This window comes from Chryseobacterium echinoideorum, from assembly GCF_007474535.1.
Lineage (GTDB): Bacteria > Bacteroidota > Bacteroidia > Flavobacteriales > Weeksellaceae > Chryseobacterium > Chryseobacterium echinoideorum.
Genome location: NZ_VKNW01000005.1, coordinates 1 through 57,671, shown reverse-complemented (window position 1 = coordinate 57,671; position 57,671 = coordinate 1). Strand labels below are relative to the sequence as shown.

General features: G+C 33.7%; 45 protein-coding genes (1 of these 45 running past the window's edge). 32 read left to right on the top strand and 13 right to left on the bottom strand.

From position 1 onward, the window contains the following. The 6 genes from FOL89_RS07740 to FOL89_RS07715 form a co-directional block, all read left to right on the top strand. On the top strand, positions 1 to 1,190 hold the 3' portion of the coding sequence (locus tag FOL89_RS07740; RefSeq protein WP_144282253.1) for a histidine kinase. 601 nt of this gene lie to the left of the window's left edge; 1,190 of the gene's 1,791 nt are visible here — the last part of the coding sequence; its start codon lies beyond the left edge, outside the window; it ends in the stop codon at positions 1,188 to 1,190. 9 nt (positions 1,191 to 1,199) lie between these two features. Then, positions 1,200 to 1,934, top strand: a complete 735-nt coding sequence (locus FOL89_RS07735; protein ID WP_144282252.1) for a LytR/AlgR family response regulator transcription factor — start codon at positions 1,200 to 1,202, stop codon at positions 1,932 to 1,934. 119 nt (positions 1,935 to 2,053) lie between these two features. Beyond that, a complete protein-coding gene (locus FOL89_RS07730) occupies positions 2,054 to 2,599 on the top strand; it encodes a lipocalin family protein (RefSeq protein WP_144282251.1) in 546 nt (181 codons plus the stop codon). Positions 2,600 to 2,783: 184 nt separating this feature from the next. Continuing rightward, positions 2,784 to 5,045: a glycoside hydrolase family 3 C-terminal domain-containing protein gene (locus tag FOL89_RS07725; protein ID WP_144282250.1), complete on the top strand. Its 2,262-nt coding sequence runs from the start codon at positions 2,784 to 2,786 to the stop codon at positions 5,043 to 5,045. 211 nt (positions 5,046 to 5,256) lie between these two features. Then, the gene (locus FOL89_RS07720; RefSeq protein ID WP_144282249.1) at positions 5,257 to 6,060 is read left to right on the top strand and encodes a patatin-like phospholipase family protein; all 804 of its coding nucleotides are present in this window, start codon (positions 5,257 to 5,259) and stop codon (positions 6,058 to 6,060) included. 183 nt (positions 6,061 to 6,243) lie between these two features. Further along, positions 6,244 to 7,062 carry an OmpA family protein gene (locus FOL89_RS07715; protein WP_144282248.1) on the top strand — a complete coding sequence of 273 codons (819 nt, stop codon included), beginning with the start codon at positions 6,244 to 6,246 and terminating at the stop codon, positions 7,060 to 7,062. A 143-nt stretch (positions 7,063 to 7,205) separates the two neighbouring features. Here FOL89_RS07715 and FOL89_RS07710 read toward each other — a convergent pair whose 3' ends face one another. Together FOL89_RS07710 and FOL89_RS07705 are read right to left on the bottom strand one after the other, a co-directional pair. Continuing rightward, positions 7,206 to 8,216, bottom strand: a complete 1,011-nt coding sequence (locus tag FOL89_RS07710; RefSeq protein WP_144282247.1) for a cytochrome d ubiquinol oxidase subunit II — start codon at positions 8,214 to 8,216, stop codon at positions 7,206 to 7,208. Then, a complete protein-coding gene (locus tag FOL89_RS07705; protein ID WP_144282246.1) occupies positions 8,213 to 9,556 on the bottom strand; it encodes a cytochrome ubiquinol oxidase subunit I in 1,344 nt (447 codons plus the stop codon). The genes FOL89_RS07710 and FOL89_RS07705 overlap by 4 nt, the downstream gene beginning before the upstream one ends. Positions 9,557 to 9,810: 254 nt before the next feature. Between FOL89_RS07705 and gyrB the strand changes: the two genes are divergently transcribed. The 8 genes from gyrB to gcvP all read left to right on the top strand — a co-directional run bounded on the left by gyrB (position 9,811) and on the right by gcvP (position 21,279). Then, the gene (gene gyrB, locus FOL89_RS07700) at positions 9,811 to 11,745 is read left to right on the top strand and encodes a DNA topoisomerase (ATP-hydrolyzing) subunit B (protein WP_144282245.1); all 1,935 of its coding nucleotides are present in this window, start codon (positions 9,811 to 9,813) and stop codon (positions 11,743 to 11,745) included. Positions 11,746 to 11,876: 131 nt separating this feature from the next. Beyond that, positions 11,877 to 13,769: a DUF3857 domain-containing protein gene (locus tag FOL89_RS07695; protein WP_144282244.1), complete on the top strand. Its 1,893-nt coding sequence runs from the start codon at positions 11,877 to 11,879 to the stop codon at positions 13,767 to 13,769. Positions 13,770 to 13,819: 50 nt separating this feature from the next. Then, positions 13,820 to 15,757, top strand: a complete 1,938-nt coding sequence (locus FOL89_RS07690; protein WP_144282243.1) for a transglutaminase-like domain-containing protein — start codon at positions 13,820 to 13,822, stop codon at positions 15,755 to 15,757. A gap of 242 nt (positions 15,758 to 15,999) precedes the next feature. Next, positions 16,000 to 16,554, top strand: coding sequence for an RNA polymerase sigma factor (locus tag FOL89_RS07685; protein WP_228444879.1), 555 nt, complete (start codon positions 16,000 to 16,002; stop codon positions 16,552 to 16,554). Between the two features lie 7 nt (positions 16,555 to 16,561). Beyond that, complete coding sequence (locus tag FOL89_RS07680) at positions 16,562 to 16,909, top strand: hypothetical protein (RefSeq protein ID WP_144282241.1); 348 nt, start codon at positions 16,562 to 16,564, stop codon at positions 16,907 to 16,909. 74 nt (positions 16,910 to 16,983) lie between these two features. After that, complete coding sequence (locus FOL89_RS07675) at positions 16,984 to 17,253, top strand: hypothetical protein (RefSeq protein WP_144282240.1); 270 nt, start codon at positions 16,984 to 16,986, stop codon at positions 17,251 to 17,253. 132 nt (positions 17,254 to 17,385) lie between these two features. Continuing rightward, positions 17,386 to 18,033 (top strand): J domain-containing protein, encoded by a 648-nt coding sequence (locus FOL89_RS07670; RefSeq protein ID WP_144282239.1) that lies wholly within the window; start codon positions 17,386 to 17,388, stop codon positions 18,031 to 18,033. A gap of 387 nt (positions 18,034 to 18,420) precedes the next feature. Then, positions 18,421 to 21,279 (top strand): aminomethyl-transferring glycine dehydrogenase, encoded by a 2,859-nt coding sequence (gene gcvP, locus FOL89_RS07665; RefSeq protein WP_144282238.1) that lies wholly within the window; start codon positions 18,421 to 18,423, stop codon positions 21,277 to 21,279. Positions 21,280 to 21,467: 188 nt separating this feature from the next. Here the strand turns inward: gcvP and FOL89_RS07660 are convergent, their stop codons facing one another. Then, positions 21,468 to 22,043: a hypothetical protein gene (locus FOL89_RS07660; RefSeq protein ID WP_144282237.1), complete on the bottom strand. Its 576-nt coding sequence runs from the start codon at positions 22,041 to 22,043 to the stop codon at positions 21,468 to 21,470. Between the two features lie 303 nt (positions 22,044 to 22,346). On the opposite strand from FOL89_RS07660, the gene FOL89_RS07655 reads away from it, so the two are divergent. The 4 genes from FOL89_RS07655 to FOL89_RS07640 are packed head-to-tail and all read left to right on the top strand — an operon-like array spanning position 22,347 to position 26,394. Further along, the gene (locus FOL89_RS07655; RefSeq protein ID WP_143883560.1) at positions 22,347 to 22,712 is read left to right on the top strand and encodes a BlaI/MecI/CopY family transcriptional regulator; all 366 of its coding nucleotides are present in this window, start codon (positions 22,347 to 22,349) and stop codon (positions 22,710 to 22,712) included. Next, entirely contained in the window at positions 22,712 to 24,658 is a 1,947-nt protein-coding gene (locus FOL89_RS07650) for a M56 family metallopeptidase (protein ID WP_228444878.1), read from the top strand. The genes FOL89_RS07655 and FOL89_RS07650 overlap by 1 nt, the downstream gene beginning before the upstream one ends. A 6-nt stretch (positions 24,659 to 24,664) precedes the next feature. Beyond that, a complete protein-coding gene (locus FOL89_RS07645; RefSeq protein ID WP_144282236.1) occupies positions 24,665 to 25,498 on the top strand; it encodes a GLPGLI family protein in 834 nt (277 codons plus the stop codon). Continuing rightward, entirely contained in the window at positions 25,498 to 26,394 is an 897-nt protein-coding gene (locus tag FOL89_RS07640; RefSeq protein ID WP_144282235.1) for a GLPGLI family protein, read from the top strand. The genes FOL89_RS07645 and FOL89_RS07640 overlap by 1 nt, the downstream gene beginning before the upstream one ends. Before the next feature lie 180 nt (positions 26,395 to 26,574). Here the strand turns inward: FOL89_RS07640 and FOL89_RS17760 are convergent, their stop codons facing one another. The 6 genes from FOL89_RS17760 to FOL89_RS07610 all read right to left on the bottom strand — a co-directional run bounded on the left by FOL89_RS17760 (position 26,575) and on the right by FOL89_RS07610 (position 33,399). Then, on the bottom strand, positions 26,575 to 26,994 hold the full coding sequence (locus FOL89_RS17760) for an endonuclease domain-containing protein (RefSeq protein WP_262710796.1): 420 nt from the start codon (positions 26,992 to 26,994) through the stop codon (positions 26,575 to 26,577). A gap of 238 nt (positions 26,995 to 27,232) precedes the next feature. Further along, positions 27,233 to 29,089, bottom strand: a complete 1,857-nt coding sequence (locus FOL89_RS07630; protein ID WP_144282234.1) for a M61 family metallopeptidase — start codon at positions 29,087 to 29,089, stop codon at positions 27,233 to 27,235. Between the two features lie 66 nt (positions 29,090 to 29,155). Continuing rightward, positions 29,156 to 29,707 carry a hypothetical protein gene (locus FOL89_RS07625; RefSeq protein WP_144282233.1) on the bottom strand — a complete coding sequence of 184 codons (552 nt, stop codon included), beginning with the start codon at positions 29,705 to 29,707 and terminating at the stop codon, positions 29,156 to 29,158. Between the two features lie 9 nt (positions 29,708 to 29,716). Continuing rightward, positions 29,717 to 31,363 (bottom strand): M1 family metallopeptidase, encoded by a 1,647-nt coding sequence (locus FOL89_RS07620; protein WP_144282232.1) that lies wholly within the window; start codon positions 31,361 to 31,363, stop codon positions 29,717 to 29,719. 138 nt (positions 31,364 to 31,501) lie between these two features. Continuing rightward, positions 31,502 to 32,326: a twin-arginine translocase subunit TatC gene (tatC, locus tag FOL89_RS07615; protein ID WP_185146941.1), complete on the bottom strand. Its 825-nt coding sequence runs from the start codon at positions 32,324 to 32,326 to the stop codon at positions 31,502 to 31,504. A 113-nt stretch (positions 32,327 to 32,439) separates the two neighbouring features. Then, positions 32,440 to 33,399 (bottom strand): KpsF/GutQ family sugar-phosphate isomerase, encoded by a 960-nt coding sequence (locus FOL89_RS07610; protein ID WP_144282231.1) that lies wholly within the window; start codon positions 33,397 to 33,399, stop codon positions 32,440 to 32,442. 144 nt (positions 33,400 to 33,543) lie between these two features. On the opposite strand from FOL89_RS07610, the gene recQ reads away from it, so the two are divergent. The 5 genes from recQ (at position 33,544) to FOL89_RS07585 (ending at position 39,984) form a co-directional block, all read left to right on the top strand. Beyond that, entirely contained in the window at positions 33,544 to 35,748 is a 2,205-nt protein-coding gene (recQ, locus tag FOL89_RS07605) for a DNA helicase RecQ (RefSeq protein WP_144282230.1), read from the top strand. Between the two features lie 195 nt (positions 35,749 to 35,943). Beyond that, positions 35,944 to 37,026 carry a glycosyltransferase gene (locus FOL89_RS07600; protein ID WP_144282229.1) on the top strand — a complete coding sequence of 361 codons (1,083 nt, stop codon included), beginning with the start codon at positions 35,944 to 35,946 and terminating at the stop codon, positions 37,024 to 37,026. A gap of 57 nt (positions 37,027 to 37,083) precedes the next feature. Next, positions 37,084 to 37,434, top strand: coding sequence for a hypothetical protein (locus tag FOL89_RS07595; RefSeq protein ID WP_144282228.1), 351 nt, complete (start codon positions 37,084 to 37,086; stop codon positions 37,432 to 37,434). 193 nt (positions 37,435 to 37,627) lie between these two features. After that, the gene (lpdA, locus tag FOL89_RS07590) at positions 37,628 to 39,031 is read left to right on the top strand and encodes a dihydrolipoyl dehydrogenase (RefSeq protein WP_144282227.1); all 1,404 of its coding nucleotides are present in this window, start codon (positions 37,628 to 37,630) and stop codon (positions 39,029 to 39,031) included. Positions 39,032 to 39,159: 128 nt separating this feature from the next. Next, positions 39,160 to 39,984 carry a CvfB family protein gene (locus FOL89_RS07585; protein WP_144282226.1) on the top strand — a complete coding sequence of 275 codons (825 nt, stop codon included), beginning with the start codon at positions 39,160 to 39,162 and terminating at the stop codon, positions 39,982 to 39,984. Positions 39,985 to 40,052: 68 nt separating this feature from the next. Here the strand turns inward: FOL89_RS07585 and nadE are convergent, their stop codons facing one another. From nadE to FOL89_RS07570, 3 genes are read right to left on the bottom strand one after another with little or no spacing between them, the layout of a single operon-like run. Continuing rightward, on the bottom strand, positions 40,053 to 40,844 hold the full coding sequence (nadE, locus tag FOL89_RS07580) for an NAD(+) synthase (RefSeq protein WP_144282225.1): 792 nt from the start codon (positions 40,842 to 40,844) through the stop codon (positions 40,053 to 40,055). Between the two features lie 33 nt (positions 40,845 to 40,877). After that, positions 40,878 to 41,600 (bottom strand): leucine-rich repeat domain-containing protein, encoded by a 723-nt coding sequence (locus FOL89_RS07575; RefSeq protein WP_144282224.1) that lies wholly within the window; start codon positions 41,598 to 41,600, stop codon positions 40,878 to 40,880. Between the two features lie 18 nt (positions 41,601 to 41,618). Then, positions 41,619 to 42,149 (bottom strand): GNAT family N-acetyltransferase, encoded by a 531-nt coding sequence (locus FOL89_RS07570; RefSeq protein WP_144282223.1) that lies wholly within the window; start codon positions 42,147 to 42,149, stop codon positions 41,619 to 41,621. A gap of 43 nt (positions 42,150 to 42,192) precedes the next feature. On the opposite strand from FOL89_RS07570, the gene gldB reads away from it, so the two are divergent. The 4 genes from gldB (at position 42,193) to FOL89_RS07550 (ending at position 45,422) form a co-directional block, all read left to right on the top strand. Then, on the top strand, positions 42,193 to 43,179 hold the full coding sequence (gene gldB, locus FOL89_RS07565; protein ID WP_144282222.1) for a gliding motility lipoprotein GldB: 987 nt from the start codon (positions 42,193 to 42,195) through the stop codon (positions 43,177 to 43,179). A gap of 81 nt (positions 43,180 to 43,260) precedes the next feature. Further along, positions 43,261 to 43,587: a gliding motility protein GldC gene (gldC, locus tag FOL89_RS07560; RefSeq protein WP_144282221.1), complete on the top strand. Its 327-nt coding sequence runs from the start codon at positions 43,261 to 43,263 to the stop codon at positions 43,585 to 43,587. 88 nt (positions 43,588 to 43,675) lie between these two features. Then, positions 43,676 to 44,815, top strand: coding sequence for a cystathionine gamma-synthase (locus FOL89_RS07555; RefSeq protein ID WP_144282220.1), 1,140 nt, complete (start codon positions 43,676 to 43,678; stop codon positions 44,813 to 44,815). Positions 44,816 to 44,918: 103 nt separating this feature from the next. After that, a complete protein-coding gene (locus FOL89_RS07550) occupies positions 44,919 to 45,422 on the top strand; it encodes a DinB family protein (RefSeq protein WP_144282219.1) in 504 nt (167 codons plus the stop codon). A gap of 34 nt (positions 45,423 to 45,456) precedes the next feature. On the opposite strand, the gene FOL89_RS07545 is transcribed toward FOL89_RS07550, so the two are convergent. Then, complete coding sequence (locus FOL89_RS07545; RefSeq protein WP_144282218.1) at positions 45,457 to 45,831, bottom strand: winged helix-turn-helix transcriptional regulator; 375 nt, start codon at positions 45,829 to 45,831, stop codon at positions 45,457 to 45,459. Positions 45,832 to 46,018: 187 nt separating this feature from the next. Between FOL89_RS07545 and FOL89_RS07540 the strand changes: the two genes are divergently transcribed. The 5 genes from FOL89_RS07540 (at position 46,019) to FOL89_RS07520 (ending at position 57,571) form a co-directional block, all read left to right on the top strand. Further along, the gene (locus FOL89_RS07540) at positions 46,019 to 47,080 is read left to right on the top strand and encodes an NADH:flavin oxidoreductase (protein ID WP_144282217.1); all 1,062 of its coding nucleotides are present in this window, start codon (positions 46,019 to 46,021) and stop codon (positions 47,078 to 47,080) included. Between the two features lie 193 nt (positions 47,081 to 47,273). Next, on the top strand, positions 47,274 to 47,792 hold the full coding sequence (locus tag FOL89_RS07535; RefSeq protein ID WP_144282216.1) for an RNA polymerase sigma factor: 519 nt from the start codon (positions 47,274 to 47,276) through the stop codon (positions 47,790 to 47,792). A gap of 11 nt (positions 47,793 to 47,803) precedes the next feature. After that, positions 47,804 to 50,152: a TonB-dependent receptor plug domain-containing protein gene (locus tag FOL89_RS07530; RefSeq protein WP_144282215.1), complete on the top strand. Its 2,349-nt coding sequence runs from the start codon at positions 47,804 to 47,806 to the stop codon at positions 50,150 to 50,152. 75 nt (positions 50,153 to 50,227) lie between these two features. Next, positions 50,228 to 52,996 (top strand): hypothetical protein, encoded by a 2,769-nt coding sequence (locus FOL89_RS07525; RefSeq protein ID WP_144282214.1) that lies wholly within the window; start codon positions 50,228 to 50,230, stop codon positions 52,994 to 52,996. Positions 52,997 to 53,044: 48 nt separating this feature from the next. Beyond that, positions 53,045 to 57,571: a TonB-dependent receptor plug domain-containing protein gene (locus FOL89_RS07520; RefSeq protein ID WP_144282213.1), complete on the top strand. Its 4,527-nt coding sequence runs from the start codon at positions 53,045 to 53,047 to the stop codon at positions 57,569 to 57,571. Positions 57,572 to 57,671 lie beyond the last annotated feature (100 nt).

The window sequence follows — 57,671 nt, the reverse complement described above, 5'->3', positions numbered from 1 at the left end:
AGGCTTTGGCAATCAATCAGAAATTAACCGATTTTTATGTGGAAAATAAAAATTTTGATAAAGCGATAGAAGCAAAAAAATCGGTTTTGAAAGAAGACTTCATAAAAGAAAATTCACAGAAAAAAGTTGAGCAGATTCAGGAACTTGCAGAAATTTACATCATGAAAAATGATCCCGAAGAAGCAATAGCTTTATTACGAAATGCATATGAAATTGCTTTGCAGAAAGGTCATACGCTAGAAGCACAAAGAAGTGTAAAAAAGCTCGACAGTCTGTATCAGGTTTCACAAAATATAGACGCTTCCGTAAGTTTGTATCGTGATTTTTTGGGTAAATTACCTGATTTGGTCTCAAAAGATAAAAGCTTGGTAGATGAAAAAATTCTTGAGGATACAGAACTTAAAATTGAACAGCTGGAACAGGAGAAAAAACTCAAAGATGAATTGATTCGCAAGAAAAATATGTTCAATTACAGCTTAATTGCTGCTTTAATTATTTTAACGGCATTAATATTTTTTATTTTCAGAACACTTAAAAAAGTACAGGTCAAAAATAAAAAAATCGCCCTTCAGTCGCTTCGACGTGAGATGAATCCGCATTTTATCTTTAACAGTTTAAATTCTGTCAATCATTTTATCGCCACGAACAATGAGCTGGAAGCTAATCAGTATCTGACCAGATTCTCAAAGCTAATGCGCGGGGTGATGGAGAATTCTACGGAAGACTTTATTCCGTTTCAGCAGGAATTAGATTTGCTTCACAATTATTTGTCTTTAGAAAAAACACGCTTTGCAGATAAATTTGATTATGAAATTGAAGTTGATGAAAGTCTGAATACCCAAAGTTTGAAAGTTCCAGGAATGTTGGTGCAGCCTTTTCTTGAAAATGCAATATGGCATGGCTTAAGATATCGTACTGAAAAAGGTTTTTTAAGTTTAAAGTTTGAAAAAAATAATGATTTTCTGAATATTTTGATAGAAGATAACGGCATCGGAATTGAAGAAAGTAAAAAACAAAAAACAGAACATCAGAAAAGCCGCAAAGGTCGCGGAATGAAAAATACACTGGAAAGAATTGCTTTACTGAATGATTTATATCAACAGAATATTGATTGTAGAATTATCGATAAGAAAGATACACAGGGAGTATTTGTTAAAATTTCTTATAAACTTTTGGATATTAAACCTTAATCGAAAAAGATGAAAATAAAATCTGTAATTGTAGACGACGAAATCATTGCAAGAGAAGTTTTAAGAAATTATCTCACTAAATACTGCCCGCAAATTGAGGTTTTAGGGGAGGCAGAAAATATTAAAGAAGCTGTTCCTCTGATTGCCGAAAAACAGCCACAGCTTGTTTTTCTGGATGTGGAAATGCCTTTCGGAAATGCCTTTGATGTATTGGAAGCAACAAAAGATTTTTCTTACGAGACAATTTTTATTACTGCGTTTTCGCAGTATTCTCTACAGGCGCTAAACAAATCTGCAAGCTACTATATTCTAAAACCGATTGATATACAGGAATTGATTGTAGCGGTTAACAAGGTTGCAGAAAGCATTCAGAACAAAGAAGAAATCAACCGGAACAAAATTCTTCTCGAAAATTTAAAGTTAAAACCGGAAAAGCAACAGCTTATTCTTCCTACTTTACAGGGATTTGATGTAGTAAAAACAGAAGACATTCTTAGATTACAGGCAGATGGAAATTTTACGCAGGTGTATCTCACAGATGGCTCCAGAAAAATGGTGTGCCGTTTTCTAAAGCATTTTGACGATCTGTTGCAGCATCCCTTTGTACGGGTTCATCGTTCTCACATTATCAACAGTAATTTTGTAAAATCATATCATAAAAGTGGTACTGCAACTCTTTCAGATAATACGGAAATAGAAGTTTCGGGAAGTTTCAAAGATCAGTTTCTGAAAGTTTTTTCGTAAGGATAAATGTATTCGACTGGTATTAAACCTTAATAGTAATGATTTAACTTTAAATTGATTATTATATTTACATCATCTAGGCATCATTTTTGAATTTTTAGCTCTATAAAATAGACGATATGAAAACCTTACAAAAAGTTGCCATTCCTGTTTCTTTAGGAGTTTTAGGATTACTTATTCTCGGTTCATGTTCTGTAGGAATTCCAAAAGGAGCGACTGCTGTACAAAATTTTAAATCTAATAAATATCTGGGAAAATGGTACGAAATCGCCCGTTTTGATTATAAGTTTGAAAAAAACATGGATAATGTAACAGCAACTTATTCATTAAATCCTGATGAAACCATCAAAGTGCAGAACAGAGGCTATAACTACGTAAAAAAAGAATGGAAAGAATCGGTTGGTGAAGCAAGATTTGTTGATGATAAATCTGAGGCAAGGCTTAAAGTTTCTTTTTTTAAACCGATTTGGGCAGGTTATAACGTGATTGATATTGACGAGGATTATCAGTATGCTCTCGTTGTAGGAAATAGCACAAAATATATATGGATTCTTTCCCGAACTACACAAATTCCGGAAAGTTATAAACAGAGATTTATTGAAAAAGCTCAGAAATTAGGTTATAACACGGATGATCTGATTTGGGTAAAACATGATAAGCAGTAAAAGTGATTTTGTTTAATACGTTTTTATCCCGAAATATTAATAATGATAGTATTTAGAACGTATCTGCAAATTCAAACATGAATACTAAGCCGTAATTAATTTTATTTTAACACTTTAATTTTATTTTCTCAATTTGAGATAATAAAATTTTTTGTAATTTTGAAATTAATTAATAAAAGTTTTTATGCTGAAGAAAACTGCCTTTATTGGCTTATTTGCTTTAATGACATGCCCTCTTATGGCTCAAGATACAAAAACTCCTGTTTACCTGGATGAAACAAAACCTGTAGAATTGAGGGTGAAAGACGCACTTTCAAGAATGACTCTTGAAGAAAAAGTAGCCATGCTTCACGCACAATCAAAATTCAGTTCACCGGGTGTTCCAAGATTGGGAATTCCCGAATTCTGGACAACAGACGGACCGCATGGAGTTCGCCCGGAAGTTATGTGGGATGAATGGAATCAAGCGGGCTGGACGAATGATTCAATTATTGCTTATCCTGCTTTAACTGCTCTTTCCGCAACATGGAATAAAAAGATGTCGTGGAATTATGGGAAAGCTTTGGGAGAAGAAGCGAGATACAGAAAAAAAGATATACTTTTAGGTCCAGGAGTAAACATTTACAGAACTCCTCTGAACGGAAGAAATTTCGAATATATGGGCGAAGATCCGTATTTGACTTCCAAAATGGTAGTTCCTTACATTAAAGGTGTACAATCTAACGGAGTCGCAACTTCTGTGAAACATTTTGCGCTGAACAATCAGGAAATGTTCCGTCATACGAGCAATGTAATTGTAGATGACAGAGCATTATATGAAATTTATCTTCCGCCATTTAAAGCCGCCGTTACAGAAGGGGATTCCTGGACAATTATGGGAGCTTATGATATGTATAAAGGTCAATATGCAAGCCAGAATCAATATCTATTGAATGATATTTTGAAAGGTGAATGGAAATACAAAGGCGTTGTGGTTTCAGATTGGGGCGCTGTAAATGATACAAAGCAGGCTATTCATAATGGTTTAGATCTTGAATTCGGAAGCTGGACTAATGGACTTTCGGCAGGGACAAAGAATGCTTATGATAATTATTATTTGGCAAAACCTTATTTAGATTTAATTAAATCAGGAAAGGTAGGAACAGCAGAGCTGGATGATAAAGTAACTAGACTTTTAAATCTGGCTTTCAAGACGACAATGAATACCAAAAAACCTTTTGGAAATATTGCTTCTGAAGAGCATAAAGCCATAGCCAAAGAAATAGGAGAGGAAGGAATCGTGTTATTGAAAAATCAGGGAAATGTGCTTCCGATTGATATTAATAAAGCTAAAAAAATTGCGGTAATTGGCGAAAATGCTATCAAGATAATGACTGTTGGTGGCGGCTCTTCCTCCTTAAAAGTAAAATATGAAACTCTGCCTTTAGATGGCATTAAAGCAAGATTCGGAAAAAAGTCTGATGTACAGTATGCAAGAGGTTATGTGGGAGATATTGGTGGAGAATATAATGGCGTAAAATCCGGTCAGGATCTGAAAGATGAACGTTCTGCATCCGAATTACTGAATGAAGCAGTAGAATTGGCAAAAAACTCTGATTATGTAATTTTTGTGGGAGGTTTAAATAAAGCTGATTTTCAGGACAGTGAAGGAAACGACAGAAAAAGCTACGGACTTCCGTACAATCAGGATAATGTGATTTCAGCATTAGCTAAGGCGAATAAAAACCTTGCGGTAGTTCTTGTTTCAGGAAATGCAGTGGCAATGCCGTGGATTAAAGAAGTTCCTACTATTGTGCAGGCATGGTATTTAGGTTCAGAGGCAGGAAATTCTATCGCATCGGTTTTAGCGGGAGATGCTAATCCTTCTGGGAAACTTCCGTTTACTTTTCCTGTAAAACTGGAAGATAATTCTGCTCATCAATTGGGAGAATATCCGGGGAATAAAGAAGAATTGGCTGCCGGAAAAGGAAAAGATCAAAAAAATCCGATCAATATTACGTATAATGAAGGAATATTGGTGGGTTACAGATGGCATGATACCAAAAAAATTAAACCTTTATTCAGCTTCGGACATGGTCTGAGTTATACGACATTTGAGTTTGGTAAAGCGAAAGCCAATAAAACTGCTATTTCACAAAATGATCAGATTACTTTTACCATTCCGGTTAAAAATACAGGAAAAAAAGCAGGAGCAGAAGTGATTCAGCTTTATATTAGTGATTTAAAATCATCATTACCGCGTCCTTTGAAGGAACTCAAAGGTTTTGAAAAAGTGTTTCTGAATCCGGGAGAAGAAAAGCAGGTTTCGATTACCATTGATAAATCGGCTTTAAGTTATTTTGATCCTGAAAAACATGACTGGGTTGCAGAATCGGGTGATTTTGAAGCGCACATCGGGAATTCTTCAGACAATATTAAAACAAAAATAAAATTTACTTTAAAATAGTCGGTAAATTAAAATTCCTATTGTAACGGAAAATTACCATAAGGTTTATTGAACATCTGTTCAGTAAACTTTTTTTTATAGATGAAATTCAGATTTAGTTTTTTAATCAAAAATGATAAATATTGCAGATAATCAATAAATTGTGAATTAAAATAATAATTGAGATTAAATTTAATTTTGAAAGTCCGCAGTATTTTTATAATTTTATTCAATGAAGGATGAGAAAATAGGACTTGTTTTATCAGGTGGTGGAACCAAAGGCATTGCTCACGCAGGGGTTCTGAAGTTTTTGTCTGAGAAAAATATTGACATTGACGTTCTTTCCTGTTGCAGCGCAGGTTCAATTGTGGGATGTCTGTATGCGGTCGGGAAAAAGCCGGAAGAAATTCTGGATTTCTTTCAGTCAGTGTATTTTTTCAACTGGAAACATTTCGCTTTCAATCAGCCGGGATTGGTTTCATCGGTGATTTTTAACAATTATCTTAAACCTATTTTTAAAGATATGAAAATAGGAGATCTTCCAAAAGACGTTAAAATTGTTGCTACAGAATTGGTTTCGGGAACAGAGAAAATATTCGAAAAAGATTTTCTGGTTTCAGATGCAATTATTGCTTCGTGCTCTATACCCGGAATCACCACGCCCTATGTTTTGGGCGATGAAATGTTTTGTGATGGTGGTGTTCTTAATAATTTTCCGGCAGATATTATCAGGAATGACTGCGATCAGCTGATTGGGGTTTTTGTATCTCCGCCCAATGATATTAAAATCAGCGATTTAAAAACAATCAAAGCCATTGTTTCACGGTCTTATGATCTGCTTTCTTACAGAATAGAAAAAATAAAATTTGAACATTGCGATTGGCTGATCTCTTCTCAGGATCTTTCAAAATACGGAACTTTTGAACGCAAAAAAGATAGATTAGAACAGATTTTCAACATCGGTTATCATGCAGCTAAAGAAAGCTTTTCTACAAGCAATTTTTTTAATTCTATGGCAAAAATTTCCGAAAACTAGCGGTACTTCAGATAATTCAAAATGCAGAAACTGTAAGGAATATGATTCTGTATCAAACTTTCCTTGGCTTATCAGCAGGGAGATTTTAGTTGAAAAGTTTTAAACAATAAAATAGTTTTTTTACGGTTTTAAAGATAAATCCGGTAGTGATATTAACTCGCATTAATGAACTAAATAACTTTCATGAAATATCTTGTTGTGTTTTTGATTTCATCAATCAATCTGTATGGTCAGATGGTAACTTCAGTTTATTTTCAGAATAACTCTTCCGAACTCAATAATGAATCAATAAAGAAACTCGACAGCCTATCGCTGCTCAATAAAAGTTTAGAAATTAAAATTTTTGGTAATTGTGATTCTTCAGGAAGTGATGCTTACAATAGGAAGCTTTCTGAAAGAAGAGCGTTTGCTGTTGCAGAATATTTAGAAAAAAACAGTAAAGAAAATATAAAAGTGATAAGTGTGGTGGGGCTTGGTGAGCAAAAGCAGATCAATGACAACAGTACCTATGAACTTAAAAGCAAAAACAGAAGAGCTGATATTTTTGTTGAACCAATGTTTAAAAACCATGAAAAAATTCAAAAAAAGCTATTACCGGATTTCATCAGTACGGATGTTTCAAAAATGAAAAAAGGGGATACTCTTTCTATACAGCATATCAATTTCGAGGGAGGTCGTCACGTCTGGATTTCAAATGCTAATCATTCTTTGATTATTATGGTGAAAAAATTGCGTGAGAACCCTTCGTTTCATATAGAATTACAGGGACATATCTGCTGTGATTATGATAATTTTGACGGACAGGATCTGGATTTTGGAACTTACAATCTTTCTTTCACCAGAGCGGATGCCATTAAAAAATATCTGGTAAAATACGGCATCAGTCCGGAGAGGATTCAGGTAAAAGGGTTAGGACATCTCAATCCTGTCGTTTATCCCGAAAAATCGGAAGCCGACAAAATAAAAAACAGAAGAGTTGAAGTCTTAATTATTGATAAATAAATTTTGAATGCCATAATCAGTCATTGTAAAAATCCTTTGTAAACATCAGTAAGTGTTAATTCTAAAAATCAACGGAATTATTTGAAGAGAAATCTTTGCTTTCAAAATCTTCAAATTGATTAAAATTGGACAATCATAAAAAATTAATCTTTTGCGTGCCGTCTGCTGAACGAAAACATCAGATAAAACAAAAAAGGCAGAATAAAAATACAGCCAATCATCAAAGCCCAGGCTAAAAAACTAATTGTTTTTTCGGGAGCCATATTTTCGGTTAAAGATAAATGATTGCCATTCTGAAGGAGAATGATATCAGGATAAAGCTGATACGTTGCGGCAACAAGAATCATCAGGATTTGCGCACCTGCCAAAACTCTTACAAGAAGCAGTCTTTTGGTTTTAATAAAAAGAAAAAGCATTGCAAGGAAAACACTTGCGGTAACGACCGCAGAAATGCCAATCCAGTGTCCGAAAACTCTTTCAAGCAGAGGAATTCCCGATACATACGCTGCAATAAATACTAAAATACCGGTGACAACCACAAAAATCATAGATTGTTTTGCTTTTTTTATCATCAGATTGAGATTGTAGCCTGCTTTTGTTTCCCGAAGGCTAAAAATAGATGCGAGATAAAAACAAATGGCAACTGTAAACAATCCTACACTGATTCCGAAAAAATTAAACCAGTTTAGTATATATAAATCCATAAAGCTCTTTGCATCTGGATTCAAAGTTCCTGAAATGGATGATGCACCAATCATACCTAAAAAAAATGGTGTCAGTAGGCTCGAAAAATAAAAAATCTGCGTATAAACCGTTTGCCATTGGTCTTCCACAGCGTCATAATGTCTGAAAGTAAAGGCTGTTCCTCTTGCAATAATTCCAACAAGCATTAAAACCAAAGGAATGTGAAGATAGGTTGAGGCAAAACTGTAAATATCCGGGAAACCGACAAACAGAATAACAATGGCAATAATCAGCCACATATGATTGGCTTCCCAAATGGGAGCAATAGATTCATACATTATTTTTTCGGTGTATTTTCTTTCTTTTTTCCGGCTGAAAAATTCAACAATTCCCGCCCCGAAATCAGCTCCTCCCAAGATAATATAAAGGCATATAGAAAGCCAGAGAAATCCAATGACGATATAACTCATAATTTTTTGTTTTTAGAAATAAATTCGCTATCGGTAGGATCATAAAGTTTCGGAACCATTTTAATCTGTCTTTTGAGAAGAAATAGGATAATTAATGATAACGAAACAAAAATACCAGTAAAAAAATAGAAAGAATACTGTATTCCGGGCATTGGAGTGACGGCATCTGCGGTTTTCATAATTCCGTAGATAATCCAAGGCTGTCTTCCGACTTCTGTTACCGTCCATCCCGCTTCCAAAGCAATATATCCGAATGGTGTTGCCCAGAGAAATGTTTTTAAAAGCCAGTTTTTAGAAAGCCATTCTTTTTTGAAAAATGATGCATATAAATAAATACCGCCAATAATAATCATCACAACTCCAAAGAAAATCATAATCTGAAAAGCATAATGAACAACTGCCACAGGCGGCCATTCGTCTCTCGGAAAGTCATTTAATCCTTTTACTTCAGAATTAAAATCATTGCTCACCAGAAAACTCAATACTTTAGGGATTTTTAAAGCATAATTGATTTCTCCTTTTTCTTCATCAGGGATTCCGCCAATGACAAAAGCAGCACCTTTTTCAGTTTCAAAATGAGCTTCCATAGCTGCCAGTTTTATTGGCTGTCTTTCCGCAACAGATTTTGCAGCTACATCACCGCTCAGCGGTGCGCCGAAGGCTCCGATCAACGCAAAAGAAGCGGCAATTCTGAATGCTTTGGTATGAAATTCTACGTTTTTCTTTTTCAGAATTAAATAAGCATGTACTCCTGCAACTGCAAAACCTGTCGCACAAAAGGCGGCAACCGTCATGTGCAGTGCCTGAGAAAACCAAGCGTCATTAAACATTGCTTTTACGGGATCAATATTTATGTATTGTCCGTTAATATAATCAAAACCAGCGGGAGAATTCATCCATGCGTTTGCTGCAACAACCAGAATTCCGGAAGCCAAGCCGCTCAGTCCGACAAGAAATCCGCAAAACCAGTGAAACCATTTATTAAATCTGTCCCATCCGTAAAGAAAAAAACCGATAGCAATGGCTTCTATGAAAAAAGCTGTTCCTTCCAGTGAAAAGGGCATCCCGAAAATAGGACCTGCATGTTTCATAAAGCCGGGCCACAATAAGCCCAGTTCAAAAGAAAGCATTGTTCCGGAAACAGCACCCGTTGCAAAAAGAATAGCAACACCTTTGCTCCATGCCTTTGTGAGTCCTTTATATATTTCATTTCCGGTTTTAAGGTATTTCCAGTGAGCAAATGCCATCAGAAAAGGCATAACCATTCCTACACAGGCAAATATAATGTGAAAACCTAAAGAAAGAGCCATCTGTGCCCTTGCAGCAATAAAATCATCCATAAGATTAATTTTTCACAATAAAGTTAATGATAAATTATTTTGCTTAAATATGATTTAAAACATTCTCAAATTTTAGTATTTTTCCTGTAAATTTGATGGTTTTTATATTTTGTGAAGGTATGGAATTAATGATGATGCTGATGCTTTTTTGTCTTTCATAACTCGAAAAAAATCACGATATTTGTAAGCATTTTTATTAAAAAAATAATCTAAAAAAGCTGCAGGTGAAAAGCAGGCAGCTGTTAGCTAAAAATATGAGTCAAAAACAATATACAGCAAGTAGTATTCAGGCATTGGAAGGAATGGAGCACGTTCGTATGCGTCCTTCAATGTACATTGGTGATGTAGGTTTCAGAGGTCTTCACCATTTAGTTTATGAAGTAGTAGATAACTCGATTGATGAAGCTTTAGCGGGATACTGTGATACAATTTCCGTGAAAATCAAAGAAGGAAATGCCGTTGAGGTGATGGATAACGGTCGTGGTATTCCTGTAGATTTTCACGAAAAAGAACAGAAATCTGCGCTTGAAGTAGTAATGACCAAAATTGGTGCGGGTGGTAAGTTTGATAAAGATTCTTATAAAGTTTCCGGTGGTCTTCACGGAGTGGGGGTGTCATGTGTGAACGCTCTTTCCAATGAAATGGTGACTACCGTTTACAGAGACGGTAATGTTTACCAGCAGATTTACTCGAAAGGTAAAGCACAAACTGAAGTAGAAGAAATCGGAAACAGTGACATCAGAGGAACAAAACAGTTTTTCAAACCTGATGATACTATTTTTACTGAATTAGTTTATAATTATGATACGCTGGCTACTCGTTTAAGAGAGCTTTCGTACCTTAACAAAGGAATTACGATTACTCTTACTGATGAAAGAGAAGAGCTTGAAGATGGATCTTTCAGATCTGAAGTTTTTCATTCTGAGGGAGGGTTAAAAGAATTTGTTGAGTTTATTGACGGAAACCGTGAATCTATTATGGAAAGTGTGATTTTCATGGAAGGTGAACGTGATGACATTCCTGTGGAAGTTGCCATGCGTTACAACACTTCTTTCAGCGAGAATCTTCATTCTTACGTTAATAATATTAATACTCATGAAGGGGGAACTCACTTGGCAGGTTTCAGACGTGCTTTGACGCGAACGCTTAAAAAATATGCGGATGATTTAGGGATTCCGCAAAAAGAAAAAGTAGAAATTACCGGTGATGATTTCCGTGAAGGGTTAACTGCCGTGATTTCTGTAAAAGTAATGGAACCTCAGTTTGAAGGTCAGACCAAAACAAAATTAGGAAACTCTGAGGTTTCCGGAGCGGTTGATAAAATCGTAGGTGAGATGCTTACCAACTTCCTGGAGGAAAATCCTAATGAAGCGAAGCTGATCGTACAAAAAGTTGTTTTGGCAGCTAAGGCAAGACAGGCGGCAAAAAAGGCCAGAGAAATGGTTCAGAGAAAATCTCCGATGGGAGGTTCCGGTCTTCCAGGCAAATTATCAGACTGCTCTTCAAAAGATCCAAACGAATCTGAATTGTTTTTAGTAGAGGGAGATTCCGCAGGAGGAACGGCTAAACAAGGTCGAGACAGACATTTTCAGGCAATTTTACCATTAAGAGGTAAGATTTTGAATGTTGAAAAATCTATGCTTCACAAAGTATATGATAATGAAGAAATTAAAAATATCTATACCGCACTTGGTGTTTCTGTAGGAACTGAAGAGGATAGCAAAGCTTTGAATATGTCTAAGCTAAGATATCATAAAATCGTTATCATGACCGATGCGGATATTGACGGTTCTCACATTTCGACATTAATTCTTACATTCTTCTTCAGATTTATGAAAGAATTGATCGAAAACGGATATGTGTATATTGCACAACCTCCTTTATATCTTCTGAAAAAAGGAAACAAAAAAGTTTATGCTTATAATGAGAAAGAGCGTGAAGAATTTACCTTGGAAATGTCACCGGACGGAAAAGGAGTAGAGGTACAGCGTTATAAAGGTCTTGGAGAGATGAATCCTGAACAGCTTTGGGAAACTACTCTTAATCCTGAAAACAGAATTCTGAAACAGGTTACTATTGATAATGCAGTAGAAGCCGACAATGTATTTTCTATGCTGATGGGTGATGAGGTGCCGCCAAGAAGAGAATTCATAGAAAAAAATGCAAAATATGCTAAAATTGATGCATAACATTTTTTAATAATAAAATTAAAAGGTTTCACTACTTTGTGAAACCTTTTTTTGTTTTCATTTATAATTGTTTGGTTTTATTTAACTTTTTATTAAGAATTTTTTTATTTTTGAGAAAAATTCTAACCTTGATGAAAATTTGGTGTCTCGGGGCGCTTTCAATGGCGTCATTATATTATGCTCAAAATTATCCTGTCTCTGCAATCAGTGATGTTTTAAAGAAAAATGCGAGTGCGGTAATCAGAAATGAAAGCACTGTGCTTGAAATCAATAAAATTGATGAAATTGTTTACCATAATTCTTCTGCAATTACAGTAATCAACAAAGATGCAGTTGTTTTTTCTACTCCTAAAATTTACTATGACAAAGGAAATTCTGTTTCCAATATAAAAGTAACATTATATGACGAAAAAGGAAATAAAGTAAAAACTTTTTCTAAAAAAGATTTCAACGATATAGCTGCCAATTCACAAGGGTCATTCTATTCAGATAACAGGATGATGTATCTGTCTTTTACTCCTACATCATTTCCCTATACAATAGAGTTCAGCTATGATCAGAAAGATCAGAATACAGTTTTTATTCCCGACTTTACACCGTATCATGATTTTAATATTTCGTTGGAAAAAAACAGTTTTAAAATCATCAATAAATCAGGAATCAATCTTCGCTCAAAAGTTTACGATTCTCCTTTCAAATTTGCTGCCGTAAATTCATCAGATGAAGACGGAGCTAAAGTTTACAGCTATCAGAATATTCCTGCGATTGACAATGAAGATATGGTTCCCAATCCCCAGAAAATACTTCCTAAAGTGAGTTTTTCGCTGGATCAGTTCAGCCTGGTTGGAAAAAAAGGAGATATTACTACATGGAAAGATTTCGGACTTTGGTATTACAATAATCTGCTGACTCCGGTTTCGGTTTCAACTCCTCAGATCAAATCTGAAATTGCAGCACTTAATCTTTCAGGAACAACTGAAGAAAAAGTAAAGAAAATTTATCAGTATATGCAAAGTAAAACAAGGTATGTTTTTGTTGCTTTAGGAATTGGTGGTTGGCAACCGATGATGCCGGACGAAGTTCAGAGAAAAGGGTATGGAGACTGTAAAGGTCTTACCAATTATATGAAAACATTGTTGGATGAAGCAGGAATAAAATCTTACTACGCAATTATCAATTCCAACTCATCTCCCGTAAGTTTTGATACAGAATTTCCCAAAATGGGAGGTAATCACGTTATTCTTGTTATTCCTACTGAAAAAGGAAACATCTGGCTGGAAAATACTTCTCAGGAGATTGCATACAATCATTTAAGCTACAGTACCACAGACAGAAATGTTTTGGCAGTAAAACCTACAGGAATAGAAATTTTGGAAACTCCAAGTTATAGTTCCGAACAAAATAAAGAGAAACAGATTTTAAATATTAAGGTCAATCCGGACAAAACTATTTCAGGAAACGGGAAGTTTTCCTACACAGGAAATCAGTATGATTTTAATCTTTCGTACGCCTCTTTAGGTCAGCAGGATAAAAATAATGCGGTAAAAAATGCAATTTCTACATTGCATCTGGAAAATGTTGAAATGTCTAATTTCAAAAATAACAAGGATCTTGCAACAATTGATTTTGATCTGAATTTTAAAGCAGTCAATTATTCTAAAATGGTAGGTTCCAGTTATATTTTTCGTGCTGTTCCTATTTACACCAATGCTGCTTTTCACAAAGACGAAAATAGAAACCTTCCTTTCGAAAACAGATTTGCGTATCAGGATGAATATGAAATCATCTATGAAGTTCCGAAAGATTACGTTATTGAAGAAATTCCTGACAACGGAAACATCACTTCCGATTTTGGAAATTATAAAATTTCTTATGAAAAAAAGGAGGATAAGTTGATTGTAAAAAGGCTATTCGAAATGAAAAAAGGACTTTATTCAAAAGAAAAATATAATGATTATATCAATTTTAGAAAAAAAGTTTTAAATGCAGATAATGCGAAAATTCTTATTTCTAAAAAATCTTAATCTGTCATAAATAATTTAAAACAATAACTACGATAACATTCAATTATAACATGAAAAGTTTTATTAAAGTTTTCTTCTTTTCTATGAGCATTTCTTTATCTGCACAGAATCAGCAGTTTTTGAAGATGCCTAAATTTAATAAAGAAGATTTAACCAAAGAAAAATCGGCTATTGATCCTAAAGCTCCTGCCGAGTTGCTGTACCGTTCCGTACATTACAGAATTGATAATAACAACGGATATCTAAAAAAGAAAAATATTTACAGAGTAAAAATTTATGAAAAAGATAAATCTGAAGAATGGCACAATCTGGAGATTCCTTTATATGATAATAATTCCGGCGACAGAGAAGTTTTAGATAATATAAAAGCGGTGGTTTATAATCTGGAGGGAGATAAGATCACCGAAACAAAGGTTGAGAAGAGTTCTAAATTTAGATCTAAAGAAAATAAATATTATACTGTCAGTAAATATGCATTTCCTAATATCAAAAACGGATCTATAATTGAATATCAGTACGAGGTTTCTTCACCATTCACCTATGAGATTCCACAGACTTATATTGAGCTGGATATCCCTTCGGTTTATACGGAATATGTTTTTGATACCCCAATTCAGGTTTCTTACAGTGTAGATTTCACGGGAAGTTTAAATCCCAAATATAAGGTGTTGAAAGAAGATGTTCTGTACGGTTCGCAGCATAAAACCTATCGCTTCGGATACGATAATCTAAAAGGATTTAAAACCGAAAAATATGTAAAGAATAATGATAACTACAGAACAAAAATCAGGGCTGAGTTGCATTCTACTTATTTTGGGAACAATTTAAAAATGTATACTTCAACATGGGAAGATATCAGAAAAAAATTATGGGATCACGAAGATTTTGGCTCGCAGTATAAAAAAGACCGCTTGGTAAAAGAGGTGATGCCGGAAGGAATAATGGATGAAAAAAATGAACTTAACCGCGCCAATAAAATTTTAGATTATGTAAAAGCAAATTATACATGGAATTATAACAATGGTTATTATGCTGAAAACGGCATCAGAGAACTTCTCAAAACGAAGACAGGAAACACCGCAGATCTTAATCTCTTATTGGTTGCTATGTTCAGAAGTGCAGGAATTACCTCAAATCCTATTTTAATTTCGACGGTTAAAAACGGAGCGCTTAATTTAGCTTTTCCTAATTTGGGTAATTTCAATTACGTAATTGCAGGAGTAGAAATTGATGGTAAGTTTTATCTCTTTGATGCCACTTCAAAACAATCTCAGGTAAATCTTCTACCTTCCAGAGTCTGGAATAATAATGGGCTTCTTATAAAGGATGATAAAGCAGAAGTAATCAGTATGTTTAATGCAAAAATGAGTTACGCCAACCTTACGGCAAAAGCAAAATTAAATGAAGACGGATCAATATCCGGAAGATATTTTGACCGAGATGCCGGACTTTTGGCATTGAATGCTAAAGAAAGCTACGATGAAAACCCGGATAAATATAAAAAGCAATACAAAGAAAATTTCCCGCAGGATTTTACCGATATTACTTCAACTGTTCTGGCGAATGGTGACTTTGAATCTAAAATGAGTTTCAGCTCTCAGAATCTGATTGATAATGTGGGAAAAAAGAAAATTTTCAATCCTCTTTTGTTTCTTAATCAGTCAGGAACCGATTTTAATGAAACAGAAGAAAGAAAATACATGATCAACTTTGTGTCGCCTTTTACAAGGGTGAAAAAAGTGGAAATAGAAATTCCTGAAGGTTACACTGTTTCAGACTTACCGAAAAGCAAAAAAATTACAACAGATGATAAAGAAATTTCTTATTCTTATATTGTGGAAAATAAAGACAATAAAATTTTTGTAACATCTGAAGTGAAGATTGCAAGCGCAGATTATCCTAAAGAATATTATCCTGCTTTCAAGCAAATCTGGAAAGTTATTTCGGAATCTGAAAGTCAGGTAATGAGTTTAATTAAAAATCAGTGATTTTCACAATATATTTGAAAAAACTGTTTAGATTTACTGTATATTTAAGAACACTAAAGATATCTTTGGTGTTTTTTTATTTTAAAAAATCTTAGATCAGTTTCGGATTAATTTGAAATATTCAATCTTCAGAACATTAAAAACATCTTAGATTGAGAATAATCAAAAATATTTTAATTTTAATAAAGTAAAACAAAAACTACAATCGTCATAGCAATATGGAGGTTGTCGAAAAAATATCAATGCCACAGAAGGAAAAGGAAAACATCATTTCTCAAACCGTATCCAGTTACGGTGGTAAACTGATGTCTTTTATCCGTCCTAAAGTAAAAAATACCGAAGATGCAGAAGATATTCTGCAGGAAGTCTGGTATCAGTTCAGCAGTCTTACCAATCTTTCTGAAATTGTGAATATCGGTGGATGGCTGTATAGAGTAACGGCTAATAAGATTACCGACAAATACAGAAAGAAGAAAACAGAAAATCTGGAAGATTTTGTTTACGAAGATGAAAACGGTGAATTTTCTATTAAAGATATTCTGCTGATGGATGAAAGTGCCGGTCCGGAAATCAAGATGTTTCAGGATGAAATCTGGAAAAAACTTTTTGAAGCCTTGGATGAGCTTCCCGAAAAGCAAAGACTGGTCTATACCGAAAACGAACTTAATGATAAAACTTTACAGCAGATTGCGGATGAGCAAGGAGAAAATATTAAAACGATTATCAGCAGAAAAAACTATGCAGTAAAGCATTTAAGAAACCGATTGAGAAAATTATACGAAGATTTAAACAATTAATTTGAAAATGAAAAATAAAAATAAATATAGAAAAGGCTGGTGGTTTTGCATTATTTTATGTCCGCCAATTATCTTTTTGTTGATTTCATGGATCGTCATGTTGCTTTGGAACTGTCTTCTGCCTGAAATTTTAGGAGTAAAGGCAATCACCTTTTGGCAGGCAATGGGAATTTTGATATTAAGTAAAATTCTGTTTGGAGGTTTTCATGGAAAGTTCGGACAAGGAATGAGACAGATGAAAGAAAAACATCTGCAGCATAAAATGGAAGGAATGACAGAGGAAGAAAAGGAAAAATTCAAAGAAATCTGGAGACAGAAATGTTCCGGAGGTTTTTTTAACAAAAATAACGAATGATTTTAATTTTTTGAAGTAGTAAAATTAAAGCAGATTCGTCTTTATAAAAAAGTAGTAAAATTTAAAATTAAGAAATGAAAAATTCAGTAATGAAAGGTGCCTTAGGAGCACTTGCTGTAGCAGGAATTGCTATGATTGCTAAAAAAGCAATTCAAAGAAAAAGATTCGTAAAAGGTATTTTTGAAGAGTACGGAATCAGAGAAAAATCACCTTTTGGTTTTGCAGATAAAATCAGAGAGATGAATGAAGAGGATTATCATGAATTAAAAGGAAAACTAAGAAAAGAGTTTGCTTCAAAATGCTGTAAGAAAGAGTTTAAAAAAGAGAATTTTATTGAAGCATAATTCTTTTGATAACTAAATGAAATTGTTCAATTCACCCCGGAAAGCTACGCTTTCCGGGGTGAATTTTTATAAAAAATTACCATATCCAAATATGCTTAATCAAAATCAAATTCCTTATTTTTGTAGAGTTCAATGAAAGATTACTACTATTTTCTCGGGATTTCTCATGATGCTTCAGAAGAAGACATCAAAAAATCTTACAGAAAACTCTCATTAAAATACCATCCGGATAAAAATGAAAATGATGGTTTTTTTGCTGATCGCTTTCGTGAAATTCAGGAAGCTTATGAAACATTGAATGACAGAGATAGAAGAAAGACTTATGATCAGAATTTAGAAAATCATCAGAAAAGTTTCAGATACAATATTCCGCCGTCCATCAAAACATTCACTGCTAATAAAATCCATGCAAAAAAAGGAGAAGAAATCATCATCAATTGGCAGACTCAGAATGCTGATGTAGTGAAGGTTTTACCTTTTGGACTGGAGAAGGCTTATGGAGAAAGAGTTTTCAAAATTACTGAGTTTAAGGACGGGAAATTTCAGATTTTGCTTCATGCAACCAATTCACAACTGCATAAAACCGTAGTGCAGGGAATTACCATTACAGAAGTTTTTGAAAACGATGGGGAGAAATTCAGGGATAAGGCAGAAGATTTATTCAAATCTCAGCCAAAAACTGCTGCAAATCCATCCGGTCAACCGAAAGTTTTTAGAATTATTGCGGCTGTAATTTTGCTTTTGCTAGCAATTTATTTTCTCATTAATAGCTTTGGTTAAGCCATTTTTTTTCTTCCCGGGCATTTTTTGCATCTTTTACCTTTTTTAAATTTTTTGCAACAGGATTTTTTTTCACAAAACATTTCTTCTTTTCCGGATGACAGTACCGGAGTCAGAGTCGGAACTTTAAAAGGAATAATGGTATTCATGTGACAAATATATTAATTTAGAATAAATATAATTAATTTTTTTTGCTGATTTTTCACCATAATAATTTGTAGCAGCTTTTAAAGAAATTTAATGTGTAATAATCTGGTTATTAAGCAAACATTCATCTATCATTTCTGTATTCATAATCTATTTTGATTATGTAATTTTCTATTGTATAGTCATCGGAAAAAGCGTAATTTTACGAACCTTTTTTACAATCAAAATCTAATATAAAAAATGAATACAGAACAGTTTGTGAGCCGTCACATCTCCCTTAATGAAGCCGATAAACAGGCAATGTTGGAAAGAATTGGCGTTTCCGATATTGAGGAATTAATTTCTCAGACCATTCCTTCGTCTATCCGTTTAGAAAAAGATCTTGAAATTTCGGAACCGCTTTCGGAATACGAAATGTTGAATCATTCTAAAGAATTAGCTTCTAAAAATACAGAATTCACAAGCTACATCGGATTCGGATATTACAACACCCTTCTTCCTTCAGCTATTCAGAGAAATATCTTTGAAAATCCTAGCTGGTACACTGCTTACACTCCTTATCAGGCAGAAATTGCACAGGGAAGATTAGAAGCTCTTCTTAATTTCCAGACTGTTGTGTGCGATCTTACGGGTTTTGCTTTGGCAAATGCCTCCTTACTGGATGAATCTACTGCTGCTGCAGAAGCAATGCATATGTTTTTAAACAACATAACCAAAGATCAGAAAAAATCCGGAGCCAATAAGTTTTTTGTATCAGATCTGGTATTGCCACAGACTGTTTCTGTGCTAAAAACGAAGGCACAAGGTTTAGAAATAGAAATTGTAATAGGAGATCACCAAACTCATTCTTTTGATGAATCTTATTATGGAGTTTTATTACAATATCCTGGCAAAAACGGAATTGTTCTGGATTATACCGAGAATATTTCTGAATATAAAAAGTTAGATTTGCAGGTTGTGGTTGCCTGTGATCCGATGGCGTTGGTAAAATTAAAATCCCCTGCTTCTATGGGAGCAGATTGTGCTGTAGGAACTACCCAGAGATTTGGGATTCCAATGGGTTATGGTGGTCCTCATGCAGCTTTCTTTTCTTGTAAGGAAGATTACAAAAGAGACATTCCCGGAAGAATCATTGGTGTTTCTCAGGATGCCTACGGAAAACGTGCGTTGAGAATGGCTTTGCAGACAAGAGAGCAGCACATCAAAAGAGAAAGAGCTACCTCTAATATCTGTACAGCTCAGGTACTTTTGGCGGTAATGGCTGGAATGTATGCTGTTTATCACGGTCCGAAAGGATTGAATTATATTGCAGATCAGATTCACTTTAAGGCAAATGCCTTGAATAATGGTTTGAAAACTTTAGGTTACAATACCGTTGAAGAGCCGATTTTTGACACTGTGAAAATCCTGATAAGTGAAGAGGATAAAGCAAGACTGATGAGAATGATGAAAGATCATAAAATCAATCTCAATTATTTCACAGAAGGTGTGGTAAGTATTGCCATCAATGAAAGCACAACCATTGAAAAGCTGAATTACCTGATGACTTCATTTGCTCGTTTCAATGATAAGCAGGCTTTCAAATTAGAACTAAAAGAAGAATACAGTATTCCTTCGGATATTTTGAGAACAGACGAAATTCTTACTGAAGAAGTATTCAATAAATATCATACAGAAACGGAATTGATGCGTTATATTAAGCGTTTGGAAAGAAAAGATCTTTCTTTAACGCATTCTATGATTTCTTTAGGATCTTGTACCATGAAGCTGAACGCCGCTACTCAGATGCTGCCTCTTTCTTGGGATAACTGGGGAAGTGTGCATCCTTTCGTTCCGGTAGAACAGGCAAAAGGATATCAGGAAATGATTCATGAGCTGGAGAAAGATCTTGCAGAAATTACAGGTTTCGCAGGAACTTCTTTACAGCCAAATTCCGGAGCGCAGGGAGAATATGCAGGTTTGATGGTAATCAGACAATATCATATCTCAAGAGGGGAAGGTCACAGAAATGTAGTTTTGATTCCTCAGTCAGCTCACGGAACCAATCCTGCTTCTGCTGCAATGGCGGGGATGAAGATCGTTGTTGTTAAGAATCTTGAGAGCGGCGAAATTGATTTTGAAGATTTAAAAGCCAAAACTGAACAGCATTCTGCTAATTTATCTTGTGTGATGATCACATATCCGTCTACTTATGGTTTCTTTGATGCAAATATTAAAGAAATCACAAGTCTTATTCACGAACATGGCGGACAGGTTTATATGGACGGAGCTAACATGAATGCTCAGGTTGGTTATACCAGTCCTGGAAATATTGGAGCAGATGTTTGCCACTTAAACTTACACAAAACTTTCGCTATTCCTCACGGAGGAGGAGGTCCTGGAGTGGGTCCGATCTGTGTTGCAAAGCATTTGGTTCCTTTCCTTCCTAATAACGCTAATATCAACGTAGGATCTAAAGATGCAATTGAAGGAATTTCAGCAGCACCTTATGGTTCTGGTTTGATTCTGAATATTTCTTACGCTTATATTAAAATGCTGGGAACTGTTGGATTGAAAAAATCAACCGAACACGCAATTCTTAATGCTAATTATTTGAAAGAAATTTTAGCAGAGCATTTCCCGATTTTATATTCTAACAAAAACGGAAGAGTAGCCCATGAGTGTATAGTAGATTTCAGACAGTTTAAATCTTTAGGAATTGAAGTGGCAGATGTGGCCAAAAGATTGATGGATTATGGTTTCCATGCTCCTACAGTTTCTTTCCCGGTTGCAGGAACATTGATGATTGAGCCTACTGAATCTGAAAATAAAGCAGAAATTGATCGTTTTGCAGAAGCTCTGATTTCTATTAAACAGGAAATTGATGAGATTGCTAACGGAGAAGCAGATCCTTCAAACAATGTATTGAAGAATGCACCTCATACAGAGCAGATCGTTGTTTCAGATTCTTGGGACAAACCATATAGCAGAGAAAAGGCAGCTTATCCTTTGGATTGGGTAAGAGATCATAAATTCTTTGCTTCAGTTTCCAGAGTAGATGAAGCTTATGGCGATAGAAATTTGGTTTGTACTTGTGAGCCGATTGAAGCTTATATGTAATAAAACTTAAAATAAAGAATAAATCAACCCTGAAAATCAATATTTTCAGGGTTTATCATTAAAGTTTGGTATTTTTTCTTGTCTTTAACAAATGTCTTTATTAGAAGTGCAAGTTTTGGGAAAATTGTTGATGAAAAGTAAGCAAAAAAATCCGGTGTTTACCGGATTTTTATTATTACAATAAAAAATTAATTTTCTTTAGCTAGGGTATCAAAAGGAGCCAATTTAAAATCCTCAGATTTTACCTGCTCAAAATAGGATGATTTGCTGTTACCTTTTAGTTTTTTTACCGCCTTTGATGCTGCTGTAAAATCAGTATCAACTTTAGTGGCGATTTCTGTCGGTTTAAAATCTAATTTTACAGATTCATCTTCTACTCCCAGATAACCGTTTTTCTTGGTAATATAATTCATGTAGTTGTTGTAATTACCTAAAGTATTTCTAAAATACAAAGTATGATAATTCATACATTTAGTAGCCTTTTTTGATCTGCCTAAAATACAGTTGGCCATATTACCTCTGTAAAGGTCAAATTCAAGCGCAACCGTTTCATATTCTTTTTTCAGAGCTTCTTTTCCGTTGGTATAGATGGAATGATCTCCTTGTGATTCACTTATTTTTTTAAGATGTTCCAACACAACAGGAACGGTGCTTTCAATTTTTGATTTTGCTTCGGTCACAGATCCAAAGACTGAGGACGACTGTGCTGAAACCACATTAAAAAATAATAGTAATAATACAGAAAATAGCGTATATCTTTTCATGAGAAATTTTTAAAGCACTAAAATAAATATATTTTCTCATTTTAGCCGTATTCATTTTGATTTTATTTAATATAATTTAACAAATTTTAAGAATTTTACCTAAAATAGCATGTTTTTGTGATAACTTGAGATTATGGTAATTGAAAAATAATATCTTTATTTCAAGTTATTGTTATGAAAATCAATCACTTAAATAATTTTAACAATTTATAACTATAAAAATAGTTGTAAGAAATAAAATAATTTCTACATTTGTATAACTAATTGATTAGTGATAAAAATTTGTAAATAATTATAATAAAAATGAAAATCCAGACTTTGACAAAAGCAGAAGAGCAGGTAATGCAGTTTTTATGGAAAATACAAAAAGGTTTTCTGAAAGATGTTTTGGATTTGTACCCAGAGCCTAAACCTCATACTAATACCGTCTCTACGATCCTGAAAGTTCTGAAAGACAAAGAATTTGTAGATTATGAAGTTTTCGGCAGACAGCACCGATATTTTCCCTTGATTACCAAGGAACAGTATTCAGGTAAAACTATGAAAAATCTTGTGAAAAATTATTTCAAAGGATCTTATAAAAGCGCCGTTTCTTTCTTGGTCGAGAAAAACGAAATGAGTGTTGAAGATCTGGAGATGCTGCTTAACGAACTTAAAAACAAAGATTAATGATGGAAGCTTTCTTTTTTTATTTAGGTAAAGTAATTCTATGCTCCGGTGTAATGTTTCTGTATTATCAGTTGTCTTTAAAAGACAGGACATTTCATCATTACAACAGATTTTATCTTTTATCGGCAATGGTCGTTTCCATTTTACTGCCTCTAATAAAAGTAGAAGATTTTACTATTGAAGTAAGCAATAATCTGTTTTTGCTGATCAGTCAGTTTCAAAATGCAAACCAAGAAAAAACTATAAACAATGACTACATTTATCTTACAATTATTTTTTCAGCTTTGGGAGTGGTTTCTCTCTATTTTTTAGGGAAATTTCTCTACGGTATTTTTAGAATCCAACAGCTGAAATCCCAGTTTAAAAAAGAAACCTTTGAAGGAGTAAACTTCTATCAGACCGATCTGTCCGAGGCTCCTTTTTCTTATTTCAAAAATCTTTTTTGGAAAAATACGATTATGCTAAATTCTGATGTCGGAAGACAGATTCTGAAGCATGAAATGGTTCATATTGAGCAGAAACATTCTGTTGACAAAATCATTGTCGAAATCATTACTTCTGTATTTTGGTTCAATCCGTTTTTCCACATTATCAAAAAAGAAATTAATCTTATACATGAATATATGGCTGATAAAAAAGCCGTAAAAAATTCGGACACGAAAGCATTTGCGCAGATGCTTTTAACAAGCCACTTTTCCGGAACACAGTTGCCAGCAACAAGTCCGTTTCTTAGTTCTAACCTTAAAAAAAGACTTAAAATGTTACAGAAACCTAAAACAAAATTCGGGTATGCGCGAAGAATTTTTGCCTTACCAGTGCTATTTACCGTTGCTTTTGCTTATATGGTGAACGCAAAAAACAAAGAAATTATAGAAACCAATACCGAGATTGATAAAGCAGCTGCAGAGATTAAAAGAGATACTGTATCTCCCAAAACTGAAATTGATCAAATTGTAAAACTACAGCAGGAAAAAATCTCTAAAGCCAGCGAAAAACTAAAAGTACAGTCTGAGAAACTGAAAACTTTAAGCGAAAAATCAAAGGAGAAATCTGCAGAACTTCAGAAAATTGCCAAAGAAAAAGGCGAGAAAAGCTATGAATTTGAATTAAAAGCTAAAGAACTTAAAAATCTTTCCAAAGAAATGGAAAAGATTGCTGACAGGGATAAAATTTTTAATGATTTAGAGTTTTCAGAAATTCTTCCAAATGGTAAAAACTATACTTTTAGACTGAATGATAACAGAGTAAAAACATTTGATAAAAGTAATGATGAAGGCCTCAAAGTATTAGAACAAAATATGGATGAGGCTTTGGAGAAAATGTTTAACTCTAAAGAATTTAAAGATTTGGCTTTAAGTGAAGATAAGATTAAAGCATTAAAAGATAAATTTAATTCACTTGAATTCAAATCAAAGTTTGATAACATTAATAAGTTATATATCAACGGAAAAGATATATTTGGTCCAAATACTGAAGAATTAAGAAAAATAGGTAAAGGATACAAAGTTTTTAACACAACAACTAATTTTTCAAAAAAAGAGCTTACTAAAAAAGAAAAAAGAAAACTTGAAAAATTAATCAGGGAAAAAGCCGAAACTGAGAAAAAACTGCAAGAAATCAGAAAACAGCAAAGAGAATTACAGGGAAATCCTTGGATATTCTCCGTAGATGCTCATGCGCCTAAAACTGTAGTTACATCAAGTTCCGTCAGTTTTGATAGCCAGAATGATAAACTAGCTGCTTCTGCAAAAAAATATAAAGAAATAGAAAGAGCAACAATTCTCAAATCCAACTTTGAAGATGATGCCATAATCTATATCAACGGAAAACTGGTTACAAGAAGTGAAGTAGACACTTTAAGTCCTAAAGATATTTCAAAAATTAAGATTAATAAATCGAACAATAATGGTGAGAGGAAAAATGAAATTCGTATAGAAACAAAATAACTTTTAATGATACAAAAACTATTTACCATCCCGATTTTATTCTTCTTAGTCCTGTTTTGTAATGCTCAAAATAAACGCTTTACCTACGAATATCAATTTATTCCTGATTCTACGAATGTTTCCGAGGTAAAGACAGAAATGATGAATCTTGACGTTTCATCTGAAGGATCCAGATTTTACAGCTATACGGTCTATCATTCCGATTCTATCTCCAGAATTGATTTGGAAAAGCAGTTGGCAGCTACAGGAGTGATTAATATTAAAGCAGATTCAAGGAAAGGTCTCGTTAGATACTCGGTTTCCAAACAATATCCAAAATATGAAGTATTCTTACATGACAGGATTTTGATGGATAAATACAAGATTGCAGATAGAAGACCGATGAACTGGAAAATCATTTCGGAAAATGAAAGAATCGGAGAATGGAATGTTCAGAAAGCGGAAGCAGATTTTGCCGGAAGACACTGGATGGCATGGTTTACTACGGAAATACCCATTCAGGACGGTCCCTACAAATTCCACGGTCTTCCGGGATTGATTGTAAAACTGGAAGACCAGACGAAATCTCACAGTTTCACATTGAAAGGAATAAAAAATATTGATTCTGTTCCTGAAAATGTTTTTGCATCTAAGGAAATTGCTATTAACTTAAAGCAATATGACAAAGTGGTAAAGGATTACGAAAATGATCCTACAAAAGGATTAAAAATTCTTCAGTCCGGAGGAATCACCATGAAAATGATTGACGACCCAAACAATAATATGAAAGAACAGGAGAAGCGTCAGAAATCTAATATCAAAAAAAACAATAACAGAATAGAGCTTAATACCATACAATAATGAAAAAGATACCTTTAGCTTTAATGATTTTACTTGGATTTTTCAGTTTTGCTCAAAACCGTTTTTTCTATGAATATAAATTTATTCCGGATTCTACCAATAGAGACGATGTAAAAACAGAAATGATGCTTCTGGATATTGATAAAGAAGGGTCAAGCTATTACAGCCAGGACAAATTTATCTCAGATTCCACAGCAAAAGCCAATTTGGAAAAACAGATAAAATCAGGTTCAACAAATTTTACCATCAACCGCACCGAAAAACCGGGACAGGTGGGCTATAAAGTGACCAAAACCTATCCTGAATTGAAAACATTTCTTTTTTTGAAAGTATCAACAGACAGTTATAAAATTGAAGAAGATCAAAAACCCGAATGGAAAATACTTCCGGAAAAGCAGAAAGTAGGAGAGTATAATGCTCAGAAAGCTACAACAAAATTTGGAGGAAGAGAATGGACGGCATGGTTTTCTACCGATCTTCCCTTTCAGGATGGTCCTTATAAATTTTACGGACTTCCAGGTTTAATTGTGAAAATAGAAGATACAACAGGATCACATTCTATGACTTTGGTAGGAAATAAAACCATTCATATAGTAAACAGCGAAGAGTCACAGCTTCCGCAGGGAATTCAGATTTTCGGAATAGGTGGAAAGGAAATAGAAACGACTGAAAAGCAATTCAAAAAAGTCTGGAAGGCATATATAAACGATCCCGCTAAAAATATGCGTGAAATGATGATGAAAAATACCGATACCAATAAAATTACGTTTAAAACAAAATCTGCAGATGGACGTGAGATTTCAGATCCTAACCAAGTTTTCAGAGAAATAGAAAAAAAAGCAAAAGAAGGTTTTAAAAAGAATAATAATCCTATAGAACCGGATTTGTATCATTAATTTTGAAGTAGTAAGAAAGAGGCTGTCCAAACTTTTTGGCAGCCTTTTATTTTATCGTTTATTCGAGTAAAGATTCCCCTCCTTTGGAGGGGTGGCAAAAATTTAAAGTTTTTGACGGGGTGGTTATTTCCAATGACAGAACACCTCGTTTTTCTTCATCAACCTTTTAGTTGGAAAAGCTTAACTATAATTTTTAATGATAAAATTTTCAAGATTTTTCATTGCTACAGAGAGATTGTGCTTCATATCAAAATTGATAATTCTGAAAATTTTCAGATCCAGACTTTCAAGAAACTTTGTTTTCTGTAGATCATATTCCTGTTTAAAATCTGGACTGATTCCATCAATTTCAATAACCAAACTTAATGCTTTCACATAAAAAATCAACAATATAATTACCGATAATTCTTTGTCTGTCAAAATCAATATGGTGAAAACTTTTATTTCTCGAACCTGTTTCCAAAATAAAACTTCTGAAAAAACACCTAATTTTTTTTCTTTTGCTAAAGGTTTTGGGAGACGATTATAAGATAGATTTTCGATGAAATTACGGGAGATAATGACACCATCTATTTGGATGAATATCTGTTTTTCTGACATTTGTATTTAAGTTTAAACTAATTTAAGAACTTTTTTGAAAATAGATAATTATGAAACCACCCCGTCAAAAATTCTCACGAATTTTCGCCACCCCTCCGGAGGAGGGGAATTCTCACACTTAACAATGTAAAACTTTTGTTTACAGTAAAATAGCAGCAAACAATTCGGACATAAGAAAACAATAAAAAATCATAAATAAAAAGGCTGTCCAAAAAAAATTGAACAGCCTTTTTTTAGTTTATTTTTTTCCGGTCAGCCACTGATTTTGCAGTTTTTGCTCGGAAGCAGTGGGATTAGGTTTAAATTCAAGTGTTTCTAAGACTGTTTTTTCGAGAACAGCTTTTCCTTTCAGGTCAATTTTATCGGTTTTACCTCCATTTTTGCGAAGAACAGTTACGGTAACGTTTTGTCCGTCCTTGATAGATTGTGCATAGCCGATAAATTCCTGAATATTCTGTACATTCACTGTCTTTCCGTCCAAAGCAACCACTTCATCGGTGATCTTGAATCCGATGCTTTTTGAGAAAGCGGAAAGTGCGGAGCTTTCATCAAAAACAAAGGTGTTGTTTTTCTCATCATAACCGGTTTGCTCAGGATTTTTAATAAACCAGAACATCGGCGGTGTTTCCTGTTTTTTAATTTCGACACCCACCATATTCAGATATTCTGCATACGGAGTAGGCTGGCTTCCTGCAATGTATTTGTTGTAAAAGTCTTTTACCTGCGGATAGCCTGTGATAGAAACCAGTTCATCAATCAGCTTATCATCTTTAAATGGCTTGTTTTCTCCGAACCTTTGCGAGAGCTTTCTGATCATATCACGGTAACCCATTTCTCCGTTCGATAATTTTCTCAGCTCAATATCCAGACACATGGTAAGAAGCGTTCCTTTTTCATAGACATTTCTGTACTGGTCTTTATATTCATCCAAAAGAATATTTTTGCTCATCACCGTGAAAGGCATCGTGTCGTTATAATTTTTGGAATTTTTAATTTTATCGCTGATTCTCTGCAAGAACTGCTCTTTGGTAATCAAACCTTCCTGGATCTGAAATAAATTGGCAAAATATTCAGTTCCGCCTTCGTACATCCAAAGATGTTGAGACATTTTCGGGTTGGCATAATCAAAGTAATGAATTTCTTCAGAATGCGTTTTCAGAGGATTTACCGTATGGAAAAACTCGTGGGAAACCACATCTACGATTGCTTCGTCTATTGCTTCTTTCGGCATCATCTCATGAAGCACAACGCTGGTTGACTCATGATGTTCCAACGCTCCGAATCCTTTAATCTGCGGACCGGTTAATCCGCCCAGATAAAGCATGATGGCGTATTTTTTATTGGTATTCATATCACCCAGAAATTTTTTCTGGGCGACAACCATTTTTTCTAAATTTTCTTTAAAATCTTCAGCTTTATATTTTCCGGTTGGGGAATAAACGCCTAAAACCAGATCCATTCCTCCTGCATTGAAGGTAATGTAATCGGGTTTGGAATACATCAGCGGAGAATCGGTAAGTTTAGCATAATTTGCCAGTGTGAAAGTATCTGTCGCTTCGGATTGATCCTGGTCTACCAAAGCCGTAGTTCCGTAGAAATCAGTTGGTTTTTTGATAATCAGCTGATAAGGAACATCCTGCATATTTTCAATATATCCTACAAAACCATGAGTATTGATGAGATATACTTTACCTTCTTCAATATTGGTTCCGGATGGGGAAAAGACGGCTTTGTGCTTAGACGTGTCTTGCTCTTCATCAAAACTGTCATTTACCAAATAGGTTATTTTGCTTAAATACTGTGCATTTTTTAGTGAGTACGTATTGTCATTTACCTTAGTAAAAGCCAGCTCTTTTCCTTTATTGTCAAAAAATTTTATTCCTTCTACAAATCTTCCGTAATCATCTACCGAATAGGTTCCGGGAACGGTTTTTGGAAAATGAAACTTTACATCTCCCGATTTCATTTTCGGAAACTCCATGGCTACTGCTACTTTATCATCTTTTATATTCACCAGATCAATATTGGTTTTAATTGACTGTGCATTAGAAAAGAAAGCACCCAGTAATCCTAAACTTATTGCTATTTTTTTCATATTACATTAATTATAGATAAGTAGTTGACTGTAAATTGAATTTGTTACAGAATATCTTTAAAGTGATTATTTTTTCTTCAAAAAATTTTCTACTTCAATGAAATAATCTGAACCGTAGTGTTTCAAAAATTCACCATTGGGCTTTAATAGAAAAAATGCTCTGCAATTTTCCTGCAATGTAAATATGGTTTGAGCAAAGAAACCGGAATCTTTTATGTAATTTTCTCTTTTTTCAAATCTCTCTTTATTCACTGCATCGTTTGTGAAAACAAAAAAATCAACAGCATGATGAGTTGTACTTATTTTTGATGATAACTTAATATAATTATCTATCAATTGGTTGGCGTATTTTTCTTTCAGACTGTATTCGCTACAGTTTTTTGCGTATTGAAAATAATTGATAAATATTGATTTATCTTCTTCGATTTCTACTTTTAATTCATTGGTAATTAAAGTTCTGATTTGCTTTAACTGTACGGAATCTAATTTACCTTGAAATTGTTTACGGCTTAATAAGTAACTTTCGTTGATTTTTGTATTTCTTTTCTCATGTTTGTTTTGTGCATTACAACTGAAAAATAGATTCAAAATAAGAATTAATAACAATTTTTTTTTCATATGTATTAATTAAACTTTTTTATATCTGATATAATAATTCCTGTTAAACTGCACCGGTTTTGTATCGGGAAGCTTTATATTCTGCCATTCTTCAGTAGGAGAAATGGTCTGGTCACCAATTTTTAGGGGAAGTTTTAGGTTCTTTACAGTATTATTATACCGAAATTTGAGTTGATTTCCTTTTTGAGAATATTCCAAAATGGGAACTTTTGTTGTTCTGAGATATTGATCAAAAACAGTCGAAAAATCAATTCCAGCTTTCTTTGAAATATAATTTTCAATTTGCTGTGTAGTAACAGTCTGATGATAGAAATCTTTATTGATACCTCTCAAAATCTGACGGAATTTTTCGTCATTATTAATTATCTGTCTGATGGTATGCACCAGGCTTGCACCTTTAGGGTACATATCGCCGCTGCCTTCATTATTTACGCCATACTTTCCGATAATCGGAATATCGTTTTCTATATTATTCTGAATTCCCTGCGCATAAATTTCTGCTGATTTTTTATCCATATAACTTTCGGTAAACAATACTTCAGAATACATGGTAAATCCTTCGTGAATCCACATATCGGCTTTGTCTTTTGCCGTGATATTATTGGCAAACCACTCGTGTCCGCTTTCGTGGATAATGATGTAATCCCAGTTTAGCCCGACTCCTGTACCGGAAAGATCAGTTCCTAAATACCCATTTTTGTACCCATTTCCGTAGGCAATATTACTCTGGTGTTCCATTCCAAGGTAAGGCGAATCCACCAGTTTATAAGAATCTTCGTAAAACGGATAAGGTCCGAACCAATGCTCAAAAGACTGAAGCATAGGTTTTACTTGCTGAAACTGTTTTTTAGCTTTTTCTAAATTATAATCTATCACCCAGTAATCCAGATCAAGTTTTCCTTTTTCGCCTTGATAAGAATCTTTAAAATTTACATATTTACCAATGTTTGGAATGATAGAATAAGCATTGATAGGATTTTTCACTTCCCATGTCCATACCGTTCTGTTGTCTCCGATAGAGTTTCCCATTTTTACTTTTTCATCAATTAATCTACCGTTTCCGATACCTACCAATCCTATTGGTGTGATGATATTCATAATTATTCCTTCATCAGGCTCGTCACTCCAGCTATCTTTTACCGGAAGCCATACAGAGGCACCAATCCCTTCATCGGCAACACTCATCCAGGGATTTCCTTTTTCGTCCTTAGTGAAAACCCATCCGCCATCCCATGGTGCATTTTTGGCGATAGTGGGCTGACCGGAATAGTGTATATCAATTGTAAATCTTTCTCCTTTTTTAAAGTTTTTCTTTGCTGAAATAAATATAAAATCTCCCTGTCTTTTAAAACCATCAACAGTTGGGAAACTGCACAATACTTTAGTGGCTTTCATAGGTTGTTGAAGATCAATCTGAAATACGGGATTTAAGACATCATTAATAATTTCAAAGCTGATTTTGTTATTTCCTGAGATGCTTTTCTGTTCAAAATCTGGTTCTACAGAAAGTTCATATTTTTTAACATCCCAAAAATCTCGGTATTCGGTATTGGAGCCTTTTAAAGTATCTGATCGGGTAAAGGATGTATTATGATTAAATAACTGACCAAAATATAGGCTTGAACTAAGTATTGCAGCAAAGGAAATGATCTTCATCTTAATTTTGAATTTGTCTGTCCAAAAATAAAGAATATTATTAAACGGAATACAAAATCCACAACAATTGATTTCACTTTTTATGAAAAGAGCGGTAAAATCAAATATTTTACCGCCCGTAAGTCTATTTTTAAGGAATTATTTTGCTTTTTCCAGACCCATTTCACGCTTGAGAACTTTTTTGTAAGTGTAAGAACACATGACAATACTAAACTCATAAAGCAACAAAAGAGGAAATGCTGCCATAAGCATACTCAAAACATCTGCCGGAGTAATAATAGCTGCAATAACCATAATAAGTACAATAGCATGTCTTCTGTAAGTTTTCATAAAAGTAGGGTTCAGAATTCCGATATTGGTAAGGAAATAAATAAGAACCGGAAATAAAAATACAACTCCCATTCCCAAAACAACCTGCAGAAAAAGAGTAGTATAATCACTAAGATCATATAAAGGGATGATGATATCCGAGATTTTAAATATAACACCAAAGTTGACTGCAAATGGAAGAATAAGGAAATATCCGCATAAAACTCCGGTCATAAAAAGAATCCAGACAGAATTGATGATGAAAATAGAATTTTTTCTTTCATTTGGATGCAAAGCCGGACTTATAAACCGCCAAAGTTCCCAGACAATATAAGGAAAAGCAGCTACTACACCACCAAAGATAGAAACCGCCATCATTACATTGAACTGCTGATATAAGCGCTGTACACGAACAGGAAATTCTGCGGGCAGAGTAATACTGTCTTCACCCAAAACCCAACGTGAAAACTGATTGACAATTTTAAAAGTAGGAAAATCATTTCTGGTGGGACCGAAAAAAATATGATCCATAATCCAGTTAATATTAAATCCAACAACAACTGCTGCTACGATTATGGCAAGAATAGATCTGATCAGATGCCCTCTTAGTTCTCCAATATGTCCAAGAAAGGACATTTCTTTTTCTTCACTCACAGATAGTAATTTAATGTTTCAAATTTAGTTAAAACTTTGCTTAATTCAGATGTCTGAAGCATATCACACAGAAAGCTTTTATAATTCTATATTATTTTAAATTAGCCTAAAGTTTAATTAATTCCTTCATCCAATAATTTGTGCAGGTCTATAATTCCGAAATATTTTCCGTTTTCCGTTACTACGAGTTGCCCGATGTTATTATCTTTCAAAATTTTCATTGCTTCTTTTGCCAATGCATCTTTCTCAATTGTTTTCGGCTTTGAAGACATGATGTTTTTTGCCAATGTTTCAGATATATCATTGCCGTTTAAAAGCATTCTTCTTAAATCTCCGTCTGTGATAACCCCTACAAGGTTTTCTCCGTCTGTGACTACCGTTATTCCGTGGCTTGATGCACTGATGGAAATAATTACATCTTTTATAGATGCATTTTCAGATACATAAGGTTTTTGTGAAGATAAAAACTGCTCAACTTTTGCCGTTAAATTTTTTCCCAGACTTCCACCCGGATGAAATTTGGCAAAATCATTTTCCTTAAAATCATTGAGCTCCATCAAACACACTGCCAAAGCATCTCCCAAAGCCATTTGAATAGTTGTCGAACTTGTAGGAGCCAATTTATTTGGGCAGGCTTCCATGTCCACATGCGTATCCAGAATTACATCAGCATATACGGCTAATTTGCTTGTTTGGTTTCCGGTCATTGCGATCAGCGCAGAAGAATAATCTTTAAGATAAGTAACCAGATTGGCAATTTCCGAAGAATTTCCCGAATTGGATATGCATAAAACGACATCCTGTTTCTGGATGACACCCAAATCACCATGAATAGCTTCGGAAGCATGTAAAAACTGAGCGGGAGTTCCGGTGGAGTTTAGTGTTGCCACAATTTTATTACCTACATGAGCAGATTTTCCGATTCCTACCACAATTAGTTTTCCTTTAGCCGAGTGAATAAGTTCTATGGCTTTCACAAATTCGTCACCAACTCTTTCTTTCAGTTTTTCTAATTCGGAAATTTCAATGGTAAGGGTGTTTTTCGCAATTGAGATAATAGAGTCTCTTTCCATTATTGTTTAAAATTAAGATACACATTACCAAAGTTTTTAGTTTATACAGTATATAAATAGAGGGTTTAAAAAATCTATTGCTTTTGTTTTAACTAAAATTTTTATAACTTTGGATTGGATGCAAATTTAGCAATACAAAATTAGATGAGTGCAAAAAAAGCCAATTTATCAGGTGAATTGAAAAAATACTTTGGGTTTTCTACCTTTAAAGGACAACAGGAAGAAATCATCAGTAATCTTTTGGATGGAAAAGATATTTTTGTGCTAATGCCTACCGGAGGAGGGAAGTCACTGTGTTATCAGCTTCCGGCTCTTATTTCCGAAGGTACTGCGATTGTTGTTTCTCCGTTGATCGCCCTGATGAAAAATCAGGTAGATGCGGTGAACGGATTATCCTCAGAGAGTGGGGTTGCGCACGTTTTGAATTCTTCTCTGAATAAAACCCAGACCAAACAGGTTTTTGATGATATTAAAAACGGAAAAACCAAACTTTTATATGTTGCCCCGGAATCGCTGATTAAAGAAGATTATCTGGATTTTTTAAAAGATGTAAAAATTTCTTTCTTTGCGATAGATGAGGCTCACTGTATTTCAGAATGGGGACATGATTTCAGACCAGAATACCGAAATTTAAAATCAATAATAGATAAAATTGCCGATGTTCCGGTGATTGCTTTAACAGCAACCGCAACTCCTAAAGTACAGGATGATATTCAGAAAACTTTGGGGATGATCAATGCTTTAGTTTTTAAAGAAAGTTTTAACAGACCGAATTTATTCTATGAGGTAAGACCTAAAGTAAATATTGATAAGGAAATTGTAAAGTTTATCAATAAAAATAAAGGGAAATCAGGAATTGTGTATTGTCTCAGCCGAAGAAAAGTAGAGGAGTTTTCCCAGCTTCTTCAGGTAAACGGAATCAATGCACTTCCTTATCACGCAGGTTTAGACCAAAAGGTAAGAGTTGCCAATCAGGATAAGTTTCTGATGGAAGAAGCAGATGTGATCGTTGCAACCATTGCTTTCGGAATGGGGATTGATAAACCGGATGTCCGTTTTGTGATTCATTACGATTTTCCGAAATCTCTGGAAAGTTATTATCAGGAGACAGGACGAGCCGGACGTGACGGAGGTGAAGGATATTGTCTCGCTTTTTATGATCCGAAGGATATTGAAAAACTCGAAAAATTTCTCGCCCAAAAGCCTGTTTCCGAGAGAGAAATAGGTTTGCAGCTGCTGAATGAAGTAGTAGGCTATGCAGAAACTTCCATGAGCAGGAGACAATATATTCTATATTATTTTGGTGAAAAATTTGATCCCGTCAATGGTGACGGAGCCAATATGTGTGATAATTCTGCCAACCCGCCAAAACTTAAAAATGCTACAAAAGATCTGAAAAAAGTTTTGCAGCTGATTGATGAGACCAAAGAAAAATTCAAATCAAAAGATTTAATCTCTGTTATTGCCGGAAAAGAAACAGCGGTTACCAAATCTTATAAATTAGAGAAAAGTTCTTTCTTCGGTTTCGGAAAGCATGAGAAAGACAACTACTGGAAAACCATTCTGAGACAGGCAACCGTTCAGAATTTTTTAACTAAAGATATTGAAACTTACGGCGTTTTAAAAATTGCCGAAAAAGGAAGAAAGCTACTAAACGGAGAATTTAAAGAAGTATTCCAAATTGCTGAAGACCGCGAATTTGATTTAACGCAGAGCAAAGCCGAAAGCGATCAGGTTCAGATGCAGTCGGGAGGAGGCTTAGATCAAAATCTTTTTACGCTTTTAAAAGACTTAAGAAAAAAAATTGCTAAAAAGCACGAGATTCCGCCCTATACGGTTTTTATGGATCCGAGTCTTGAAGATATGACAGTGCAGTATCCGATCACGGTGGAAGAGATCGCAAAAATCTATGGAGTAGGAGAAGGAAAAGCTAAAAAATACGGAAAAGAATTTGCTGATTTTATAGCTAAATATGTAGAAGATAATAATATCGAACGTACTCAGGATATGGTTCTGAAGCAGGTTGCGAATAAATCCAGCCATAAAGTTTTTATCATTCAGAATACGGATAAAAAAATTGATCTTGAAGATATTGCAAGAGCTAAAAATCTTTCGATGAGCGAACTTCTGAAAGAAATGGAACGTATTGTTTATCAAGGAACAAAGCTAAATATTGATTATTATATCGAAGAAAATTTTGATGAAGATATTGTAGATGATTTTATGGAGTTTATGCGTGAATCTGAAAGCGACAGTATGAAAGTTTTGCTGGATGAGTTTGGTGATGAATTATCTGATGATGAGGTAAGAATACTCAGAATTAAGTTCATTTCTGATGTCGCAAATTAATCATGATTTTAATTTCAATGTCAAAAATACGTCAAAAAATTAATAAAGTTTGGTAAAAAGTCTTTACAATACAAAGCTAATAACAATACTTCGTGGGACAACCGATTTTTAATTGATCATATTATCAATAATCATTCTTCAGAGTTTGAGGATTTATTTTAAAGTCAGTAAATTTATCATTACTAATTTTGCAGGATGAACAAGAGAATTTCCATCATATTTATTTTGCCTGACTTGGAAACCGGTGGTGCAGAAAGAATCGTTACCACCATTGCCAATCATTTGTCAAGAGACTTTTTTGACCCTAAAATTTTGCTGCTGAGAAAACAAGGCGGCTATTTGGATTTACTGAAAAAAGATGTTGAAATCATTGATATCAATACAGAAAGAATAAGACATTCTTTAAAACCCATTCTTAAAGAAATTTACAGACGAAAGCCGGATATTGTTTTTTCAGGATTTGGTGAAGTTAATGCTTATTTGTCGTTATTTATCAGGCTTTTTCCTAATACAAAATTTATTGCGAGAGAAACCAATGTGGTTTCAGAACATGTGACCCGAAAAGAAATCAAATTTTTCTATAAATTCTACAACAATTATCATCAGATTATCGCTCAAAGTGATGATATGATGAAAGATTTAACGGGTAATTTTAATATAAAGGAATCTAAAGTGATTAAAATTAATAATCCTGTAGATTTTGATTTTATCAATTCCAAACTTGCTGTTTCCGCCAAACCGGAAAGTTTCAGATATAACTATAAAAATGTAGTGGCAATTGGTAATTTATCTTCCAGAAAAGGATTTGATAATTTACTGAAGGTTTTTTCACGGCTTAAAAACGAAAATATTCTGCTTCATATTTTGGGTGATGGGCGAGATAAAGAAATACTTCATCAGATGAAAGATTTTCTTGGGTTGAAGCACGTTATTTTTCATGGCAGACAAGAAAATCCTTATCGGTTTCTGAAATTTGCAGATTTGTTTATTCTCTCTTCAAGATATGAAGGTTTTCCCAATGTTTTGCTTGAAGCCGGAGCTTGCGGAACTTATGCTTTAGCTAATAATTGTCCGGGCGGAATTAACGAGATCATCCAAAACGGAATTAATGGTGACGTTTCGGATATTGATAATCACGAAGAATTTTCGCAGATGATTTTGCAGATTTTGCATCGTGAACATGATGCTGATGCTATTAAAAATTGCATTAAATCAAGGTTTTCCAAAGAAATTATTCTGAATCGTTACGAGAAGATTTTAAAAGATATCTTGAATTAGATAAAAAAATTATATTCCTAAATTTGCGCACCAATTTTCTTTAAAATTACTCCATTCATGAAAAAACTTACGAAATTAGGTTGTGCCTGCGAAAAACACGATCTTACTGAATCTGAATACAGAACATCAACAGTAGGGATCGACTCTTCTAATAATACAAATGCTAAAGTAAGTATCATACAGTGCAGACTTTGCCAAAGAATCTGGCTTAAGTATGAAATTGAATCTCCGGATGATCCTAAATCTTCAAGATGGTACAAAGGAATTATTGCTAAAAAAGAAGTTGCTGTAATGAAACCTGAAAAGGCAGTTGAATATTTGGAAAATCTGGAGTGGTATATTGGGGGTGGGAATTTTTTTGATAATAAAGAAGTTTTTGGAAAAGATAAGTTGAATATGAGTCTTTAAATCATGTTTTTTGATAAGTATTGTACTTTTAATTTTAAGAATGTAGGTATAGAACTTGTTTTATTATTTCTTGTAGTCTTTGTGTTGATTAACGCAAATAGATAAACCTGACAAAACTTACTTTGCTTCTTCTAAATTATTCAGTAAATTTGTAAGAATTAATCAACAGATAATAAATAAATTAAAATATACAATGAGTCAATTCGATGTCACCGTAATCGGTTCTGGTCCTGGAGGTTATGTCGCTGCTATTCGTGCAGCACAATTGGGTTTCAAAACTGCAATTATCGAAAAATATCCAACTTTGGGCGGAACTTGTCTGAATGTCGGGTGTATTCCGTCAAAAGCACTTCTAGACAGCTCTGAGCATTTTGAAAACGCAAAACATAATTTTGAAAACCACGGAATTATTATTAATGAGCCAAAGGCAGACATCGCAAGAATGATTGCCAGAAAAAATGAAGTGGTAGAGCAGACAACAAAAGGAATTAACTTCCTGATGGATAAAAATAAAATTACTGTCTTTGAAGGTATTGGAAGCTTCGAATCTGCAACTCAGGTTAAAGTAACTAAAAACGACGGTTCTACAGAAACTATTGATTCTAAATATACCATTATTGCAACAGGTTCTAAACCTTCATCTTTACCTTTCATTACTTTAGATAAAGAGAGAGTGATTACTTCTACAGAAGCTTTAAATTTAAAAGAGATTCCTAAGCATCTGGTCGTAATCGGAGGGGGAGTTATCGGTCTTGAATTAGGTTCTGTTTACTTAAGATTAGGTTCTCAGGTAACTGTAGTTGAATTTATGGATAAAATCATTCCTACGATGGATGGAGCTTTAAGCAAAGAATTGACAAAAGTTCTTAAAAAACAGGGAATGAAATTTATGCTTTCTACAGCGGTTTCTGCTGTTGAAAGAAACGGAGATTCTGTAAAAATTACAGCAAAAGATAAAAAAGGAGAAGAAGTTACCGTTGAAGGAGATTACTGTTTAGTTTCTGTTGGAAGAAGACCTTTTACAGACGGTCTTGCTCTTGAAAAAGCAGGTGTTGAACTGGACGAGAGAGGAAGAATTAAAACCAATGATCATTTACAGACTAATGTTGCTAATATTTATGCAATCGGGGACGTAATCAAAGGGGCAATGTTGGCTCATAAAGCTGAAGAAGAAGGTGTTTTTGTTGCTGAAACTTTAGCAGGGCAAAAACCTCACATCAATTATAATTTGATTCCCGGAGTAGTGTATACTTGGCCTGAAGTTGCAGGAGTTGGTAAAACTGAAGAGCAGCTGAAGGAAGAGGGAGTTGCTTATAAGATAGGAACTTTCCCGATGAGAGCTTTAGGAAGAAGCCGTGCGAGTGGTGATGTAGATGGATTGGTGAAAATTATTGCTGACGAAAAAACGGATGAGGTTCTTGGTTTTCATATGATCGGAGCAAGAGCTGCCGATTTGATAGCAGAAGGAGTGATTGCAATGGAATTCAGAGCAAGTGCTGAAGATATCGCAAGAAGTTCTCACGCTCACCCAACGTATGCAGAAGCCATTAAGGAAGCTGCATTGGATGCGACTGGAAAGAGAGCACTTCATATGTAATTTAAAGATTATTAAATTTAATATTCAAAAAAAGACTGTCGTTATCGGCAGTCTTTTTTGTTAACAAATTTAGACTCTTCAACTCTCCAACTTATTTTTCCTTATCTTTGTCAGCTAAATGATCATTAATGCAACCCGGAAAAACTCAGACTTTAAAAATTTCAGAAAAAAACAATTCAGGATGGATTTTAGAAGACAATGGCGGTGAAAAAGCTTTTTTGTCTAAAATTTTTATTGATGAAGAAAAAGAATTTGGAGAAGATATTGAAGTTTTTATTTATCAGGATGATAATAAGCTGAAAGCAACAACAGAAATTCCGTTGGCGGAAGTAGGCGAGTTTGCGGTAATGAGCTGTGTGCAAAGCCTTCCGAGTGGAGCTTTTATGGATTGGGGAATTATCAAAGATTTGTTTATTCCGTACAAGCAGCAGAAAACCAAAATTATTGAAGGCAAAAGATATTTGGTTTATTTGTATGTAGATGAAGATTTAGAATTAATCACCGGTACTACAAAGTTCAAAAGAAATCCTCAGTACGAAAATCTGCCTTTTCAAAAAGGGGATAAAGTGGATTTGATAATGATGAACGAAAGCGAATTGGGCTGGAATGTAGTTATCAACAAAAAATACATCGGTTTAATTTATGCTTCCGATGTTTTCAAAAAGCTTTATCCGCTGTCTGAAGAGCAGGGTTACATCAAAGAAATTCGTGAGGACGGAAAAATTGATGTTTCTCTTCAACCGCAGGGATTTGAAAATATTGATGAGTTTAAGCAGAAAATTCTTACAAAACTCGAAGAAAATTTCGGATTGCTTCATCTTTCAGATAAGTCTTCACCGGAAGATATCAAAGATGAGGTTCAGATGAGCAAAAAGAATTTTAAAAAAGCAATCGGTGGATTGTATAAAGATAAATTGATAGACATTCTGGATGATAAAATCAAACTGTTATAAATTTCTTTCAATAAGTAATAAGGCTTAGATTTTTATCATCTAAGCCTTTAGTTTTGATTAGGATTTTCTTAATTCCGCCATTCTTCATTGATGTCACATACAGGAATAGGCAGCATTTTATGTTTTGCAGCCTTATGCATTCTATCGAAAATCATAAAAACTTCTTTATCCCGACCTTCATAATCATCGGCAGTTTTTGTCCCGTATTCTTTCTGAATTTTTTCCAGTTCCAGATACGTTGCTCCAATTTGTTGCTCATCTGTTCTGTCTACATCCCATAATCCGTCTGTAGGAATTGCATTTTTAATGCTTTCAGGAAGATTGAGCGCCTTTGCAAGTTTGTAAACTTCCGTTTTGTAAAGATCAGCAATTGGTGAAACATCTACGCCGCCATCACCGTATTTGGTATAAAATCCGATTCCGAAATCCTCAACTTTATTTCCTGTTCCACAAACAAGAAGTCCGTTTATTTGTCCGTAATAATATAAGGTAAGCATTCTGAGACGGGCTCTTGTATTGGCAAAAGCAAGCTTTTCATTAGGGAATTCGTCATCTTTCACATCAAAAATATCGTGTAAAGCCTCAAACGGAGCATTGAGATCTATAGTTAATCCTTCTACATTGGTGAAGTTTTCTTTAAGAAAATCAATCTGTTCCAAAGCTCTCGAAATTTGGTCTTTCTGCTGTCTGATTGGCATCTCAACAACAAGAGTTTTAAGCCCTGTCATTGCACAGAGTGTAGAAACAACTCCGGAATCTACCCCCCCGGAAACTCCTATAATATATCCTTTTGCATTAGCTTTTTTTGCATAATCTTTCAACCAGTTTACAATATGGTCTATTACTTTTTGTGTCTTCATTGTATCTTTTTTTATTTAGCTTTAATTAAAATTTTATGGAAATGAAGGAATTGTTCCTTCTTCTTTGATTGGTTCTTTCAGGTTTATCCAAATATTTTTTTCATATGGTTTTATAATATCAGATATTTTAAGATTATTACCAAACGCATATAAAAAATTCAAATTTATGTTTTTTGATAAATCAAGTTTTGTTATTTTGTTGTTATGAATCCTAAGATCTTTTAATTTTAAAAGATTTTGTACATTTAAATTTTGAAGGCTATTATTTGAAACATAAAGACTTTCAAGGTTAACAAAATGATTTACTTCAATGACATCGAATAGATTATCAGATAAATCTAAGGAGTATAATTTGGGACTGTTCTTAATAGAAAAACTTTTTAGGGAATTGTTACTTATGTAAACACTTCCTAGGTTAGTTAAATTTTCTATTTCAAATAGAGTAAGATTGCAATTAGTACAAAATAGATTTCGCAAAGTTGGAATATCTCTTATTATCAATTTATTGATAGACATATCCTCAAAAATCAATTTGCTTATATCAAACTGATAAATATCATCATATGTTTTTAAGGCTACTCCACGAAAATGAATTGTTTTAATGTCTTTTTTTTCATTTTCATCGATATGATTATCGTGGTTTTTGTCATACTCTTCTAAAATAGCTTTTTCAAAATTTTTGTCTTTAAATTGAACTTTTTGAGCATAAGAAAAAAAAGAATAAAATATACAGATAATAATTGATAGTTTTTTCATATTTACATTTATCAAAATTTATTTAAAATTTTCTTTTTTTAATTCATACCAAAAACATTCGTCCCCTTCATCGTTAAAAGTTTCTTTTTCTTCGAAGCCCAGTTTTCTCAGTACATAATTGGATGCCTCATTATTTACATCTGCATAGGCATGAATTTTCTCCAGTTTCATGGTATTGAAGCCAAAATTTAAAACTGCAGCAGAACTTTCAGTGGCATAGCCTTTTCCCCAATGTTCCGGTGAGAAACGATAACCCAGATCATGAATGTTTTTATGGTTATTAATTTCTTTTATCAGTTTAAGTCCGCTCCAGCCAATAAGTTGATGGTTTTCTTTTTTGATGACAGCCCATCTTCCGATGCCGTTTTCAGCATATTGGTTTCTGATGCTTTTTATCATTTCTACACTTTCGGTAATTTTGGTAAGAGGCTTTATACCGACATATTTTACCACCTCAGGATTGCTGTCCATAGCAAAAAATGCTTCTGCATCTTCCGGAATTATTTCTCTTAAAAGAAGTCTTTCGGTCTCAATGAATATTTTTGCCATTAATTTTCCTTATTTTTGTATACTTAAATTCCATGTAAAAATAATGAAGATTTTTAAAATTGCTATCCTTTCTCTTGTTTTAGTTTTAAGTTTAAATTCCTGTAAAAAAGATCAGGAAAAGCAATGGAAAGTTGAGATCAAAAATCCTGCTGAAAAAGTGGAAGTGACTGATATTTCCAAAATATTCTATGATCCCGCCGTGCCGTTGGAAAAATTTAAGGCTCAGTTTCCATGGTTTCAGGGAACTGTTTCTGACGAAGACTTTGCTAAAAATAAAGTAAACGAAACCGAAATAAAAATTTATAAAGAAGCGATTTCTAAAATTGATCAGGCGAAATTACAGCAAGAACTTCAGGATCTTTTTTCACACATCAAATATTATTTTCCTGAATTTAAAACACCAAAAGTTTTTTTGTTTTCATCCAGTCTGCAGATGATTCAGGATCCTATTTTATATGATTCTAAGACCAACTTTCTGTTTATTGACATTTCCGGCTTTATGGGAAACAAAAATCCTAATTATGCTGGCCTTGAAGAGTACTTTCAGAAATCCATGAATCCGAATAATATTGTCCCTAAAGTTTCTAAAGTTTTTGCAGAAAATTTGGTTCCTTTCTCTCCCGATCATCAGAAATTCATAGATTTATTGGTTTATAACGGAAAAATGATGATTCTTCAGGATGCTTTTCTTCCGGAAACTCCCGATTATCTGAAAATGAATTATGATCAGAAACAATATGAATGGACTACAGCCAACGAACCGAATATTTACAATTATTTTGTGGAGAATAATTTGATTTTTGGAGATGATCACCGTTTGGTAGATCGTTTTATCAATCCCGGACCATTTTCAAAATTTTATACAGAAATAGACAACGAATCTTCACCTATGGTAGGAGTGTATACAGGATGGCAGATTTGCAAGGAGTTTTTAAACAAAAATCTGGAAACACAACTTCCTGAGTTCCTGAAAATGGATGCCACAGATATATTTAATAAGGCAGGCTATAAGCCAGAATTAGAAAAATAAAAACTTAATGTTTGATAATGAAAACTGAAAAGAATCTTCAATTTATCAAATGCTAAAAAAAATAAATAAGAGAAATAGAAAATGAGAAAAACTCAGATTACAATAGATGTAGAGCTTGATGAAAATCACATCCCGGAAAATATGACATGGAATGCACAAGATGGCGGTGTTGAAAAAGAATCGACAAAAGCCACCATGATTTCAGTTTGGGATGACAAAGCAATGGAAGCTTTAAGGATTGATCTCTGGACTAAAGATATGCCTGTAGATCAGATGAAAATGTTTATCCATCAGATTTTGGCTTCTTTAGGAAATACTTACCAGAGAGCTACAGGAGAAGAAGACGTAGCAGAGTGGATGGAACAGATGGCTGAAGAATTTGCAGTAAAATCTGCTATAAAAATGTAAAAAAATGATGTAAGCTGGAAGTAAGATGTCAGAAGTTTGAGGAAACATCCGTCTTCCATCATCCAGCTTCTAACCAAAAAATAAAATTATGAATTTCAATACAAAAGTTATACACGGCGGACAACATCATGAGTCTGCAACCGGTTCTGTAAATGTTCCTATATTTTTAACCTCTACATTTGCACAAAAATCTCCGGGTGTACATTCGGGATATGAATATTCAAGAGCAGCAAACCCTACAAGACAGGCTTTGGAAGACTCTTTGGCAAGCATAGAAAACGGAGCAAAAGGTTTGGCTTTCGGGTCTGGTTTAGCAGCAATAGACTGTGTGTTAAAATTATTAAATCCGGGTGATGAAGTAATTGCAGTAGACGATTTATATGGCGGAACATACAGAATGTTTACAAGACTTTTCGAAAAATATCAGCTGAAATTTACCTTCGTAAATTTTGACGATGTTTCTAAAATTAATGATTTAATCACCGATAAAACCAAATTGATCTGGGTTGAAACTCCGACCAATCCGTTGATGAAATTAGTGGATATCAAAGCGGTAGTAGAAATTGCAAAAGGAAAAAATATCTTAGTGGCAGTTGATAATACTTTCGCTACACCTTATCTTCAACGACCAATTGATTTGGGAGCCGATATTGTAATGCATTCTGCAACAAAATATTTGGGAGGACATTCTGATGTAATTGCCGGAGCTTTGATTGCCAAAGATATAGAATTGGGAGAAAAACTTCATTTCATTCAGTTTGCAAGCGGCGGAATTTTAGGACCTCACGACTCTTATCTGGTTTTGAGAGGAATTAAAACATTGGCTTTAAGAGTTCAGAGACACTCTGAAAACGGCATGGCTGTTGCGAAATACCTGGAATCTCATCCTGCTGTTGACAAAGTAATTTATCCGGGATTAGAATCTCACCCGCAGTATGAGCTGGCAAAATCCCAAATGAAAGACTTCGGAGGGATGGTTTCTTTTACTTTTAAATCAGGTAAAAAAGAAGATGCAATCAGATTTTTAGAAAATGTGAAGGTTTTTACTTTAGCAGAATCTTTAGGTGGAGTAGAATCGCTTGCCAATCATCCTGCTTTGATGACTCACGCTTCTATTCCGGCGGAAAAACGTGCAGAATTGGGAATTACAGATGATTTAGTTCGTTTAAGCGTAGGAATTGAAGATGCGGAAGATTTAATTGCAGATTTAGAGAGAGCATTTTCTTAAATAAATAAAAATCTTAGCATCCGTTTTCTGGCGGATGCTGATTTTTTTTAGAGTTATTATTAATGAAACAAACAAAAATTCTTATTATTAAGTTGTGAAAGCGATGACTGATTTTAAAAAATATATTCAACGATATTTAGATTTAATTCCATCTGAAAACTGGCTAGAAGAACTTAAAAAATGTGGAGATAAAACTAAAGACATTTATACTAATCTTTCTGAACAACAGTCTATGTTTGCTTATTCTGAAAGAAAATGGACGTTGAAAGAACTTCTCCTGCATTTATCTGATACAGAAAGAGTTTTTCAGTACAGAATTCTGGCTATTGCGAGAGGCGACCACAATGAATTGCCTGGTTTTGATGAAGAATTATATGCCACTCAGTCATTTGCAAACGAGCGAACTTTGGGCTCTTTAGTTGAAGAATATCAGCTGATCAGAAAATCTTCACAAATTTTGCTGGAAACTGCCAATTATTCTGCACTGAAAAATATTGGAACAGCAAACGGAAATCAGATTTCTGCAGAAACCATCGGAAAATTGATCGTGGGTCACAATATTCATCATTTGAATATTATAGAAGAAAGGTATTTACACAAATTGTAAAATAGAAGTTAATTATAGATAATTATTTAGCTTATTAAGCTATAGTCATTTTCTCCTTTTCCAATGCCAGTTGCTTTTTTTTGCATTCAGGACTTTGATATTTTGATTCCCATTCTTCAAGAAGGTAAAGAATGGGCAGTAATGCCAAACCTTTTTCAGTTAAAGAATACTCAACTCGTGGAGGAATTTCTTTAAACTCTTCGCGAATAATCAAGCCGTCAGTTTCCATTTCCCGAAGTTGATCAGTCAAAACTTTCCTGGAAATCACATTAATTCTTACCGCAAGTTCTCCGAAACGTAGCTTTCGGTCTTTAATTACCAAAGCAATAATGGGTTTCCATTTACTGCCTAAAGCTGACATTGCTTTGCCGAGAGGGCAGTTATATTTCATCATCTCATTTTTTCTCATTGTCAGATTTTTTAAATTATTTAATAATATTTTATCAAATTCATATTGTTAATCATGCTTATTCACAATCGTTACTTTATAGTTACCATCACTAGTTACTGCAAAGTTACTACTTTTTTTAATTATAAGATACAAATACAAACTATTATTAGTTACTTTGCGTAACAAATAAATATTTAATTATAAAATGAATACAGAATCATTATTTAAACCATTCATATATAAAAATCTGGAACTTAAAAACAGATTCGTTATGGCTCCTATGACCAGAGCTCAATCTGATAAAGGAGTTCCTACCCAGCAGATTGCAGATTATTATCAAAGAAGAGCAGCTTCTGAGGTGGGACTAATTCTTTCTGAAGGAACCGTGATTAACAGACCAGCTTCAAAAAATCTTCTAAATATTCCTGACTTTTATGGAAATGAAGCATTAAACGGATGGCAAAACGTCATAGATGCAGTTCATGAGTATGGCGGAAAAATGGGACCTCAGATTTGGCATGTAGGAGATACAAGAATGTCGGCAGAATATCCGTCTGTTGATATGGAGAAAGCCTCTTCAATGACTTTGGAGGATATTCAGGATACCATTGCTCAGTTTGCTGCATCAGCAAAGTCTGCTAAAGAATTGGGATTTGATGTTTTGGAAATTCACGGAGCTCACGGTTATCTGATTGACCAGTTTTTCTGGGAAGTAACCAATACAAGAACTGATGAGTATGGTGGAAAAACGCTTAAAGAAAGAAGCCGTTTTGCTGTAGATGTTGTAAAAGCAATTCGGGCAGCAGTTGGAGAAGATTTTATCATTATTATCCGTCTTTCTCAATGGAAGCAGCAGGATTATTCAGCAAAACTTGCCAATACACCGGAGGAAATGGAAGAATGGTTAATTCCTTTAAAAGAAGCTGGTGTAGATATTTTCCATTGTTCACAGAGAAGATTTTGGGAACCTGAATTTGAAGGTTTTGATCTGAATTTTGCAGGTTGGGCAAAGAAAATTACGGGTCAGCCAACCATTACCGTAGGTTCTGTAGGTCTTGAGGGAGATTTTATGGAAGCTTTTTCAGGAAAAGGTACAGAAAAGACAGATTTGTCTGAGCTTACCAGAAGACTGGAAAGAGGTGATTTTGATCTTGTCGCTGTGGGAAGAGCGCTATTGCAGGATCCTGAATGGGTAAAGAAACTCAAAGAAAATAAAATTGATGAGATAAAAAATTTTTCTGCTGAAAGTATGGCAACACTTTATTAAAAATTTAAAGCATAATTTTACCTATAATTTTTTGATTTTAAACCGTTTTCAAATTTTTGAGAACGGTTTTGTTTTTATAAATAAGAATAAAAATAGATCATATTATTATTTTTTCAATTATTTTTAGAAAAAGTTTACAGTGTTTCCAACCTGCATCAAAATTTCTGCATCTATTAAAGTATAAAGCCTGACTATGGAACAAAAACTAATAATAGAATGCCAGCAAAACAACCGGAATGCACAGCGGAAAGTTTATGAAAAGATGGCGGGTAAGCTATACTCGGTTTGCAGACGTTACCTGAAAAATGATGAAGACATTGAAGAGGTACTTGCAGATAGTTTTTACAAAATTTTCACAAAGCTCAATCAACTGCAAAATCATGAGATTTTCGAGGCGTGGGCAAAGAAAATTACTGTGAATGAATGTCTGCAGAAATTAAGAAGCATGAAGTCTCTACATGTTTCTTTGGATGAAAATCTGATAGAATATTCTGATTCTAAAATTGAAAATCTCACTTTTGAAAAAGACATTCTCAAACTTCTTCATTTTCTTCCCGAAGGATGCAGAGCGATTTTCAATCTTTTTGCGATTGAAGGATATCCGCACAAAGAAATTGCAACAATGCTTTCGATCAGTGAAGGAACATCAAAGTCGCAGCTCAATTTTGCAAGGAAAAAGCTTCAGGAATTACTAGTCAATCACAACATTTAAACTTTTACATAATGGAAAACAATCACGATATAGATAAAAAATTCAACGAGGCTTCTCAATCTTTGGAAGAACCTGCTACTTTTTCTGGTTTTGATAAAGTTTGGGCAAAAGTTGAAGAAAAATTAGATAAAAAAGACGACAAAAAGAAAATCGTTCCAGTGTGGTTTCCATACGGAATTGCTGCCAGTTTAATGATTGGTTTGGGAGCCTTCTACTTCATGAATAAAAACATTGTTTCTGAAACTGAGAAAAATACAATTACGCAAAATACTGTCTCATCTAAAATAAATTCAAATATTCAGGCAATTGACAGCATGGTAAAATCTAATACTAAAAAGGAGACAGATGGTTTAAAAGAAAACCGAAACCAAGCAATATTAGCTTATGAAGATGCAAAAATATTGTACAATGATCATCTTGAATCAGGGTATATTTTTGAAGACAAATCATTAGTAAATAATCTTAAGAATTATAGTATAAAACCAATTAAGCTCAATAAAGTAGTTCCTTATATTCCGGTAGATAGTGGTTTTAAAGAAAAAAATATTGAAGAAGTTGTTATGCTTGGATATAGTAAAACAGCAGCAAGACCAGCATCTGTTGCGTCATCTTCAAATGTGAGTGAAAATCTTATAGCCAATAATTCATCAAGTGCAGTGGTTTTAAATTCTTTAAAAGCAGAAGTTGCCGGAGTGTCAATCAGTTCTACTTCAAGATCTCCGGGTTCTTCAAAAAATGCTATTCTTATCAGAGGCATTAGTTCAATAAAAGGTTCAGAGCCAATGTATGTTATTAACGGTGAGATTGCAAACGGAGAAAAATTTAAAAATTTAAAACCTGAAAGCATCAAAGAAATTTCGGTGATTAAAGATGCGGCTGCAACTTCTTTATATGGAAGCAAAGCAGCAAATGGGGTTATAGTAATATCTACAAAAGATGCTTCAAAATCAAAAATCAAAAAGTTTAATAAATTCCTGAAAAAAAATTCCCTTAAACCAAAAAACGGTAAACCAATAGAAAAGGAAGAAGTACTTCCAAAATCAGGACAATTAACTGCCGGAGAAGTTAATGATTTTTCTAAATGGAATTATTGGGTGGATATTGCTGTACCTACTTTGGAGAGATATAAAAATGAATGGAAATTTTTTCCTGAAAGAAGAGTGTCGGTACAACTAGTTAATAAAAATAAAAAACCGATTGTAGGAGAAAAAATAAAATTAATCAATGATAAAAATGAAGTTGTCTGGGAATCTATTACAAATAATCTTGGAAATGCAGAATTATGGATTAATCCAATGAATGGTTCTGAACAAAATCTGGAAAAATATACTCTAAAGGATCAATCAAATAATGTTATCAGTAATCACCCTAAAGAGTTCAAAAACGGACAAAACCTTATTGTTCTAGATAAGCCGTGTATTGAAAAAAGAACTTTAGATCTTGCTTTTGTAGTTGACGCAACAGGATCAATGGGCGATGAAATTGCATATTTGCAGTCTGAGCTTCTGGATGTTCTCAAAAAAGTTGAATCTAATCTTAAAAACACAGAGGTAAGATATGGTTCTGTGTTTTACAGAGATAAAGGAGATGAGTATGTAACCAAAAAATTTGATTTTAATGATGATGCGAATCAGCTTTTGAAATTTATTAAAGAGCAGAATGCTTCAGGTGGAGGTGATTTCCCGGAAGCTGTAGTTGAAGCCATGGATGTCTCTGTAAATGAGCTGAAATGGAGTGATAAAAATTCTGCCAAAATCATGTTTTTAATTCTTGATGCGCCTCCACATCAATCAGAAGAAAATATTGACAAGCTTTTTAATTATATAAAAACTGCAGCACAAAAAGGTATTACCATTATTCCTCTATCAGCAAGTGATATTGATAAGCAGACAGAATATCTGATGAGAACTTTTGCGCTGATGACGAATGGTACTTATAGTTTTCTAACTAATCACAGCGGAATTGGAAACAATCATATTGAGCCAACCGTAGAATCTTATGAAGTTGAAAAACTGAATGATCTTCTTTTAAGATTGATTTTGCAAAGAGCGCAACTCACCGAGTGTGATAAAAGTACATCCCACAATTATCTGAATAAAAAACTGGAAACAGAAGTGGGAAGCCAAGCTGAGCATCAAATAAAAATATTTCCGAATCCTACCAAAGGTCCGGTAAATATTATTTCAGATCTTCCAATCGATGAGCTTTATGTCTATGATTTGGCAGGGAAAATTATCATGAAAAAAGAAAAACTGTCAGGGAAAAGTGCGATTGATATTTCTTCATACCCTCAAAGTATATATCTGATAAGAGCCAGAACAGAAAAAGGTTGGGAAACATTTAAAGTGATTAAAAATTAACATAAGGAATAGGTTTCAAAAAAAGAAATTTCTTCGGAGATTTCTTTTTTTTCTCTATTTTTAGACATATTATTTATGATGAAAAAAGTTTATCTGTTTTTACCTGTATTTGCCATTCAATTTGCCTTTGCGCAGGATTCTCAACGTTATTTTTCAGGGAAATTTTATAATGAAAAGAAGAAGCCTCAAAATTTTCTAAAGGTTTTCAATAAAAACAAAGGCATTTATGAACTGACCGATGAGAAAGGTTTTGCAATTATACAGGCTGATGTGAGTGATACTTTGGTTTGGAATAACGGCAAAAGCATTCAGGTAGTTTCTACGGTTTATGAATTAAAAAATATTCTTGAAAGACAGATTGATAAAAAATATGTTGAAAACATCAGTTCCAAAGATTATAACAATCTTATCAAAAAAATTGAAGCAGATGAATTCAGCGTTGAGAAATCTTATGATTCTCTTAGAAATTATTCAGGTTACCATCTTTCGGCAGTTAGAAAATTGAAGTTGAAATCAGACTCTACCTATAAACTTAAAAGGCAGCCTGAAAAATTTCTCGTTTTCAACGGAAGTTTCAGCAGTTCATTAGATATAAAAAACAGAAACCGAATTCCCAAAACTCAAAGCAAATACGTTCAGGGAAGATCTGAAAATGGTTTTTTGGTTTGGAAAGGTCCGGAAACAGATGAAGTATTCAGCTTCGGACCAGATATTTCAACTTTAGGTTACAACGGGCAGCCTTATGAATATGATGTTAACGGACAATTGGTGGGTTTGTCCAACGGAATTTTTCCTGCAAAAACTTACAACAACAATCTTTTCAAAACAACAGTTGGTTACAGCAATCAGCTAAATGTAAATGCGATTATTAAAAATGGCGGTTACAACGAAGATGCAAGACTTTCATTGAATATCGGACAACAGAAAGATCAAACGTATTTTATAGATCAGTTTGATATTGTCAATTCTTTTAAAGCAAAATTCAGCACAGAAATTTTAAAGTTTAAAATCAATGCAGGATTTAATTATGAAGAAAATAAAGCAACCAATACCAACAGAATCGGGCTTTTCAATCGGGCATATCAAAATTCTCTTTTAACGCCGATTTCGTTTTCAAATCAGCAAAATGCTTTCTTAAATAACGGTTTACAGAGAAGTTTTAGCTCAAATGCAGACAATCCTGAATTTCTTTTTAAACAGGAAAATAGATACAATTATGACGAAAATATACGACAATTGACTTTTGATGTAAGCAGACAGTGGAGAGGCTTCAAACTCAATATCAGTCAGGCTTACGATAATCAGGATGTTATGCATCGTGATGTGTTTAAAATTTCAACGAACGGCTTTCAAAACGGCTTATACAATATAAGAAATCAGAAAAATGAGTTTTACAATTCAAATATTTCTGCGAATTACGAGTTGCAGGGTGGAAATTTGACAAATAAATTCAGTTTAAATCATATTCTAAATGACCGAAAGATCAATATCAATCATAGTTTAGACCGAAATTATTTTTACCAGCGAACTTCACAGGATTATATTTTTAATTATAATCTGGATTATGAGGACTATAATGACATAGAATTTGGGGTTAATCTAGGAAACTCATTTTATATATCAAATACTTCTCTCAAAAACAATTATTGGCTGCCAAAAGCAAACGGATATTTTACTTTCAAAGACATATTTGGATGGAATTCTACAGATTTTCAGGTTCTGGGAGCATACACACAATTAGCTGCGGAACCGGAAGTTTCAAAATCGTATTCTTCTTATACAACGACTCAATTTTCTGCACAGAATTCTCAATTTTATTTCCCTTTAAAAGAGGTTGAAACATTTAATAACCTCTCGAATATTAATGTTAAAGAATGGAAAACAGGATTCAAATTTATCATTAATCATAGAATGAATTTAACCGCAGAATATTTTAACAGAAAAATTTTCGATGATGTATTTCCTGTTTTTGAAAATCAGAATTTAGTTTTGAAAAATCTCGCAGACCATACTTATGACGGGTATGAAGTTAATTTTAATTACGATAATATCATTCGAAGTCAAAATATCAGTTTAAGTACGAAAGCGTCAATCTTTAAATACCGGGATATTGTTGATCGAGTAAATTTTGGTTATAATAATCTGATAATTTCAGGCTTCAGTGATATTTACAAAACTCTATCGGAAGGTCAGGTTTTAGGAGCAGTTGTGGGAAGTTATTTTGAAAGAAACGCAGATGGAAAAGTAATCATTGATAATAATGGTTATCCTATAAAAGCTTCTGGAACGAAAATTATAGCAGACCCAACTCCTGATTTTGTGATGAAATTTTCCCATAATCTCACTTACAAAATGTTCGCTTTAGACATCAATTGGGAATGGAAAAAAGGCGGACAGATCTGGAACGGAACTCAGGCTGTTCTTGATTATTATGGGCGTTCTCAAACTTCGGGAGACGAAAGAAATAGTAAAAATTATGTTTTTGAAGGCGTAAATCCTAACGGAAATGTCAATCAGATTCCTGTTGATTTTTACAATACTAATTTGTCAGTCAACGAAAATCGTTGGACGAGATATGGTCTTTTAGGGGTTGCAGAAAATTATGTGCAAAAATCTGATTATGTAAGAATTAATGACATTACACTTTCCGCATATTTTGATATTGGAAATTTCAGAAAAGCTTTGGGCGTAAGTTTTTATGTGAACAATATTTTTCTTTGGCAGGCAAATAATGGGGTAGATTCTAATCAGAATTTTTATGATTTTGATAACAGCCGAGGTTTAGATTTTTTCAATCTGCCGTCTTTTAAAACGTATGGCTGCACAGTTTCGTTTAAATTTTAATTGAATGTAACCACCAACCGAAGTATTTTCAAACCTAAAAAGAACCTAATGAAATTCAATATTTTATCCTATATCATTGCTGTTTTTATTTTGCTTTCAAGTACATTTTTTAAAGCACAAAATAAATTCGGCGATTTCAAAAAAGAAAAAACATACATCCAGACCAATCATGTTTTTTACAAACCGGGAGAGGAAATGTATTTTAAAATTTATATTGTTCAGGCAGAAAATCAACTTCCGACAGAGCAATCTAAAGTTGTCAATTTTGAAATAGTCGATCCAAGCGGAACAGTAGTGAAAAAATCTAAGTATGAAATCAAAAACGGTCATGCTGAAGGCTATTTTTATTTTGATAATAATATGAAAGGCGGAATCTATAAAATCAGAGCGTTTACAGCCTGGATGCAGAATGAAACCGGAAAAAATGTTTTTGAAAAAGAAATTACCCTTCAGAAAATTGTTTCTCCAAGAATTTTAATGAAGCTTGATTTCCCTAAAAAAGGATATGGAGCAGGAGATGAGGTTTTGGCAGATTTTTCCATGAGAAGTTTGAGCAACCTTCCGATTCCGTTTTATGAAGCGTATTTTACCGTGATGCATCAGGGCGAAAAAATCACCGAAGGCAATTTGATTACTGACAAAGAAGGAAAATATTTACTGAAATTTAAACTTCCGGAAGTGTTGAAATCTTCGGATGCTTTGTTGAATATCAAAGTAAATTTTGACGGTTTCACGGAATCTATTTCTAGAAATATTCCGATAGTTTTAAATAATCTTGATTTAAAATTTATGCCGGAAGGCGGAACTTTGATTAACGGAATCGAACAAAACATCGCTTTTAAAGTTTTGGATGAGTTTGAAAAACCGGTAGATGCAGTTTTAGGAATTTATAATCAGAATCATCAGAAAATAACTGAGGTTTCAGCCTATAATTTTGGAATGGGAAGTTTTTATTTAACTCCAAAAAATAGTGAAAGGTATTATGCGAAAATTTTAAAACCGGAAAATATTAGTCAGATTTATCAGCTTCCAGTTGCCAAAAGTGACGGAATTGTTTTTAATCTTAAAAAAGAAAATCAAAGCATAAGTTTAGTAATCAATTCTACCTCCGAAAGAAACGTTGTAATCTCCGGAAACTTCCGTGAGAAAGAAATTTACACTAAAAATTTAAGTTTAAAAAAGGGCTTAAATCAAATTGAAATTTTTGAAAAAGAGCTTCCAATCGGAATCTGCAGGTTTACGATTTCAGAGAATAATAGTCCACTTGCCGAAAGAATTGTTTTTACGAATGAAAGTAAGCAGATGAAAGTAAAAGTTTCTCCGCTGAAAAAAAATTATTTGCCGAGAGAGAAAGCAATTATCAATATCGAAACTACCGATGAAAACAACCAACCCATTCCTGCAAATCTTGCCGTATCAGTGATTGACGATAAATTGTGGACTTATGCAGATGATAAACAAAATCATATTCTTTCCTGGCTTTTAATGGATTCAGAATTGCGAGGAAAAATTGAGAGACCTCAATTTTATTTTGATAAAAAAGAAGAGAAAGCAGTGAAAAGTTTGGATCTGGTGATGCTAACAAATGGTTACCGATATTTTGAAATGAATCCTGAAGTTGAAAAGAGCGGAAACTATAAATATCTCCCTGAAAAGAAAAACCCAATCTACGGAATTGTTGAAGATGAGCATAAAAAGCCTGTGAAAGCAGAAGTTTATTTGGTCGGTAATCAATCTAAAATAAAAAAGCAAATTACATCGGAAAACGGTTTGTTTTATTTTTCAGATTTAAACAGGAGTGAGTATTATTCTGTTATTGCTAAATCTGCAGATAAAAAACAGAAAGTGAAAGTGAGAATGTTATCTTACAAACTCAATATAAATCCTTTAGTAAAGCAATCTTTAGAAAATATTAATGTAGAAGAAATTATTAAAGAAGCAGAGATTAAGAAGGAAAATCTTAAGGTTTCTAAGGGAATTGAAAATTTAGTGAGAACTTTGCCTTCTGTTAATTCTAAATCGGATACAATTAATAAAGAACAAAAAATTGAGGAAGTTGTAGTTGTCGGTTACAAAACGGTAAAAAAAAATGCAGCAACTTCATCAATTGTAAATTTTAACGAAAGACCAAATTCAAATGTGCTTAATATAGCACAAGGTCAACTTGCAGGAGTCATTATTTCTACTGGAACAGGACAACCAGGTGCAACACCATCAATTGTTGTAAGAGGAGTAGGTTCTTTGAGTGGAAATACAGATCCTTTATATGTTATAGATGGTTTTCCTACAAATAGTAATGCTTTTAAAACTCTAAATCCAAATGATATTAATTCGATGGAAGTTCTAAAAGATGCCTCCGCAACATCAATCTATGGTAATCGTGGCTCAAACGGAGTAATCGTTATTAATACTAAAAAAGGCAGAAATTCAAATCTAAAAATTGATATTACCCCGGAAACGTATTTTGCAGTAAAAAATATTCCCAATGACAGTTTAGTCAGTTATGAATATTCACGGCAGTTTTCTTATCCTGTTTATGAGTCGACAAACACGGCTTACCGTCATGATTACAGAGAAACGTTATATTGGAATCCTCTTGTTGAAACTGATAAAAACGGAAAAGCTCAGATAGAATTTTATCAGTCGGATGCCAATTCAGCTTTCAGAATTATGACAGAAGGTATTTCCGCAACGGGATTGATTGGTAGAGATGACACCACCTATGCAGCACAAAGTTTGATTTCTATTGATGCTAAAATTCCACAATATTTAACACGAACTGATCAAATGACCATTCCGGTAGTGATTAAAAACAATTCGCCAGAAACAAGAACTTTGAATTTGGATGTGATTGTTCCAAATCATATAAAATTGATGAAAGCAGACAGTTTAATTACTTTGAAGCCGTTGGAATCAGGAAGGTTATTTGTAACCATGCAGACCGATAAACTGATTAGTTCTAATATTCAGTTCGCGATAAAATCCGGAGAGTTCAGAGAAACGATGATTTTGCCTTTGAAAGTTGAAGAAAAAGGTTTTCCGCATCATTTTTCTATAATAAATAATAAAAACGAAAATCTTAAAATTGATATTCCGGAATACATTAACGGAAGTTTTATCTCATCATATTACGTTTATGAGAATTCGGCATTGCAAATGTTTGAAGATTTAGAAAGATTAAAACGAGAACCTTACGGATGTTTTGAGCAGCTTTCATCAACGGTTTATCCAAATATTTTTATTTTGGATTATTTGAAATCTACAAAAAAAATTGATCCGAATAATGAATTTAACGTCATTAGGAATATGAAAAAAGGATATCAGAAAATGCTCTCCTACAAAAATAAAGATGGTGGTTTCTCTTACTTTGGAGGTAATGAGTCTGATGTTGCATTGTCTGCATTTGCTTTATTGGAATTCAGAGATTTAAAAAAATATGTGAATGTTGATTCAAAGCTCATTCAAAATCTGAGTTCATTTATTTTATCAAAAAAGAATACAAACGGACTATTCGAGGTGAGAAAATCATATGAAATGCAAAGCAACTATTCCGAGTATTCATGGTCAAGAAATATGTATGTTTTGTATGCACTTTCTAAAGTTGGTTTTAAAAACGAACTGCTTCAAAACTACGATTACAGCTTGAAAAGAGTTTTGGCGACTAAAGATTCTTATCAGTTGGCTTTAATGGCAAATACTGCGAAAAATCTTGGAAAAAATGAAGATTATACTCATTTAATTGAAATTCTTAATAAACAGTATGCCGAGAAAAATCTAAAAGTAAAGACTACTTTTACCGGTTCAGGAGGAATTTCTGCCAATGCAGAAACACTTTCACTTTATATGATGGCATTGCAGAAAAACGAGAAACATAATCAGCTGAAAATCGCTGAAATTGCGGATGAACTGATTAATTATAATGGGTATTATGGTTTTGGTTCAACGCAGGCAACGGCTTTGGCATTAGAATCATTATCTAACTTCTTTGCTAAAAATGAGAAACTATACGGAACTGATAAACCTACAATTAAGGTGAACAATGTGATTGTTTTAGACAAAAATAACAGTTTTGCCTCGGCTTTTAGAAAAGGAGAAAATGATTTGACAGTTGAATATTTATGTGAAAAAGGTTTACCTTACAAATTAGATTATCAGTATTATACTTTAGAAGCTCCAGAAAGCAACAATATTCCTATATCCTTAGAAACTAAATTAAAATCTGAAGTTTCTAAAGTAGGAGAGACCAACCAACTGACGGTAACTGTAAAAAATAAAATCAACGGAGATTTACCAATGGTGACTACGAAAATTGGCATTCCGGCGGGTCTGACTTTACAAAATGCTTTACTGAAAGATTTGGTCGATAAAAAGCAAGTTTCCTACTACGAAATTTTTGATAATTACCTTGTTTTGTATTGGGAACATTTTGATGCTAACGAAACGAAAACAATTAATCTTGATTTAAAAGTTGAATTTGCAGGGGAATATATAGGAAAAGTAAGTAATGCGTATCTTTATTATATGCCGGAAGATAAATTTTGGAATGAAGGAGTCAGGGCAGTAATAAATCCATAATCTTCAAATCTTATTTAACCTGAGTTCGGTTTAAGCAAAGTTTAAAAATAGTTGACCGTCATTTACCTTTTTCAAGTTGAGTGACGGTTTCTTTGGAAAG

Coding starts and splice junctions, on each gene's coding strand:
- FOL89_RS07525 (WP_144282214.1), top strand. CDS start 50,228: ATGATGAAAAAAGTTTATCTGTTTTTACCTGTATTTGCCATTCAATTT.
- FOL89_RS07685 (WP_228444879.1), top strand. CDS start 16,000: ATGCCACAGAAGGAAAAGGAAAACATCATTTCTCAAACCGTATCCAGT.
- FOL89_RS07630 (WP_144282234.1), bottom strand. CDS start 29,089: ATGAAAAAAATAGCAATAAGTTTAGGATTACTGGGTGCTTTCTTTTCT.
- gldC (WP_144282221.1), top strand. CDS start 43,261: ATGAGAAAAACTCAGATTACAATAGATGTAGAGCTTGATGAAAATCAC.
- recQ (WP_144282230.1), top strand. CDS start 33,544: ATGAGTGCAAAAAAAGCCAATTTATCAGGTGAATTGAAAAAATACTTT.
- FOL89_RS07735 (WP_144282252.1), top strand. CDS start 1,200: ATGAAAATAAAATCTGTAATTGTAGACGACGAAATCATTGCAAGAGAA.
- FOL89_RS07540 (WP_144282217.1), top strand. CDS start 46,019: ATGAATACAGAATCATTATTTAAACCATTCATATATAAAAATCTGGAA.
- FOL89_RS07585 (WP_144282226.1), top strand. CDS start 39,160: ATGCAACCCGGAAAAACTCAGACTTTAAAAATTTCAGAAAAAAACAAT.
- FOL89_RS07575 (WP_144282224.1), bottom strand. CDS start 41,600: ATGAAAAAACTATCAATTATTATCTGTATATTTTATTCTTTTTTTTCT.
- FOL89_RS07520 (WP_144282213.1), top strand. CDS start 53,045: ATGAAATTCAATATTTTATCCTATATCATTGCTGTTTTTATTTTGCTT.
- FOL89_RS07645 (WP_144282236.1), top strand. CDS start 24,665: ATGATACAAAAACTATTTACCATCCCGATTTTATTCTTCTTAGTCCTG.
- FOL89_RS07660 (WP_144282237.1), bottom strand. CDS start 22,043: ATGAAAAGATATACGCTATTTTCTGTATTATTACTATTATTTTTTAAT.
- FOL89_RS07670 (WP_144282239.1), top strand. CDS start 17,386: ATGAAAGATTACTACTATTTTCTCGGGATTTCTCATGATGCTTCAGAA.
- FOL89_RS07705 (WP_144282246.1), bottom strand. CDS start 9,556: ATGGATGATTTTATTGCTGCAAGGGCACAGATGGCTCTTTCTTTAGGT.
- FOL89_RS07710 (WP_144282247.1), bottom strand. CDS start 8,216: ATGAGTTATATCGTCATTGGATTTCTCTGGCTTTCTATATGCCTTTAT.
- gldB (WP_144282222.1), top strand. CDS start 42,193: ATGAAGATTTTTAAAATTGCTATCCTTTCTCTTGTTTTAGTTTTAAGT.
- FOL89_RS07555 (WP_144282220.1), top strand. CDS start 43,676: ATGAATTTCAATACAAAAGTTATACACGGCGGACAACATCATGAGTCT.
- FOL89_RS07610 (WP_144282231.1), bottom strand. CDS start 33,399: ATGGAAAGAGACTCTATTATCTCAATTGCGAAAAACACCCTTACCATT.
- FOL89_RS07535 (WP_144282216.1), top strand. CDS start 47,274: ATGGAACAAAAACTAATAATAGAATGCCAGCAAAACAACCGGAATGCA.
- FOL89_RS07545 (WP_144282218.1), bottom strand. CDS start 45,831: ATGAGAAAAAATGAGATGATGAAATATAACTGCCCTCTCGGCAAAGCA.
- FOL89_RS07650 (WP_228444878.1), top strand. CDS start 22,712: ATGATGGAAGCTTTCTTTTTTTATTTAGGTAAAGTAATTCTATGCTCC.
- FOL89_RS07530 (WP_144282215.1), top strand. CDS start 47,804: ATGGAAAACAATCACGATATAGATAAAAAATTCAACGAGGCTTCTCAA.
- FOL89_RS07640 (WP_144282235.1), top strand. CDS start 25,498: ATGAAAAAGATACCTTTAGCTTTAATGATTTTACTTGGATTTTTCAGT.
- FOL89_RS17760 (WP_262710796.1), bottom strand. CDS start 26,994: ATGTCAGAAAAACAGATATTCATCCAAATAGATGGTGTCATTATCTCC.
- gyrB (WP_144282245.1), top strand. CDS start 9,811: ATGAGTCAAAAACAATATACAGCAAGTAGTATTCAGGCATTGGAAGGA.
- FOL89_RS07620 (WP_144282232.1), bottom strand. CDS start 31,363: ATGAAGATCATTTCCTTTGCTGCAATACTTAGTTCAAGCCTATATTTT.
- FOL89_RS07715 (WP_144282248.1), top strand. CDS start 6,244: ATGAAATATCTTGTTGTGTTTTTGATTTCATCAATCAATCTGTATGGT.
- gcvP (WP_144282238.1), top strand. CDS start 18,421: ATGAATACAGAACAGTTTGTGAGCCGTCACATCTCCCTTAATGAAGCC.
- FOL89_RS07595 (WP_144282228.1), top strand. CDS start 37,084: ATGAAAAAACTTACGAAATTAGGTTGTGCCTGCGAAAAACACGATCTT.
- lpdA (WP_144282227.1), top strand. CDS start 37,628: ATGAGTCAATTCGATGTCACCGTAATCGGTTCTGGTCCTGGAGGTTAT.
- FOL89_RS07680 (WP_144282241.1), top strand. CDS start 16,562: ATGAAAAATAAAAATAAATATAGAAAAGGCTGGTGGTTTTGCATTATT.
- FOL89_RS07625 (WP_144282233.1), bottom strand. CDS start 29,707: ATGAAAAAAAAATTGTTATTAATTCTTATTTTGAATCTATTTTTCAGT.
- FOL89_RS07720 (WP_144282249.1), top strand. CDS start 5,257: ATGAAGGATGAGAAAATAGGACTTGTTTTATCAGGTGGTGGAACCAAA.
- FOL89_RS07725 (WP_144282250.1), top strand. CDS start 2,784: ATGCTGAAGAAAACTGCCTTTATTGGCTTATTTGCTTTAATGACATGC.
- FOL89_RS07570 (WP_144282223.1), bottom strand. CDS start 42,149: ATGGCAAAAATATTCATTGAGACCGAAAGACTTCTTTTAAGAGAAATA.
- FOL89_RS07695 (WP_144282244.1), top strand. CDS start 11,877: ATGAAAATTTGGTGTCTCGGGGCGCTTTCAATGGCGTCATTATATTAT.
- FOL89_RS07655 (WP_143883560.1), top strand. CDS start 22,347: ATGAAAATCCAGACTTTGACAAAAGCAGAAGAGCAGGTAATGCAGTTT.
- FOL89_RS07550 (WP_144282219.1), top strand. CDS start 44,919: ATGACTGATTTTAAAAAATATATTCAACGATATTTAGATTTAATTCCA.
- FOL89_RS07690 (WP_144282243.1), top strand. CDS start 13,820: ATGAAAAGTTTTATTAAAGTTTTCTTCTTTTCTATGAGCATTTCTTTA.
- FOL89_RS07675 (WP_144282240.1), top strand. CDS start 16,984: ATGAAAAATTCAGTAATGAAAGGTGCCTTAGGAGCACTTGCTGTAGCA.
- nadE (WP_144282225.1), bottom strand. CDS start 40,844: ATGAAGACACAAAAAGTAATAGACCATATTGTAAACTGGTTGAAAGAT.
- FOL89_RS07730 (WP_144282251.1), top strand. CDS start 2,054: ATGAAAACCTTACAAAAAGTTGCCATTCCTGTTTCTTTAGGAGTTTTA.
- FOL89_RS07600 (WP_144282229.1), top strand. CDS start 35,944: ATGAACAAGAGAATTTCCATCATATTTATTTTGCCTGACTTGGAAACC.